Consider the following 57,671-nt stretch of genomic DNA (forward strand, 5'->3'; position numbering starts at 1 on the left):
CAGGTGCACCTTACGGTGCTCCTGGCGATTCACAGCAGACGGCAATGCCGACTGCATAAGGATTTTTAGACGAAGTGATGGTTTTTTTCAGGTGGCTGTAAATTGGACAAGAGACACCTGCTAGGTGGCTGTAACTGCTATGATAGCAACTAAATTCAAGGCTTTTTAAGGTGTCTGTGTAGGTACACCTCATAAAATATCACCAGATACAAATTATAAATTGGAAACTTTATTGCTATTTTCTAAAACGTACTTGTAAGGTACCATATCTGCTAACCATACCTTTTCATTACCATAATAAAACTTTATTCCATCATTCCAAGCCTTTAAGGAATCAATTATTAAAATACATGGCTTATTATCATGCCTTTTCCCTACAGTCTCAGCCGTTTCGATGTCTTGTGATAAATGGACATACTGCCTACTTTGGGGTAGTAAACCATTTCCCTTAATAGAATTTAGAAATCTTCTTGCTGTTCCATGGTATAAAAATTCTGGGGGCATCTTTTCTTCTTTAATAATTTTCATAGGTATAGAATGTCCATAAAACGCTTTGATTTTACCATCATAAATTTCATGTCTCTTCTTTTCTGATATTTGAATCATTTCCATTAAATCTTTCTCAGTAAGATGTTCCCATTTTGAAGTTAGGTGTAAAGAAGATAATAATTGCTCTAGTGGTACACCACCGTTTTCATCCATCTCCAGTTCATACTCCCATGGTGCATGACGTAAAGCATAAGATACTTCCTTACTTAATTCAGAATAATTCATGTTTCACTTCCTTACTCTATTCCAATGAGTTCTTTTATAGCGCTAATAAACCACGACCAGAAGTCATCAAATTCTTGCCTTCTTTCAAATCCTTCAGTCGCATAATCGTGAACAATAAATACTTTTTCGCCAAAATCTATTTCAAAACATGCAATATCATCGCTATCGTATCTTCCGGCAAAAGGAACCAGATTTCTATTGGGGTATCTTTTAATTAGTTCATCCCTTCGATCCACCAATTGCTCAAAGCTCATTAAAAACCAGTTGTCAAAATCAAGTAATTTAAGTTCAACAACCTTTAGATATGCATCAGGGTATTTATAACCAAGTAAATTCTCATATTCTTTTAATTTTTCTAACATTTTTAATACTCCTTTAATTTTTCATTTTAGGCATATCAAATGAGCCCGATGGGTAATTTCCTCTAAATGCTGAATTTTGTTTAAGTATTCTTAAGTTTGTAGCTTCACCCCATGTAGATGGGACTCCCTTTGGAGTTGTAAAACGGTTGACAAAATTACTTGGCAATGGATCGTTATAACTATGTACGTTAGCCTGAACATTAATTCCAGCTTCTCTTGCTGCTGCAACCCTTGTATTATCAATAGTGGTATAGCTTCCATCAGGCATTTTAACTACATCAATTGGATCTCCAACCCAGCCATCTTTCTTCATGCTTGTAATAATATCATCTGCACCATTTACAGAACTCTGGCTAAATCTAATTTCATTTGGGTTAATGCTCTTCCCCGTCCCCTTAGTACAAGCCCCCCCATTGTTCTTCTCCTTAACTACAGGTTCATTACTCTTGCTCTGGTTATTCCCAGTGCTACCCATCGCACTGTAATACATCATCGTTCCATAAGCAAAATTAGTTACTCCTTCTGCTGCCACGCTCAAAAACAGTTTGTTTTCTTCCTGCCATTTATAAAAAGGTTTTGTTTCTATCAGCTCTTTTGTTTCTTTACAATCCTTTCTTAACAGCTTTATCATTTCCGCATTTATTACGTGCGCATCCAAGTCCGCGTTTGCATCCATTTTATTTTTAGTTGCGGAATTTTCTATCCCGTTTAATAAACTTTCCATTGCTCCCGTATCGCAATACGGCATCAGACGCCCCAGAGCACCCTTAATATACTCCCCTTCAAGGTTATTTTTATCATACAGGGTGTAAAGCTCAATCTTCCCCCCATTCTTAATCATCCGGTCCTCTATGAACTGGAGCGCCAATTCATACTTTCCTTCATTCAAATATAAACTTCCATAAGGATTATCCAGTATCTCCCGCAGTCCTGGGTATTTATCATCCATCTCCTGCATTAGTATAATCTGCTTTGCAAAAATTCCATCCTGCCCTGAGTTAATAATTTTAAATTCCATCCCGGATGCTCTACAGGAAAGTAAAGATTTCGTTGTTATAATTTCCTTCCCATTTATCTTTTCACCCTGCGGTTCCGGGTTCTCCCATTTTTCATCCAAAACCATTGATTTCTCACAAGGGCCTCCCGCATAACAGTCTCCAAATGACCCAATATTATGCAATGCCTTACAGTCCTCCACACATGCTTTCGGAAGGTTATTGACATCAATACCGACTGAATCCACATATAAATAACTGTCTTGTGAACCATACGGGCAGCGTAGCTTTGCCCCTAACACCAACGGCTCCGGTGGTCCTTTCTCTTTCCCAAACAACCAGGAAAACCAACCCATACGTTTTCTCCTTTCATTTTACCACAATTTCCTCTATTCTCATACCCGTAACTTCTCTTCGGCAGGCACTTTCTACGAATTTCAAGTCTGCCACAATGTATCGTCCTTTTATGCCGCCAAGTCTGAAAATAGAATGTGTTTGTATTTTCTCTTTTTTCAAAACCCCTTTAATGATTACACTTCCATCTCTGCTTATTTCACTTTTTTCATCCAGACAATCCAGTTGCGGTAAATTAGGAATCTGGTAAAAAGCACTTCTCCTGTTTTCCTTATCATTTAATGTTGCATATTTGAATTGGATTTCCGGACTATATACTCTAATTAACGCTGCAAATTCCTTTGAAACCATGAAACAGGGGTGACAAATCAGGTCCATAAATGATATCTCCCTGTTCAATTCTATTTGAAAATGATTCTGTCTGGAAAGCTCCTCGTATATCTGACTATCCGTTCTGCCCGGTCTCATTTGAGTATACCAGTCCATGAATCGTGGCTGTGGGTTCTTTTTATCAGCATATATCATGAAATATCTCATATTTACTCCTCTCCTAACTGAAAGAGAACGTCCGCTTCTCCCATATACTCCCCAAACAGAATACTCACAAAACTCTCTAATCTGTCTTGCTGCGGAAGAAAATTGCGCTCTGGCAATGCTTCCTCCAGCATTGCCAGTAAGAAAGCTTTGGTAACTCCATGATAATACGGTGCATAAGCATAGCGTATAAAATCTGCTTCATATTCATGGATTCTGGGGAAATTTTTGCCCAATTCTTTCCTGATAGCTTCCACATCTTCCTCAAAAAGCTGATATATGTCTCTGGCATCCCAGTAAGACACAGCCTGAGAAGAATCGCTGTAAAATGCATGATCCATCAAATCGATCCTGATAAGATAGCGCTGGAGAAAAATACTGCTATACAAATGAGAAAAGAGAATATATCTCACCTTTCCCTTTTTCTTCTGGTCTTGAAGAATTGTGGTCTGCTCTACTGCTGTTTTGAAAGCTTCCAGAAATGTATGTACGATTTCCTTACTATGTTTTTCACAGTGTAGTGTAATACTCCTGCTGCTTTTTGAAAATTGTTCAGGCAGGATATATTCCATGGCTGTCATAAATTCTTCTTTTCGATCCATTATTGTATCCTTATCTTTCCGCCGGTGAATGTAATATCCTTATCTATTGATAACCCCGATCCGCCCTGCTTGATATTAACTTGTGTTTTTCCTGCTATGACAAGAGAGGCATCCTCACTGGAAATAGTCATGTTGCCTCCGGAAGATATGGATATATCCTTGCTGCTTTTTATCTGTACCCCCTCCCCATCTTTTATCCTGATTGACATTCCTTTGTTGTTAGTAAGTTCCACACTGTCAGGTGTAAACAATAATTCCTTTCCATATTTAGTCTTAAAAGACTTATGATCCGGATTCTTCCTGTCATTGCCCGTCTCCATATGTACAGAGCTGATGACATAACCATGCTCTTCGATCTGATCTGGTATCTGCAGGCGTACACAATCTCCCGGTTCCGGCATGCAGTACCAGCCTGCGCCATCAGGGGAAGAGTATCCAGTGGAATAAGGGAACCATTTCGCTATATTCTGACTGGCATTTTCGTCCCCTGCCAGTTCTATCTTTACCATATCACGAGTGACTTCTCTGACTGATGCCTGAAAAGAGCAGCCTGACTGATAATTGTTTGACTGTAACATTACACGCATGCCATTGATAGGACGCAAGGTATAAGTATGTGTTAACTCCTCGTGTAAATATTTACTTTCAATTTTACAGACATACCCGCCTTCGTTCCCCAGCATAAGCCTGTCCCATAAATCATAAACATCCCTTGTAGTAATGCGGTATTCCATGTAATCCTGTTCCATAAATGAATTAGAACTGCCTCCTCCACAAGTCATATAACTGTCGACACGTTTGCTGACACTAAAGTTGGCAGATTCAGGCATGGTGTACGTAGAATAATTAGCATCACCTACAAAGTAATAAGCTCCCTCTCTGGTAATCGCAGGTGTTACAGCCATACCAAAACGGCTGGCAATCCTCCTGATAAACTCCCAGTCAGTCTCGTTGTATTGCAATAAAAAGTCTATGGTGGAGGAATCCAGAACTCCCTTCACTTTTACATCAGCTTCACCATAAGTCTGATTTATGGTTCTTAACACATCCAGATAGGTTAAACCGGTATCCTGAAAAGAACGATAATGCTTGTTCCCATCCATTAGATAAGTACCGCTTTTTAGTGTCAGGGTAAGCATGGTAGCATGAGGCTGTGGTTCCAGAGAAAAACCCGCAATCATTCCTGTCATAAGGTTCTGGGTACCCCCTTCTTCATCCTCTCCGGTAATATTCACCCACATGCGTTCCAGTAATTTACCTTTGTAAGCTTCCACATCCTTATCACGTATATATCCGCTTACAAACGCAGTTGCATGTTCCCCCACTTCCCGGTCTATCTCCAGGCTCTCCAGTGTCAGGAACTCAAATTGAGAAATATGTATTTTATCTGCTTTCATTTTTCAATTCTCCTTTTCCTGTGATTTCTATATACTCCAGCGATTTCAACACGGATTCTCTCCAATCATCATAAAAACACATCCTGCAGTTAAATGTTCCCGCCAACAAATATTCCTCCGTACTAACCAGAAACTGCAGATTATATGTTTCATCATCCAGTGTAAAGTTCTTGTATTCAAACCACCTGCCATCGGCTCTCGCTGAATCAATACTCCCCTTGCCGTAAATTACAGTCTCCGGTGTATGAAGCTTAACCGTATCCTGCATTTGGTCTATGAGTTCATCCAGATTGGCATACTCTTGAATATCCCCGCGCCTTAGAAGATGAAAACCGAAATTATCATCATAATATTCATTTGTAAGCAATACCGGCGGACGGTTGCTGCTTATATATCTGACTTTTGCAATCATCTCGGGCATTTCTGTGAAATTTTTAGGTATTAGTGCATTTACTTTTCCGTCAAACATAGGAAAAGGTACAAATCGTATCCCTTTTCCCCGAATTGGAATTTCATCTGTGAGCAACTCATATGAACTGGTTCTTTTCTTAATGAAGTTCTGTAAACTGATAATTTTTTCATCCACATAAGTACCTTTTTTCATATACCCCCTCCATTATTTTTTCCAACTGTCTGCAACAAACTTTGACTACTCCTCGCAAAAGACGGCTTTCTTTCAGGAACTTCCAATGAATCCATAATCTGTAACAATTGCTTTATCCCTTCCTCATCCTCAATAAAACAGCCCATTGTACCAAGCATCATGCACTCATCTACAGAAAAAATATACATAAAGTTTTTAAGTTCTCCTTCTTTTATAATGCTTCGGAAAGAAAACCAGCCGTATGCCCCCTCTTTCCTCCATACGAACCGTGGATCGGTCAGCAGGCATGAAGGATACAGTCCCACGACTGCTGCAGTAATGTTTTTTATTACATATTCCACCTGGTTTGCTGCCAGCTTCTGCTCTTTCAAAAGAGAAAAAGTACAAAACCGGTGTGCCTCCCCATCCTCCAAAATAATCTGAGGTCTCTGTTCATAAGGGTACATTAATTCTGCTCTGTTAGTTTGCATATCTTGAAAAGACTGCGGAATCTGTACCGCCAGTCTTCCGTCAAAAAAAAGAGTTTTATCTTGGACGTACTCCATTTGCCTCCCCCGTTTCTAATTTCAAACTATGCAGCTGCTCCTTTATCTCCTTCCTGCACGAATCAAACGAAAATCGAACCGATTGGCAGATATCCCCACTATGTCCTGTAACCAGCTGCTCCATCTGCTCCTGAACTCCGCTTTTAACCTGCCAGACAGGAATCTGGTTGATCTTATCAATTAACGGACTTTTTCCTACTGCTCCATTTATAACGGAATACGACATACTTAATCTCCTTTCATTCTCCCTGATATAGGCCGAAATCCTGCTGCGATCTGGGACAGCCGGTCCTGCTCTGTACTTTGTGGTATCGCCGAGATGATATTTACGATTGATGGCCCAAACTCATAGCTATCTGAACTGTCCTCTGACAATTCCTTCATCTTAAGCTGTATCTTCTCTTTCTCTTTTTTCATCCTCTCTTCTGTCCGTTTATCCATCTTCTGTTGATTGCCTAAACTGGAACCGGGACCTGCAGTACCCTCACTTGAACCACTAAGATTTTTTAAAATAGTACTTTCTCCCATACAATCAAGATTATGGCAGATGTTAACCACTGCCGGATTTCCCAACCGTCTTTTAACAACTGTAACCTCAGTGGGTGCCATCAGTTCAATCTTTTTTCCGCGCAGCACAACCTTCCCCTTTGCCTGAAATAATAATTCTCCGTTGCTGCGAATGATATTACCAACACCATCCTGCATGGATATCTCCGACTTCCCGTTATCAGCGGATAATTCCATATCCGACGGTCTAAGTGCCATCTTTTTCTTAGCCGCTGTAATAAACCAGCGGTTATTCGGATCCAGTGTCTCCGCGCCTTCCTGCCCATTCTCACGGATGCAGCTCACCCCAAATGCTTCCTGCTCATCTCCCCTTGGAATCTGAAGACGAACTCTGCTTCCTGTTTCCGGCATACAGTATAGTAAATTTCCATACTCCGGAAACCATGGATAAAAAAATGCTTTGCCTGCATCCTGCTCCTTATCAATATCCAGGTGGATTTTGATCTTCTCATCCCTGCGCTCCAGTACTGTTCCGGTCAATGAAACACCTTTTATACAGGGATTATTAATTGTTGGATACATTCCGTGATTCATTCCGGATAACTTGTATGTACAGCACAAAAGACCCTTCCGCAGATTCATCTCTACATAATATGTCCACATAATTCCGTTTCTGTAGCTGACGCATTGTCCCAGATGCAGGACCTGATAAGATTCCACTTCGTAATAACAGGCTTCTCTGGTTCTCCAGTCCAGCGCTTTTGCATCATCCGCCTCCATACACCATCGTTCACTTAAAGCATCTAATTTCAGAGCATCACTTTCTTTTTGCAATCCCAGGTATACCCCTCTTCCATCATAATCATCTGCTGCAATTAATGGAGTATGAAGGTGCGTTGATAATCTTAATATAAATTCCCAATCAGTTTCCTCAAACTGAATAAAAGGTTTAGTAATTGCTTTATCTGATGCAGAGGATATCACAGTAAAAGATTTTTCCTCAGCTATATTTTGAACCAATTGCAAAACAGACTTATTACAATCCTGAAATGATCTGCTCTTTTTTTCCAGATCCATGAGCCACGACAATGAGTAGGAAGTAAGATAAAGAATCTCATGAAATGATTCCTTTTCTACACGGACCTTACTGATTACGCCTGAAAATAGCAGAACCTCTTTTTGATTTTTTATACTATATATCTTTAAAGGCTGGCTATTCATTTCTTCACCGGATACTGAAAAACTCCCCGGCTCTAACTCCGCCGTTACTATAGCCATAGCATGGGTACCAATGCTTTCTTTTATGGAAAGTTCCAATATACGTTTTATTTTAATGTTACATCTAATTTTTAAATCACCATATGTAATATGCTCCGCCATACATTTACTCCTTGTTTTTCCTGTGTTTAAATGAGCAGCATCCCCCTGTTTCCATGATTTCCTGTTCTTCTCTTAAACTCACCTTTTCCATTATCTTTCAGTATCTCCAGCAGCCCCCGGTAGATGGCTCCGTTTCCATTCCCGTTAAAATCCTCCCCATGTCTGGCTGAAAGGTATTCTTCCATACAGGGAACTGATACTACTCCGTTATTCGATAAGGCAGCCATGGAAAAGCCGGCATCCAGGGGGTCAGTTACTCCGCCTCTTATTAACTCTCTGGCAAACTGGCTGACGAGCCTGGGATTTAACGTGCTTCCTCCCGCTGCGGCATAGGGCTGATAAATCAGATTGATGGTATCGTATTCCGTAGAATAATCGGAAAAACTCTCATAGGTGCTGCGGAGTCTGGCACCGTTTTGCAGCCGGAACCTGCATAATTCCAGTTCGGTCGCACCATCCGCTTTTTTCTCTTCCAGTACAATCCTGGTGTTCCCGATAATTCTGCCCATTTCCCTTGCTTCTGTAAGAAACTGCACTTTTAAATACCGCATTCTGTCTTCTGCCTTGCAGTCCATTACAAAGGGTTCCGTCAACATATACAGTTTTTCATTGTGATAAATGATCCCCGGAGAAATGGTCAGCACCCCATTATCCCAGGTGAAGCTGCAGCCATTTACAATACCATTGCCAAATCCCTGAAATGACAGGTCAAATAAGTTCTTCGGGTAATCCCTTAACTGGTCCAGCATCTCTACTCTGAGAAGCCGCTTTTTCTCAAATTGAGGATAAACATATTGAAACATCTCACCGCCTCCTGTCAGCACATAATAATTTCATCTATTTCCATTGTCTCTTCAATTGCCATAATTCCAAAATGGTGTTCGTAGTAAATCTCCACGTGATAAGGCAGCTCCACAAACATATTGACCAGAAAACCCATTTTTCCTTCTAATGTCTTATCCATCCTTCTGCCGATAAACACCAGTATTTCATATGAATTCTGGTTGCTGTGATACACGATGTTGTCAGGAATCAGTTCCTCCATCATATCCTTAAACATATCCAGGGAGCTGCCGGTTTCATACTGCTTTAACATACCGCTTAGGATAAATTCCCGTTCATCCCGGGTGAAAAGTCCTATGGCATTTCTGGATGATTCTCCAAATGCACACTCTTCCAGATCCCGGTAAAGGAGCTTTTTATGATACTCCTCCTTTGTCATACCTGACAAAGCATCATTTTGGGCAAGGAGGTGGAAAATTAAATGAAACAGATTATCACGGAGCATGGGATAATCCTTAAGATCCGGCTGGTAAAAGTCCTTGAAAATGTTGTAGAAGCGGTAGTACGGGTTTACTTCAATTACTTCCCCTTCTTTCATCTCTTCCTGGTTTAAGCATGGGATGGATAATTCCATATAGGAGCTGAATCTTTGAGGCATTTTAAAACGTACGGTAGATTCCGTCACGCCCTGCTTTCTCAGCTGAAGCATTGCTTCCCACAAATAATTCATATAAGCTTTCCTCCGCATTCATATTCCGGATACAATTCCTGAACCTCTGAGGTAATAAAGCTTGCTAAATCCCGCAAAAGCCACTTTTCTCTCCCTCTCGCTTTAAAGTAAATAACCAGCCTCTTTTTCCCGGATCTGTCCCGGATCTCATCCTCCATAAAAAAATTCATGGGATAAGTCTCCAGGTTCTCCTGATTTTGTTCCAGAAGAGCACAGTCCTTATATTCGATAAACTCCTCCAGACCAAATCCACGGATAAACCGCTCCAGTTCCCCTTTTGTCTTTACCATCTGCCTTGTTTTTTCCTGAAAGCGTTCCGCGAAACCGTCTTTTCTTAGATTTTCCATAACAGGATAGGTATAACGGTCAATTTTCTGGTCGGAACCGCTCCGGATCATGAACACATCCCATTTTTTCGCATTGGCAATCTTTCCTGTTACCAGAAGCTTTTCCCCGCTTTGTCTGACGCTGCGGATTCCGGCTTTTTCTTCCACCAGGTAAGCGTGGTCTGTTCCGTAATCACGAATGGAAATCACATGTTCATAATTTTCATGATCACTGCAGGCTACAGGAAATCCCACGCTTTCCAGCTTTAGATGCCTCACATTCCAGATTGGTATCATATCGTACTGAACAAATTGATTATATTCCCCAAAATCCGCACCAAAGCTGGTAATAACCTCATCGTCACTGATTTCCTCCGGGAGGCTGGTAATACAGATATCCGCCATCTTAAACAGATAAGGAGCATTGATTGTTTTCCAGGGTATGCCATTTTTCATGAACAGGTGATAAAGATGCTCCAATTCCTGCCTGTACCGTCTGCTGGGCTCCAGTGAAATGGAAACCGGGTATTCCTCCCCTGCCTTTAATCTTCCCGTAAAGTTATCCTGGTTTTTTAAGACTTCCTCCACCTCCATGGCGTCGCATCGGAGAAATACGGTTGTGAGACAAAAGCGTCCTTCCTCCTCAAGCTTTTTTCTCACCTCTGAAATCTCAAAAACCTGTGTTTCTAAATCCGATTCGCAAATGGGACTCATTAAGTGGTGGGAATTGTCTAAATATCCCCGTTCCATAATGCCTGTCCGGATCAGATAGCGATTGACATCATAAACCAGGTCATTCATCACCCGTTCCTCTAACATCCGGTACATCTGGACATTTGTCTCATACAGCTCTAAAAAAACCCCTTCCATCAGATTTTTAAATACAATCCGTTCCTCCAGATTGGTGATTGACTGGATTTCTTCCCGGATCATTGCTTTCATCTCTTCTATCTGGTCCATTCGTGCCTGTCCTCCTAACGCTTATTGCCACCCCTGTTTTCTTAATCTGATTTACTTCCTCCCATCAAAGAAGTTCTCTTCCCAGGTATCATCCTCAAAATCAAAGAAAGTCTCTTTTCCTTTATAAAGCACCTCATTTTCCCGCAGCACCGGAAGTACAATAAATCCCCATCTTTTTCTGGATACCCATACGAAAAATTTCATCTCACCTTCCAGAATGGTATCTGTTTCCTCCTGAATGACACTTCCTGCATACTGACTGTCAATTTCTTCCTGTGTTGTCTGGTCAAAGGAGGCTGTATCATACTGAAAATAACAGGTCTTTAAATGTTTTCCCTTTTCATCATTTAAATAAAGATCCAGCTGTTTTCCTACCATAAAACGGGAGATGCATCCGATATGTTCTTCCGGATCCAGACTTCGAATCAGAATCTTTTCCTGATTTTCATGGGTATAAGCCATGATTTCATAAGGAAGTGTCCGTACCTCATAATTCTGGTTCACCTTCATATACCCTCTCTTGCAATTCATGAAGTAGGAAAGAGCTCCGTTTAAACAGCACATTTTCAATTCTGTCTCATCGGCTTCTCTCTTGGTATTCTGAATCAGCTTTCCCGGGACATACTGTTTTAAAGCTTCCGTAAAAAGACTTGATTTACAGGACTGTCCCGTAAGCTTTAACATCTCATAGTCCTGAAGTTCCCCCTGTTCAAACTTCTGGTCCAGAAAACGTTCCATAACATGATAAATATCCGGTCTTAAAATCCTCTCAATCTCATTTAAGTACAGAGAAAAGGAGATTTCCCTGTCAACATGAACCAGACGTCCGTCTGCAAATACAGAGAGCTTCCATTTATCCAGAAACATCTGGCTCTTTTCCTCGTTTCGCGTGGTGCTGATCAAAAGCTCATATTGAAATCTGGCCTGAAAAAATGATTTTTTTACCTCTTCCGCAAGCTGAAACAAATAGTAATAATTATTTTTTACACGGAAATAAGATTCTCTGTCCCGTTCTTCATATTCCTTAAAGCAGGTTGGGAGAAATTTTTCCGCCTTCTTATATTGATCGGTTAAGCTCTGAATGCAGTCCCCTTCATTTGTAAGCCCGGGTTCTTCTGCATTTAAATATCCCCATGCCTTTGCAATGCTGATCTTAAGCATCTGCAGGATCCGGTAGGTCAGATTATTCCCTCCAAAATTCGTATCTCCATTTTCATAGCTTGTTTCCAGATCAATGGTATAGGAAACCCGGCTGTTATCAATTAGGAAGCGGCCTGAAGTAAGATCTGTGGTACCGCCTCCGCAATCTATGATCAGCGCATGATATTTACGCCCCTTCTCATAAAGATTCTGGCTGATCATTCCATATATGCTGTGAAAGAGGACTGCCATCCCCTCATCAAGCTCGCAGTTTACGGAATAATCCGGCAAAAGCTCCTTAAACAGCTCCTGGAACTTTTCTTTCTGACGGATTGGAGCAAGAAACTGGATGTTTTGAAAGCTGCATTTAAACTGCTGTTTGGCCAGATCAATTAAATACTCCAAAAATGCCTTCAGCATATCCCGGCGTGGAATTAAATATTTAAAACCACTTTTTAAAATCACGCCCTCCGGCCGGTTTGGATTGCTGATCCACCGTTTCATATCGTAAAAAACAGGAATGTCCTCATCCTGATAATTCTGACTGGCCAGAGTCAGGGCATCAAAGCCGAATACAAACTCCGGTTTTCCATCGCTTTCCCTGACACCAATGACACTCGGTATAATGTTGCCGCCGCCTGCCTTCGCAATCTTAACAGAGCCGTCATTTAAGCAGATCCCCATGGCTGTGTTGGAGCTTCCGAAGTCTATTACCAGCGGAAGTTCTGTCTTTGCCACCTCTTTTATTTCAATGTCTAAAAGCGGGATCCGGATTCCTTCCATATGTCCGGGTATTACAGAATGATTTCCCTGGTAACAGTCATAGAGGAACTCTGAATCCCGCTCATTTGGGAAATACAGAATAAAATACTGATGCTTTTCCAGGGGAAGAATCTCCATGCCCTTCCCCTGGAATAAATAGTAAGTATCTTTTATTTTATTTATATAAAAACAGGTGTAAATGCTGAAGTTTTCATCTATAAGAAGTAAATTTCCCTCATAGAGCAAAACATCAGATTCAACCGTATATCCGTCAAGCTCATTTAACCCCGTTCCCCGGTAGATTGCAATTGTACCGGGTATTCTCACATTCTGACTGGAAGTGATATGTACCAAATTTCTGTCAAAAAATTCCTGGAGACGGGAAAGACCTCCACTGCAGGATGAGGTAATATGCCGATATTCCTTCTGCCCCCGAAACCGCATAATCAACCTTAACAGACCATCCCGGTCCATGGAGTTCCCAGACGGTATAATTAACTTTTCCCTGCGGCATATTTCTCTCAGCTGAAATGTTGTCATATTCTCCAGCCCGCTTTTTTTATAGGTGTTTCTATCCGGTTCCTTTTTCCCCGGGTGCAAGGTATAGGTGTATCGGCTCATGTACATTTCCTCACTTTACTTTTTATCTGTTTTTTTACTGTCAACTCCAGGACCGTAATCTCCTGATGTTTCTTCCTTTGATGCGGCATCACTTTCCAAACTGGCTTTTTCCGCATCTTTTGCTTTGATTCCGGCTTTGGCTGCAGCAATCTTCTGATTTAACCCATCTGCCAGATCTGACAGCTCAAGGCGCACATAAATTGCCTGCGCAGTCTGATAATAAGTGATTGCGCTTTCATACTTTCCTTCGCCCAAAAGCTCATTCCCCTTATTTTCCAGATCAATGGCATTCTTCTGGTCATTTAACTTCTGCTGATTCTCCAGTTCCCGCTGTTCATCCTCTTCCTTTTTTGCCTTTTCTTCGTCCGCCTTCACAGACTCGTCTTCTGCTTCTTTCGCAGCTTTGCTCTCTTCTTTGGCTGCGGCCTGGGCAGATTCCGTTTTCTGGCTGTCCTTATCCATCTTCTCTTCCAAAGCCGCCTGTTTTGCCATCGCCTCTTCTTTTCCTGCTGAAAAATAAAGGGAGGCTGCCTTGTCTCTGGCCTCACGGTAAGCCTTTAATGCGCCTTCCAATTCGCCATAGCCCTCTTTTTGCTGCCCAGACTCGATTAAATCAAATACACTGATATAATCTCTGGTTTGTTTTAACTGGCTCTCTATGTATTGTTTCCCCACATTTCCTGCTTCTGCAGATAAATCTTTTGCCTTTAAATAGAGATCCTGGGCTTTCTGATACGTTTCCCCTTTCATCGCATCATCAGCCAGAAGAATCTGATCCGCCAGCCTTTTATATAAATCTGCTTCTTTTGATTCCTTTTTCTTCTTTAAGCCGTCAGCCAGCTTCTTTGCTTCTTTGTAATCCTCAGATGCTTTTAAATAGTTGTCATACCGTAAATACTCCTCGCCGCTTTCCATGTGGATTTTAAGACTCTCTTCCTTACGCTCTATGCTTCTGTGGCGAAGGAACAGACCCAGGCTGATTCCTCCAACTGCCAGGAGAATAGGAAGTGCAATGAGCAAAACCTTCTTTACTGTAATTTTCTTTGCAGGCGGCTGGTAAACCTTGTCAACAAAAGTCACGGCAAGACTGTAGTTATCCACCTCATCCGTTTCCTGTTTTCCAAGGATTGAATCTTCCGCTTTATCAAGAATTTCACCAGGTTCAGTCGCCTCCTTAACCGCTTCCAAAAACTCTTCCTCGCCGTAATTCTCCCATGCACCTTTGGTAAAAAGAGCAAAGCTGTCTCCGTCTTCCAGACGGATTTTCTTGGAACCGGAAATCTCCGGCTGCCCCCGCTCTCCAAGATAAGAATACAGATTATTCCGTGCTTCATGAGCAGCTGCCTGATCCAGGGTGATCCGCTCCTCACGAAGCAGATTTTCAGTGAGGGACTGATCTGTTGTCTTAACTAAAATACGGGCATTCCTGACCAGATAAAAACGGCTGTTTCCTGCATAAAAAAAGCGAATGTTTCTGTAGTCTGAAACAACCAGAACAACGGAAGCTTTCAGATGCATTCCTCCCCGCTGCTTAAGCAGCTCCTTGTGGGCGAGATTTATGTAGTGCTTTAACTTTCCTTTCTTCATGGAAGGTCCTTCCACAAAGCTGCGGATCACACTTTCAACCACCAGCTTTGCACTGTTGATCTCCAGCTCTCCGTCAAGACTGTCTGCAAGCACGTAGCAGGCAAAGTCATCCATCTCCACATAACCAAAGTAATCTCTGTTTGTCAGCTTATGACCTTCCTCCGAGATATACCGGGTCCGGAATTCCGAGTTAATTCTTCTCATCAGACACCTCCGCTTTTATTAACACTACGCTTCCGTTTTCTTTCTCCACGCCTTTTTTCCGTTCTGCTTCCATAATCAGGCTGTCCGCTTTTTCCTTTAATGTGTAATCTCTTAATAAAATATCTTCCATTTCTGCCCATGACAGAACATCAAAAATCCCCTTGGTCATCATCATGATGATGTCTCCCCGCTTTAAACGTATGGGTTTGTCACAGACTTCAATATCCTTGAATCCATCCATTCCAAGATAATTCCATATCCGGTCCTCCTCCATTGTCCAAATGGTTTCCTGCCTGGATAATGCGCCGTCCTGATAGGCATTTAATGCAAGAACATTAAGAGTCTGTCCTTTGCTTATGGGAATCAGTTCCTGATTTCTGAATAAGGCAATCCTGATATCACCTGCCAGACCGTAATGAAACGTAATTCCATTCACAAAAGCTGCAGCCAGACACGTTCCTCCTCTTCGTTCCCCCAGTGTCTTCTGCACTCTTTGATTTGCTTCGTTAAAGGATGTTTTAAAAAAATACTCAGGATTATGTAAAACCTGATAGGGCTGATAAGCGTCAAGTACGGTATCCATGGCAGTCTGGGCGCATACTTTTCCTGTATTGGCTTTTCCGATTCCATCGGTAAGCACAGCCAGCGTACCTGCACTGCTGGATTCGAATCCAGCCAGATCTGACTGTATTTCCTTATCTCCCATCGTCTGGCTGATCACACACCTGCCAAAAGATTCACACTCATTTTCCTCGTTCCTGTTCATTTCTTCTGCAGACAAAAGAAGTCTGCCTGCGCTGAAAACGAGTAAAGCTGCTCCAAGACCAATCATTATTGTCAGCATCATTTCTGATCATCCCATTCAAAATTTTCTCCGCACAAAGGTACAAATAAGAATCGGCTTTTTCCCAGCTCAATCACATCATATGGTTTTAGTTCTGTGGGAATATAAACCGCTTCTTCATTCAGATAGGCAAGTCCTGCTGCATCTCCAGGCAGGATCACCGTGTTTCTCTTTTTCTGATCGTAAACAATTATGGTGTGATTCTTCCGGTTGATCTCATTGTCTCCCAGAATCTGGATATCCATGTCATCTCCCCTGCCCACAAAATTTTTGCCGCCATGAATTTTATAATCCATTCCGACTCTGGCTCCGGCTATGCATACCAGCCAGCCGCATACCGGGCTGACTTCTTCCTGCAGCAGCTCAACAGCCGGTTCAAAACCAAGGGGTTTCGTATCATCCTTATCTTCCTTTAATTTCATCTGACAGTATGGACAGGTATTTCCATAACGTCTTGCATTAAATACGTGTCCGTTTGGGCATCTTACTAAGCTCATGTTTTACTCTCCAATCTATGTTCTTATGTCAATAAGAGACGGGTATTTGCTATGTAAATAATGTCTCCCGCCGATAGTCTGCACGGCCGGTTTGTTACCTGATAACAGCCGCCGTCTTCCACCTTTTTGATTTTTACACCATTTTGAGAGCCTAAATCCTCCAGATACCAGGAATCCAGGCAAAAATTAAGCACTGCATGCTGAGGATCAATAAATGTGCTGTATTCACAATCTTCCAAATCAACATCAATCTCTTCTTCCTCATTCTTTTTTCCTATAATCAGAGCCTTTTTTCCCGCCAGATCCCAGGATTTTACTGGATTTTCCTTTTCATCCAGAAGCACCAGCTGACTGGCACCAGACATTGTTCCATACTCCGCTGCGCTTTGTCTGATTTTTGTATGGTGGGGAGTCACCAAAACAAGAACATCCGCCAGAGCCAGGATCGAAACTGCTCCAATTGGAATCTGTATCCACATGCCTTTGCGGTTTAAATAAAAGAAACACAGGTTAAACAAAACCGAGCAGATCAATACTGCTAAATCAAGTACAATTTTCTTTTTTTTGATGGATTTCATGCACCTTCGGGCTCCTTCATCATTTTTTTACGCCAAAAAAAGAAGAAAACAAATCATCCGGATTTACCGGTCCAGTGGTTTTTTTTGAGTTTTTACAGGTCTCCTTATAGGTTTCCATTCCCTTACCAGGCTGAAAACCAAAAAAACGTTCAAACTGGCTTAAATCTGGAGCTGGTTTACCCTCTTCATTATTTGAATAACCACGGCTGTTTTTCCCCTGCTCCTGCCTTGTGCTTTCCCGGTTTTCACTGAAGCCAAGATCATACCGCTTCCGCTTTTCTTCATCTCCAAGAACTTCATACGCTTCCTGGATCTCATACATCTTTTTATTTCCCTCCGGATCATCCTTGATTACATCCGGATGGTACTTTTTTGCCAGCTTTCTGTACGCTGCCTTGATCTCTTTTTCTGTTGCCTGTGAGGATACCCCCAGAATCTTATAGTAGTTAAGCATTTTATTTTCCTTACTGAAAAGGGCTGCCAAACGGCAGCCCCCACATGTTTACACGCTGTATCCGCCTTCCACAGCGATTTGCGCCATCTTGTCTTTTTTCTGCTTCACAATCAGCTTAAATGTACCTACACCCTCGGTGTCGCCGTAATCTTCCTTATAGTCAACTACGAATGCGTTGGGGTATGTAAATTTACGAACTACCTGGGAAGCTGCAATTACTTCAATGGTTACTTTCCGGTAGCAGTCAGATTTCTCTGCAGGTACTAAAGACCAGAGTCCCAGCTGTCTTGTTGCATCAAAGGGATCTCCGTCCACTGCTGTTAAAATCTTTCCTGAAATTTCTACAGTGCTTCCAAGATCAGTGGAACGTGCATTGGAGTCGTGGGGAATATCGGTTCTGAATTTCACTCCTGTAATGCTGATTGTTCCTAAATCAATGGTAGATGGTCCTTCTACTTTTAATGTAAATCCCATAATCGGTTCCTTCCTTTCTTTTCCTTTTTTTTAATTATTCTCCGCTGAATCCGCCTTCAAATTTCAAGTTTACCATCTTATCCTTTTTCTGTTTGATAAGAAGCTTGAAAATTCCGGTACCGGTTTCGTCTGTAAAATCCTCTGTGTAGTCCACAACGAAAGCATTGGGTACTGTAATCTGTCTTACCACCTGTGATGCGTTGATCACATCAATCTCAACGTTGCGGTAGCAGTCAGAATTTTCTGCCGGAACAAGAGACCATCTGGCCAGCTTACTGGTATCGTCTGCGGCTTCCCCGCCTACTGCTGCCAGTATCTTTCCTTCAATCAGTACCGTTGAGCCAAGATCAGTTGATCTTGCGTTGGAATCGTGGGGAATATCTGCTCCAAATACCACGTTTGTGATGCTTGTCTCACGCAGTTCCACGGATTCGCTACCTGTGATTTTCATTCTAAGTCCCATAAATTTTCCTCCATTCTTTTTATATATGTTTTTTGTAATCTATAAGCCGGATAAATACGGCTTTGAGATACCGATTTTAAATATCTTTTCTTAAATTCCGAAAAGAAAGGTTTTACGCTGACTGTCCTTTTCTGGTCAATTCAACTTTTAAGTTTCTCGTTGTATTGCTGAACGTCAGCTGTACATTGCAGATACCATTTTTCTCATCTATATTGAAATCCAGTTCATCTCCATCCTGAAGTAAGGAGTTAACGTACTGGCGGTTTGCATCCCATTTGCTCTTCTGGCTGCTTGGATTATTGCTGAAGAATTTAAGGATCTTATCCTGTTTGAAATCTCCGCTGTAAAAACGCAGCATTCTCTCTATGTAGGTAACTACAAGAGTCTTGTAAATGGGTTCGAATTCGGTTCCATTGCTCAGTAAATTTCTTGCTTTGTAAACCATGATATTTCTGATATCTCTGCCCTTATGCTGAGCGTTATCGGAAGTAAACACAAAGCCAAAGCCGGTATTGTTAATGGAATTTTTAATGGCATTGGTAAATCCTGAGATTTCCTTTGTCATGCTGGTGGTAACCAGCAGGGCATTATCATCAGCTTCGATATCGTAACGCACACCCGGATATTCCATGGATGTATTGGGGAATCTTTGTTTTAAATATTCCGGACACTGCCAGGAAGCTGCAATACCTGCTGCACCGTAAGCCGCCCCTATGTAAACGCCCTCGATCCACATCTTCATGATGTCTTCTTTTTCCTGGGAAAGAGCAACATTTCCCTCTTCATCGATCACCATGCGGTTATCCAGAATCAGTCCTGATTTATCCTTTGGTATAATCGTTACGTTAGGAATACAGGGAACCACAAATTCGCTGTACTCTTTCTTCATCAAAGGAGTACATTTATCTTTAAAGATTCCGATACCTTCTGTTGCCACATAGCTGAAGGTGCTTTCTTCACCGGTGGAAAAGCTGAAGAATGTAGTAATCTTATAAGGAGTAATGGCATTCATCAAAGTAGCAAGACTTTCCATGGAATTGGTTCCAGGCTTCTTGACTTTCTGATTACCGGCAAAACGCATTCTCTGAAGTTTTCCGCCGCCGGACTGATTGAGCTCTACATCAGGTACAATTCCAAACCACAGTGTATTTTCAAACTCATTCTTATCGTTGGTAGTATTTAAGTAGGTTAAAAGTCTTGGCAGATTACTTGATTTCACTAACATCTCTAAAGGAATATTCGTTATAAGCAGTTTTGGCTGCATTCCTTTTTCTTTTACCTGATACTGATCGAAAAATGCCTTAACGCCAAGGATTTTCTCAATCAGAGGTTTTACAGCCTTTACAAAATCGTCCTTGCTCTTTTTGTAGAATTCAAGGTACGTATTGTAATTACGAACTTCTAATTCGCGGTCTACGCTGCTTTCCACCGTTGAGGTAAGCGGACAGAAGGTTCTGACAACCAGCTCCCTTACATAATCAGAAGGTGTATCATTTAACGCATCATAGTCATCCCGGAATGTCTGTACCAGACTGGAATTAATATGATCATCTACAACTGCCAGCTGGGTTCCCTCCTCCTGTTTCATCTCCAGGATCTTTAATTCTCCGTCATCCCCCATGCTTAACAGACCGGCTTTAAATTCCTGTCCACCCTGTGCTGATTCCCCGCTTCCAAGAAGGAGACGGGTTTTTATATCTTCAATTGCAAGAGGAAGCATTGCTAAAACATTATTGTAATTATGGCTTGCCTGCTCGAACTGAAAATTTAACTGATCTCCCATATCCAGTCGTTTGGGATCCTCGTCATCCAGCTCCATGTACTTGCCGTATGTATACTGAATCTCTTTTCTCACCTGGCGGATATCTTCCATAATTTTTTTCGGTGAAATCATATCGAGAACATTGCTGAACTTAAAGTCCACATTGGCAACTCCCATAGCCCCTTTTGCGCCCTGAAGAGTGATCAGCATATTTAAAAGGTCGTTCATCTCGTTAAGCGGGATTTCCGTAATACAGTTGTCCGGAATATTTTCCGGTTTCACCAGACTGTACTGGATGCTTCCGGTCTTGGCATCGCACCAGGAGTAGACAACCGGAGCAAATTTCTCCAGAAATTCAGCAAAACTTTCTACCAGAAGCATTTCATTGATTTCCTTGATTTTGTCATCATCAAGGCTTGTCTTTCCTCTGACATCTCCGATCAGGGTGAGTAAATTCAGCTTTTCCGGATTGATTTCTGAAAATAATATTGTCCGGTTTGTTTGTGTAATTGTTTCCATAAGCTTCTCTCTCTCTTTCTTACTTTTATTCATTCGCTTTCTTCCTGAAACAGGAATGGCAAGCGTAAACAACTATAGTTATCCCGATTCAGTACTGTTACTGAATCATTGATATATAATGAACCTCCAGATCATAGATTCTATCTGGTGCTGTTATGGATATGATGTCACCAAAGCTTACACTATACTGGATCTTCTTGCAGACAATGGAACTGCCGATCATAATAGAAGAATTTGAGGAATGATACAAAATCATACGCCGGTCCTCATCAGCTATCAGAAAGATATTATCTAGTCCTAAGTTGGCAGAAGCTTCCGGATATTCTTTCATCAGATCACCAAGACTGACTCTGTTGTCTTTGATCTTATACATGGGAAAGGTAAGGGGCGGGATTTCCTCATCTCCCTCAGGCTGTCCGATAAAGTAAGCATCCATTTTTCCCTGAAAACGGTTCTGCGCTTTTTTCTCGGTAATCACTTCCAGCTCAGGTTTTGGTTTATGGAATATTCTCCATATAATCGCACCAAGTATCAGGACTGTGATTAAAATTACCCACCAATATGCCTGCCATACAGGCATGACTGCAATCAGATACGTATAGGATGTGGCACTTTCTCCGTCAGAAATTTTAAAAATGACATTCTGGAGACCTGATTTAACCGGTTTGACATGTAAAACTCCTTCTTCAATTGTTACCTTAGCAGCACTGTCTGAATTTTGTTCCAGTGTATAGGTGAGGGCATCCCCATCCGAATCGGTAAAATAATCATTCAGTACAAACTTTTTTTCTCCGCTTAACGGATTGTATTTGATTTGATCCGGAAGAGCGCCTGCCGGAGGAGTATTTACAACTAAAACCCTGGCTGTGTCAAATATACAGGATTCCATGGCATCGTCCAAACGGCCTTCTATATAATAGGTTCCTGATTTTGAAAGAGTAACTTCTCCTGTAATTACTCCATCTTTTACATCTGTGTTAATACTGCTTCGTCCGCCTTCCGATTGTCCATCGGCATATAATTCAATTTTGGGTGTGAAGCCTTTGTAAAAATTCTCATCTGATATCACTTTCCCGGCTTCGTCCTTAAAATAGATCTTAAACGGCAGCGTCTGGTTCCTGCCTGTGGACGATTCCAATTCCATAATTGGTATCAAATCTCTGTAACTGACCAGATAGATTTTCAACCCCTGATTTTCTACGGTTCCTGTCTGAACAGTTAATTCTCTGATGTCTTTATTGACATCTGATATTTTAGCAACAGAATAATGGAATAAATTGACCGGTTTTATCTGCTGGTCTCCATAAAGAACGGTGGTGTCACCAATCTGCTGCGGTGAGATCATCAGAACGTCCATTTCATCTAAGTAAGAATCATCCAGCTTTATCCGGATACTCTGGCTTCCTGCCGCATAAATACCATTGGTTATCTCCTGGATTTTGTAAGCCATATTGGAATTAAATATTCCATACAGTACTTCAATCAGTGTCTCTGGTTTTTCTACCGAATAATTCTGTCCGCCTGTCTGACCTGCAATATCTTTTAAAATCTCTTTGTTTCCGTCATATTTTCCAAAAGCAACTGTATAGACCGGAACGCCCTGGGATTTACATGCCTCAATGGAATTTTTCAAGTCCGCATTGGAGGTTTCTAATGTTCTTCCAGTTGTGGAACCTTTTAAATCCGATTCCCCGTCTGAAATTAAAACAACCATGCGTTTTCGGCCGCTCTCCGGCCCAGACAGACCAAAAGCATAACTTAATCCCAATCCAATGTCCGTATTGCCGGAGTAGCCGGAAGCATCCATCAGATTTTTTAAAGCGTCCCTGTCTTCCTGAGACTTTACCGAAGCCGGAGCTGCTGATGTAACAATCTGATCATTGTAAGCCACAAAACCAATCCGTATGTCAGCACTGTGAACAGTATCCACAAATGCCTTTACCATCCCCACTGCCGTATGATCCGGATCATTGGTTTTCATGGAACCGCTGTAGTCCATGACAAACATTACGTCAAGCCCGTTTTTTTTACTGGCTATTTCCTCTGCGGATACAGGGAACGTAACAGATAGAAAAGCAAAACATAATAGAACCGCCATTACTGCATTTAATCTCTTCATATACGCCCACACCTTTGTATTAATTTGTTAGTTACATTATAATACAAAAATCATCAAAAAAACCGTTCATGTAATATTTAGCACGCTACATGTAATTTTTGGTAACAAATAGTCCTTTTTTTACATAATTTTATACTTTTTATTACCATAAATTTTCTTTTCATTCGTTAAAGGGCAAAATCAGATTATCTATATCCAGGTTATCCAGACCCTCAGCAGGAATCATTCCCTCAAACTTTATGTCGATATGAAATAATGAAGACAGGAGACCACCAGGCTGTCTGACAAACCATTTGTTCCCATATTGGATTGTCTCTGCGCAAAAGCAATATCGTGTACCTTCAAGTTCAAACACAATCAGCGTGTTCCCAATGTCTTCAGCACCGTATCGTTCTGACTGTTTTGATTTCATGTTCTGATAACCACTTAATTCGTTGTATTCCGGCAATTGCTCCGGAATAATATACCCCAGAATTTTCATGGAACTTAAATCCACATTGTTTGACAATCTGGTTAGTTTTACAGATAAATCCTCATGTCCCTCAACAAGTTGTTGACTGTTTTCCATTCCCTTGTAAAGGGCCAAATCCATGTATTGAGTTATAAGATTCTGTTCAATCTCTGATTTCCTTTTTTCAATATTGATATCTCTTATAAAATTATTTACTGCAGGAAGTGCAAATAACTGTTCGGTTTCATACCCTCCACTACTCTCTAAAGCATATTGAAAATTATAATGGTCCACATAACTTTCTAATGCAAACGTTTTTAACGCCTTGTCCGGATCGCCTCCTGCAAGATTATCCAAATATGCTTTTACAGCCAATTGAGGGGAATCAAAACCTTCTGCTTCAATTCTGACTGGTGCCAGTATTCCTGTATTATCTTCTTGTTTAAGTAGATTTTTTGTAAAATCTGGTATAAACTGTCTGATTTTCTCATCATCCGCTGCTTCCAGCGGTACAGTCCCCACGGTATACCATTCTAAACCATCCATTTGAGTTAGATATCCACCTAAATGAAGATTAAACCATCTTCCATCTTTTTTTATTACTTCAAAAAAAAGACAATATTTGTTCCCCTCTAATTCAATAACAGCTACAGAGTATACAATTTTTTCACCAAAATTATCTTGTGCAGCCTTTACCATATACTCCTCATAACTTTGTCTGGCATTTGGATCAATCAGATCATCCTCCTTAATAAATCCCATCAGCTTCATTGAAGCAAAATCCACAGCCTTAATATGGTTCTCTATCTTTTCTACAAATTGCTTTGCATCTTCGTGATTCTTGATACTGACAGGATCTTCTCCATCCAAATTTAACCCACAGAGGATTGAATACTGCCGCCTGATATCATCTGTATTAATATTTTCTGCAAAAGTATCTCTCATACGATTAAAATCCCCATCCCTAAGTCCTTCTAAATAAGCTGTCACTGCGTTCTCCGGCGAATCGAATCCAGCCCGGACTGTTGTCTGGGACGTATTTATAGTCTCTTTTCGCTTAGACAATTCCGGCTGCATTTCTGAAATAACTTTCTTTCCTTCCTCCACTTCAGACTTCTCCGGCCCGGAACAGGCAGAAACTGCCGTGGTCACCAGCAATGCCGCCGCAATTACCAAAGCGAATTTTCTTTTTTTAATCATCCTCACTATCCTCCTGTTAGTTTTAAACTGATAAGAATTCCAAAGTCATCCACTTAATTAAATCAGTTACATTATAATACAAATTTTGACATTTTTTCGCATCATGTAATAATTAGCAGCCTACATGTAATTTTTGGTAAAAAAAGAAAAGCAGCTTTTAACTGCTCTTCCAAGATAATCACTATTATGAAATATTAAAGTTTCCACTGCACAAGGACCCTTCCTGCTTTCCCTCCCCCATAAACAACATCACGGCGCATATCCTCACCATATACGGAATCATCCACTGATTAAAAACAGTATATACAGGTGTCGGTGCAGTCATCTGCCCGAAAAATCCATAGGCATCCAAATCCGACATTAAAATCTGATAATCCTGCCACTCTTTAAAAGAGCATAAAACAGCGAAACCAATCGTTATGACTGCTCCTGCAATAAAATGCTTTAAACTGGTTTTATCAATGCATAAAACCTGGCTTTTGTTTTTCAGAGACATTCTCATCACAATAATTACCATACAAAATACGGTAACTATTTTAATTGCCATAAATATCGTGACAGCTATGGGATATGATTCAATAAAGAATGAAATCAGGTTATGAAAGATGTATATTATTATTTTTTCCAGAATGACTCCAATAATAAGGTACAAATGCAGGATCTTTTTGTATCCCTGCCACTGACCGTCTCTTTTTGATCTCCAGTCTGATAAAATGAATAACAGGAGAATCACTTCTCCATATATAACAGCTATCTCCAAAAGAGACCGGATCAGATAGTGAACAGCAACAGGAAGCGGCGGCAGCAATATAATAACATCTGTAAATATGCGGCTTATAAACCTGCAGCTTCCTTCCAGCCAGACAAGCCCCCCCATCAGCATGATAATAAAGTAATAGTTTAATCTTTTTGTCATCTTATTCCCCATTTACCTTGCAATTTTAAATCTGACACCACCCCATCGTTTCAAACATGATCTCCTCCACTTCCTTGCGCCTGCTGCGGCTGACCGGGAGGCAGGTTCCATCCATTAATTCCACCACGTCATTGGAGAACCTGGCAATCTGGCTGAAGCTGACCAGATAGGATTGGTGTATTCTGATAAAACGAAATTTACGGTCTTTTAATTCGTTTTCAATCTCTTCCAGACTTTTGTATAATCTGTGTCGGCCTTCTTCACATGCAATCTCAGTCAGACGGAGCTTGCTTTCAAAATACAGCACTTTCTTTAAATATACCTGGCATTCGGTTCTGCCATATTTAAAGTGGTAATATAAGTCTTTTGTTTCGATCAGATTCATAATGTGACTGAAATTATTATTAAATTCAGGATCCCTGACTGGTTTTACAAGGTATCCTATGGGCGCCGAACGGAAAGCCTGATTGATATATCTCTGGTGAGATGTCATAAATACAATTTGTACCATGCGGTCAAATTCGCGGATCCGCTCTGCAGCCATCAGTCCATTCATGCGTTTCATCTCGATATCCATATAAATGATGTCATAACGCTTTCCTAAATAAACAGCTCTGACAATTTCATCACCATCACAGAAAGTCTCCACATCCAGATCCATTTCTTTTTCATTCCCAATCCTGCGCAAACGCGTTTCTGCTTCCAACAGCAGCAGATGGTCATCATCACATACTCCAATTTTCAACATGGCCTCTCCTCCTATTATCCAGCAATCTCCGAAATCAGTTTTCTACAGATTTGCTTCCTTATCAAATATTAACAGTTTGCCAATTTTGTTTGTTAACGGTCTCAGCATATAACTATTTTCGACAACTTTCAACCCAAGTGCCAAAATTATACACGTTGAGTTCCAAAATTGACACATTTATTTTTTTCTAAGTTACATTTATTATATTGAAATGATATTTTTTTGTCAATTTATAATCAAAATTTTACAGAATTCTAATAAAAAACGAAAACAGAGATGACCGGCATGACCTCCAAAAGAGGCATACCGGTCATCTCTGTTTTCATCTTAACAATTCAGGCACCCGTCCCGGAATTATTAATTACCTTATCGATAAATATCGATACATACTCCTTGCAAAACTGGGTTCCTGCTCCCTTGCGCAGCTCACTGACCGCAATCTCTTTTGACAGCGCATGGCGGTAACTTCGTTCACTGATCATTGCATCATAGGCGTCTGCTATGGCGATAATTCTGGACTGTATGGGAATCTCCTTCCCCTTCAGCCCTTTGGGATATCCGCTTCCATCCCAGCGTTCATGGTGGGCAAGCACGTAATCCGCCATTTCTGACAGCTCATTCACTGTGCTTAAGATCCGGTATCCGATTTCGGGATGCTTTTTAATTTCTCCCCATTCATCCACGTCAAGCTTTCCGTTCTTATTAAGGATGCCTTCCTCAATCGCCACCTTGCCGATATCGTGAAGAAGTCCGACTGTCTTTAATTCCTTAATGTCATCCTCCTGAAGTTCAAGGGCTACTCCCATCTTTTCACACAGTTCTGATACACGCAGGGAATGCTGTTCCTCCCTGAAATTCTTTTCATGAAGTGCTGCCATAATGGTATAAATGGTTTTCCCTCTCATACTTGGACTTTCCATCAGTTTTTTCCTGTACATAAAATCTTCGGCTTTCTTTAAAACCTCTGTAATGGAATCGTCGCTGCTGCTCTTTATGCTGTATCCGAATGAGATTGAAAGCATGATTTTATTCACAGACTGAACCTTTGCCATGTCACTCATGGATGAAATCATCTTTTTAATCTCTTTTTCATCTGTATTCGGTGAAAAAATAACAAATTCATCTCCACCCAGCCGGCATATGATATCCTGGCTGCGGGTATTGTTCATAAGAACCACTGCTGCTTTACGTATGTACTCATCACCTGCTGTGTGGCCAAAGGAATCATTGATCAGCTTCAGACCATTAATATCCGCCATGGTGATCACCAGCGGATAGTGATAATCCTGGTTTAAAAGCCTTAGCTGCTCTTCAAAATATCTCCGGTTATACAGACCGGTGAGAGGATCATGGTAGCTTAAATAATTCAGCCTCTCTTGGGCCTGCCTGCGCTCTGTTATGTTATTGATAATCAAAGCCAGCTGGCATTTCCCGGGACAAAATACAATCACCTCATAGTAAATGCCTGTCCTGTGCTGGAACCGCTCGTAGCGGGCAGGCTCACCGGTTTTCGCAGTCTTTAAAAGAAGCTCCCATATATCAGGTTCCAGAGTATCATGGATATCACAGAAATATCTCCCCAGAACAGATTCTTCCCGGTCACAGGCCAGTTCCTCATAACATGGATTTACATCTATCAGTTTATAGTGCCTGATATCGGTTTCACTCTCTCCCTCAAACAGTGCCATTCCAAGCTGCATATGGGCGATGATTGTCCGATATTTTTCTTCACTCTCCATGAGCTTCTGATCATAAAGACCGATCTTCTCATACTGCATCTTCAGTTCTTCATAACTTCTGCACAGCTCTTCTTCAGCGAAGCCGGCTTTGTTTAACAGTCTTAATATCACATAGTATAAAAATACGGAAGTACAGAATACAAACAGGATTCCCTTCATCATGCTTAAAAGCATGGATTCCCGGGAATTGCTGACAATGGCTGGAACCAATCTGTCAGAACAAAATATCCAGAACAAACCCAGCAGGAAATAACTCACGCAGATCTTAATTCCTTCCTGCTTCAATTCCTTTCTGCTCTTATTTAACATAAGGAAATGTTCCCTCAGCCTTTTCCACATACCGCCCCTCCTTTGATGATTTTATTATACACGATTTTCATTCTTCTGAAAACCGATAAGTGATATTTTTCTATAGCTGGAAAAAACTGACAATAAAAAACACGGTCTTAAAAAGCCGTGTCTTCCAAATGAAAAATTTAAATTTTACCGGGGCATGACATCAATGTCCTTTAACTCCCGCGGATGTTCTGCCTCTAAAAGAAACACATCAGACATGTGGGCCGCAATAATTTTTTTCCCGCCTCTGTCTCCAGTGAGCTCCATCAGTTTTTTTCTGTATCCGCTGGAGAATATGGCTGGATTGCCTAATTCCCCTCTGAAACATAAACAGGCAAGCCCTTTCCGGCTTTCCCAAAAGCCTCTCACCAGTGCCTCTATGGTGGAAGACTGTAAATAGGGCTGGTCACAGACTGCAAATAAGAAATCCGTGTCATCCGTTTCCAGTTCCTTTAGTGCAAGATGGATGGAATGAGAGATTCCAAGTCTGCTGTCCCTGTTTGCAATGATCTCATATCCGGAATCTTTCATACGTTCCATAATATCATCATACTGGGTGACAATCAGTTTTCTGGAAAATAATCCATCCGGAAGATGTTCTATTGCTTCTATAATATGCCTGTACATGGGCTTTCCGTTTATTTCATAAAGCAGCTTATTGCCGTTAAATCTTAAGCTGTCCCCCGCTGCCAGAAGAATCAGTGTCATATTCATTCTGAAACCCTTTCTTTTTCAGTAAGAAGCTTCTTTCTAAGGCTTAATACAGCCTCCAATACTCCACCTCCAATGGCAGAGGCTTTATCTGAAATGGTATAACAGTGCCCGATTACTCCTCTGGGATCAATATCTCCTGATTTCATCCCGGTGAAGACAGTCACGCCATCCTGAAGCAGCCCTCTTACCACGCCGCCTACTTCAGCAAATACAGGAACGTCATCCACATATCCAACCACATCTCCCAGATTTACCACAGCTCCAATGGTGACAGCAGGGTGAAACACGCCTTTACCCACAGAACGGATAATCCGTTCTTTATCATAACCGCCGATGATTCCAGGGACTCCTGTGTTGGGTACTGCACTTCCCTTCCAGATGCACCGGCCCAGGTCGTGACCGCGTTTGGTCTCCACCACTCCATGGCAGTCCACGCCTGCCGTAAAACCAGGCCCCACTCCTATAACGATATCTGCATCTGTAATCTTTGTTCCCAGATTCCGCTTCGCTATAATGGCATCTACAACCGCATCCGGCTTCAACTCCTTCCGGATGCGGCATTCCTCATCAACCACCACTGCCACATGGTCCCTTGACAGGGTCTCCTCTATCTCTTCCATACTGCGGCATAATACTCCGGTAACATCCTCCACTTTGGCCCTGCCTTCATAAACAGCTCTGGAAAATGCCACAGTGCGCCTCACTGTAGTTGGTACCGGAACTTCCGTCATAACAATGGAAAACCCGCAGCGCTGCAGGCGGCAGGCGATTCCGGAAGCCAGGTCACCTGCGCCTTTGATCAATATCTTCATCCTACCAGCCCTTTCCAAATCCGCAGTTTGGATAATGACATTCATCGCAGGAGAGGCAGAGTCCTCCTTTTCCAAGCTTATCCAGTTCTTCTTTTGTCACCGGATCGTCTGCCATCAGTCTTGGCAGGACTAAATCAAACACCGTTCTTTTTGCATACATCACACAACCAGGAAGTCCTGCTACCGGTATATTCTTCCCATCTTTCCTGTAATAGGAAAGAAGGAACATGGCTCCTGGCAGAACCGGCGCGCCATAAGATACCACTTTGGCACCTGTACTGCGGATTGCAAGAGGCGTTTTATCATCAGGATCCACGCTCATGCCTCCGCTTACCAGAACCATATCTGCTCCCTGACTGATAAAATTAAGAATCGCCTCAGTCGTATGCTCCGGATTATCATCAGTTACGGTCTGCCCCAGAATTTCTCCTCCAAACTCTTCTGCCTTGGCTCTTAAAACGGGGCCAAACGCGTCCTTGACCTTTCCGCAGTACACTTCACTTCCGGTTGTTACAATACCGACTTTCTTATTTTTATATGGCAGAATGGAAAATATCTTTTTTCCGCCGCACATGTTTTTCACCGCTTCCATTTTATCTTTCCTGATCACCAGTGGAATAACCCGGGTTCCGCACAGCTTGTCCCCTGGCTCCACAGGTGTATTGGGATGTCTGGAAGCAATCATCATATCTCCTGCACTGTTTACGGAATCAAGCAGACCGGTATCTATTTTCAGAAGTCCGCGTATGGTGGATTTTAATTCTATTTTTCCCTCTTTTGCATCGCCTCTGTCCATATGGTCGTTGATGCATAATTCACACAGTATTTCAGCCGCCTCATTTTCATGATACATCGTCTCGTCCTTTTCCCATACATACAGATGCGCTTTCCCCATGGACAGCAGAACAGGAATGTCTTCCTCTGTCACCACATGTCCTTTACGGAATCTCGCCTCCTTTGACACTCCAGGTATGATCTGGGTCATATCATGGCAAAGAACCTGCCCCACTCCGTCTTCCGTTCTGATTTCTTTCATCTTGTTAACCCCTTTCCTGTTTCTGTAAATGTGTGATTATCCTTAGAATTTTGTATCCTGCCCGGATTCCTTAAAACAGGCTGCTGCACAATACTCCGCCCATTGTTCTCCCATGTCCTCTGCCACTTCCCGGGCACTGGACAGCTGCAGTTCATCATCTGCTTTGTTCATAAGAATCCGATACTCCATGGACTCCGCTCCCTTTCTGGTTCCATTGGTGCTGGTCAGGATTCTGACTGCATCACCAGGAGTAATCCGGTCTTTCATCGTCTGACTGCCAAATATCTGGGGCGCCAGTTCATGGCGGAAACATTTCTTTTCCCATGGCTCTCCAATGCAGTCAAGCCCCATACACCCGATCACTGCATAAGTACCTTTTGGTATAACCGGTTCCCTCATCGCCGGTATCTTAATGGGAAGACGTTTTGCCCCATCCGCCTCAACAAGAAGCACATCACAGAGGCTTAACAGTTTTTCCAGTTCAGACAGTTCCATTCCTTTCAGTTTTTCCTCTCCGGCAGGCAGGCCGGTCACCAGTACCCAGCCTGCCAAAGAAGAATATTCCTTATGACCGGAAATAAAATCACTGACTGTTTTCCAGTCAGCCGCTTCTGCAACAATCCTGTCAACAGGGTAGAAGATATGTGTGCTGGTCGTTACAATTACCCGCTTTCCCTGACCCGCCAGTTCATCGGCAAGGCAAAACATGGCGGTTGTCTTACCGCCTCCGCCGGTAAAAGCAACAATCATCGGTTCTACCAGGGGAAGGCGGAGCGCCTCCCACAAAGAATCCTTTTTCTCCGGCTGTATTTTTCCTTCTGATACTTCAAAAGCATACGCGTTTTTTAATTTCATCAGGGTAACTCCATCGGTCTTTTTCTTGGCACATAAGAACCTGTTTTTTCCAATAGTACTTCGCCGTTTTTAGCAGCCAGTCTGCCTTTTAAAAATACAAGCTCGGCTTTTCCCTCAACAGGAATTCCTTCAAAAGGACAATAATCCACATGGGCAGCCTGATTTTCAACAGACATCGTCCATCTGGCATCAGGATTTAATACCACAATATCTGCGTCACTTCCAGGAGCTATAACCCCTTTCTTTGGATAAACACCGTAAAGCTTTGCTGGATTTTCGGAAAGCAGACGGCACATCTGTTCCACAGTAAGGCCATTCTTTTTTACTCCAAAGCTGTACATTAAGGCAGGACGCGCCTCCACTCCGGGCATACCGTTTGGTATCTTTGTAAAGTCATCCCTGCCTGCTGCCTTCTGGGCAGTAGTGAAGCTGCAGTGGTCGGTGGAAACCGTCTGAATCTGATCCGCCTTTAAAAGCTCCCACAGCCGCTGTCTGTCTGATTCCTTCTTAATCGTTGGTGAAATCACATACTTACTTCCCTCAAAGCCGGGGAGGTCATAAACTTCTTCATTAAAAATCAGATACTGGGGGCAGGTTTCCACATAAACCTTCTGTCCTCTTTCTCTTGCATATAATATCTCTTTATAACCGGCTTCTGAGCTTAAATGTACGATGATAACCGGACAGTCCGCCACCTGGGCGATCTTTAGAAGACGGCCTGCTGCTTCCGCCTCTACCGCCGCAGGTCTTGTCTTTTTATGGGCATTAACGGAAAAATTACCTTTTGCTTTTTCTTCCTCGACCAGTGCCTCTATGATTCCCTTGTTTTCACAGTGTACACCGGCAATTCCTCCGGCCTCTTTTAAACGCTTTAAAATCTGGTATATCTTTTTATCCGCCATATACATCTCATCATAAGTCATATACAGCTTAAAGGAAGTCACCCCCTCAGAAATGATGGTGTCAAGTTCTTCGCTTACTGAATGGTTCCAGTCCGATATTGCCAGATGAAACCCATAATCACAGGATGCCTTGCCATCCGCCTTTTTATGCCATTGATCCAGTGCCTGATGGAGACTTTCCCCCTGGTACTGGGTGGCAAAATCGATGATCATGGTAGTTCCTCCGGCTAAAGCCGCTCTGGTTCCGGACTCAAAATCATCTGCAGTTACGGTGCCTGCCACATGAAGATCAAAATGTGTATGGGCATCAATAAATCCAGGAAACAGAAGTCTGCCGGATACATCGATTACATCTGCCGCCCCATCTTTAATTTCCTGTTCTACAGCCAGAATCGTTCCATCCTCCATGAGGACATCTGCCGCAACAGTCCTGCTTCCCGAAATTACTGTTCCGCCTTTCAACAACGTCTTCACAGCAAATCCACTTCCTTTCTTATGATCCGGTTTGCTGTCTGCATACCGGTCTATATCATCTATTTTCCCTTTTTCCCGGTTTCTTGTCAATCCCAAAAAGGCGCAGAGAAAACGATTTTCTCCTGCGCCCTTTCCCCGGTTATTTTTTCTTTTTCCGATATGCCGTCTCTTCCAAAGGCAGGGAGGTACGAAATACTCCGTCATACTTATAATAAGCACCCTGCACAGCCGGTGCCGTAGGAATGGAGGTGATTTCTCCGATTCCGATTGCCCCGTAGGCCAGAGGATCGTGATTGCGTTCTACGATAATGCTCTTAACATCCGGCGTCCTGTCCGCACGAAACAGCCCCAGTGTCCCGAATTTTGCAAGGGGGACACCATGATCCAAAGGAAATTCCTCCGTCAGGGCATATCCCAGCGACATGATCACACCGCCTTCAATCTGTCCTTCTACAGACAGGGGATTGATAGCTTTTCCCACATCATGGGCAGCTATCACCTTTTCCACGGTGCCGTCTTCCTTTAAACAGACCACCTGGGTTGCAAAGCCGTAGGCCACATGGGAGACCGGATTCTTCTTTTCGCTTCCCATGGGATCTGTAGCAGCCAGATACTCTCCAAAGTATTCTTTTCCATTTAAAGAAGACAGGTCTTTCCCGTCCTTTAAGTCATTAAGGATCAGACCGCATGCCCGTATCGCAGCCTCTCCGGTTACCAGAGTCTGCCGGGAGCCGGAGGTGGTTCCGGAATCAGGAGCCAGATTGGTCTCTGCAGCCACATAGATTACCTGATCTCCTGTTATGCCAAGTGTCTCACAGACGATCTGCTCCAGAACGGTTCCAAGTCCCTGACCGATGCAGGATGCACCTGATCTGATATGGACCTTCCCATCTTCGATGGTAAGCCTGCACCTGCCCCAGTCAGGAAGTCCCACACCTACACCGGCATTTTTCATGGCACAGGCAATTCCTGCATAAGGGCTGCTTTCATAAATATCCTTTACTGCAAGAAGGGTTTCCACAAGCGCTGTTCCTTCTGCAGCGATCTGGCCGTTTGGAAGTTCCTGTCCCGGCCTTATGGCATTGCGGTAGCGGATTTCCCAGGGACTGATCCCTGCCTTCTCTGCAAGCAGGTTTAAGTTGCATTCTATGGCAAAACAGCTTTGTGTAACTCCGAATCCGCGAAATGCTCCTGCAGGCGGATTATTGGTATAAACAGCTGTTCCCTCGATGTCGATGTTCTGATAATTATAGGGACCTGCTGCATGGGTGCAAAGCCGCTGGAGCACAGGTCCTCCCAGGGAGGCGTAGGCTCCGGTATCCGTTATGACAGTTGCGGTCATGCCGGTGAGGTAACCGTTCTCATCACAGGCCGTGGTAAATTCCATGGATGCAGGATGACGCTTTGGATGAACCATCATGCTTTCTTTCCTGGTCAGCTTTACCTTAACCGGTCTGCCTGTGTAGTAGGACAAAAGAGCCGCGTGATGCTGAACGGACATATCCTCTTTTCCGCCGAATCCGCCCCCTACCAGCTTATTGATCACATGAACCTTTGAAAGCTCCCAGCCAAGCATTCCGGCACATTCCTTTTGCGTATCGTAAGTTCCCTGATCAGAAGAATAGATAACAGCTTCTTCCTTTTCCCGGTCCACTATGGCTATGGCACACTCCGGCTCCAGAAAGGCATGTTCGGTAAATGGGGTGTCATAATGCATGGTTACAGAATAAGCGGAACTCTCTATTGCTTTTTTTGCATCTCCTCTTACCAGATGTTCATGGGCTAAAATATTACCGGTATCATGAACCAGAGGTGCATCCGGCTTTAAAGCTTCCTGCGGCGAGAAAACTCCTGGAAGCTCTTCGTAGTCAATCTTGATTAACCCCTTGGCTTCTTCCAGTATCTCCGGAGTATCGGCCGCTACAAGACAGACTGCATCTCCCACATATCTGGTGATTTCTCCTTCCGGAATCATGGTATCCCAATCTTTTTTTAAATGTCCCACTTTATTCCTTCCCGGAATATCCTTAGCTGTTAAAACTGCACGGACTCCGGGCAGCGCTTTTGCCCTGGAACTGTCTATGGAGAGAATTCTGGCCCTGGGATACCGGCTCCGTACTGCGCCGCCGTAGATCAGGCCTTCCACTTCCATATCATCCACGTATTCACCGTAACCCAGGACTTTTTCCGGCACATCCAGGCGGTGAACCCGCTGTCCCACAGACTTTACTTCAGGAGCCTTTAAATCCCTGGCATCTTCACGCAGCAGCCTGGCTGCAAGAAGAATGGCATCAATAATCTTCTTATATCCGGTACAGCGGCAGATATTCCCCCTCACTGCAAAAGCAGCCTCTTCCCTGGTCGGATCAGGATTTTCATCAATTAAAGCCTTCGCACAGATTACCATACCGGGAATGCAGAAACCGCACTGAACAGCTCCTGCCTGCCCAAAGGCATAGACAAACACTTCTTTTTCTCTGTCAGACAGTCCCTCCACCGTCATGACAGATTTTCCCTCCATCCTGGCGGCCTTCTGAACACAGGCTTTTACAGCCTTTCCGTCTATTAAGACCGTACAGGTCCCGCAGGCACCCTCACTGCATCCGTCTTTCACAGACTTAAGCCCCAGATCGGTTCTTAAAACATCTATCAGCTTTCTTTCTTCCGGTACCGTTACGGTCTTACCGTTAACCAGGAAACGAACCATTGCTTCACCCACTTTCTTATCCTAAAAGATAATCGTAGTCTTTTATGACGGTTTCCACAATCTTTAAAAGTCCCTCCGGAACTGCACCAACCTGCTCCCCTGCTTTCCCCGTATAGAGCTTTCCCAGATACCGGATCAGGAATGTACCGGTTTTTCTGTCGGTTACAGTGAAGCCCTGATTTTTACTGTTATTTAAATCAGCTTCATTTGCAAACAGAGTGAATTTATCTAAATACGGAGCGCTGTCATATGGACAAAAGCTTCGGCAGTTTCCGCATTCATTACATAAATAATCCACATGGAGTATCTGATGCTTTGTTAATCCCGGAATCAGGAGTGCCAGATTGGCGCGGTTTGGACAAACCTCTGCGCAGTTTTCACAGATACTTTTACATCCAAGGCATCTGGTGCTTTCTTCCTGACCATTCAGAGTCTCTTTTAATATTCCCCTTCTGCCGTAAAGCTTGGTATCATCAGATGATGTGCCGTCAAAATCCCTTGCAGCCTTTTTCCCCAGAATGGATTCAGCTGCCATCCTTGCATCTCTTATGGCTTCCACCACTGTTCCTGGACCAAAAAGACCATCTCCCACTGCATAAATTCCTGGTACACTCGTTTCCAGAGTCTCCTCATTCACAAGCACTCTTCCCCTGTCTGTTAATTCAATTCCGTTCTTTAAATAAAACTCTTTTGGTACTCCCTCACCAACTGCTGCTATGACCGTATCTGCAGGTATGGAAACGGTCTCTTTCGTCTCTGTAACAGCCCTTCTTCCGCTTTCATCTGCTGCAGAAAGCTTCATCACACTGCAGATGAGCTGGCCGTTACTCCACTCTGTGGGAGCTAAAAGTTCCATAAATTTTACCCCATCCTGCATGGCCAGCAGCAGTTCTTCCTCATCTGCAGGCATGTAACGTTTCGTTCTCCGGTAAATGAGAGAAACATCTTTCACACCATGGGTTCTGACAGCTGCTCTTGCCGTATCCATGGCTGTATTTCCTCCGCCGATTACAGCAACTGCCTTTCCAATCTCCACGTTTTTATCCGTTTCCCTGTACTGATTCAGAAAATGCAGGGCATTCATGGCTTCGCCTGTTTTCAGATTCAAAACTCCGGGCTCGCTTGCACCTGCAGCCAGAATGATAAAATCAAAGCCCTCTTCTTTTAATGCAGCCAAATCTGTTATTTCCGCATTCAGCTTTACTTCTGCCCCATAAGAGAGACATAAATCGATATCATGATCAATCACGTCCCCTGAAATTCTAAAATCAGGAATGACGTTTCGTACTACGCCTCCAAGCCTTCCGCTCTTTTCAAAGATTGTAGCAGGCATGCCGTTCTTTGTCAGAAAATAGGCAGCAGAAAGGCCGGCCGGACCGCCTCCGATAATTGCAGTTTTTTTGCCTGTCAGTTTCCCTTTTTTTATGGTTTTCCGGTAATTGTCATATCCATTTACTGCACAAAGCAGCTTGGCTCCCCGTATATTAACCGGGGATTCGTAATGATTCCTGGTACACATATTCATACAGTTATGAGCACAAATGGAGCCGGTTATGAAAGGAAGTGGATTTTTCTCCGCAATCACCTCCATGGCCTCTTCATAGTTTCCCTGACCTGACAGTTTTAAATAGGTGGTTATATCCTGATGAATCGGACAGGCCTCCTGACAGGGTGCCGTATAGCAGTCAAGCAATGGCACTGTTTTTTTCATCTTCCTGTCTGGCAAAAGCTTTAAGGCTTTTTTATAATGAGAATCTGAAACGGAATCTTTGGCCAGTTTTGAAGTTTTTTTACGATCCACACCCTGAAATGAGACTCCCTTTTCTTTAGTCTTTTCCGCCATCTGAAGGAGTCTCTGGTAACCGCCCGGTTTTAAAAGGGTAGTGGCAACTGTAACCGGCCAGATTCCTGCATCTATAATGTCCCTGATGTTATGATAATCAGCTCCGCCGGAGAATGAAATCCGAAGCGCGCCTTCAAATTCTTTGGAAAGTCTGGCTGCCAGAGCCATGGACAGAGGGAAAAGTGACCTTCCCGACATATACATCTCCTGGCTTGGAAGCTCGTTATTCTTTACATCAACCGGGAAGGTATTGGTAAGCTTTACGCCAAACTCAAGCCTGCGCTCCTTCGCCAGTGCCATAAGCCTCTTTAGCATGGGGACTGCATCCTCATACTGAAGATCGTCAAGAAAATGGAACTCACCGAAGGAAATATAGTCATAACCCATCTGGTCCAGGGTATTTCTGGCAAATTCATATCCCAGCAGTGTGGGGTTACATTTAATAAAGGTATTCAGTCCCTTCTCTTCTATTAAATAGACTGCAATCCGCTCAATCTCCTGAGGCGGACAGCCATGTAAAGTAGAAAGAGTCACGCTGTTGCAGATCCGGGAAGAAATGGACTCAATATCCTCTTTTGTCATATTTTGAAACTGCTCTGAATGATCCAGAAGATACTGCCTGCAGGAATGGAACGTTTCCGTATCTTTCGCTTCCATCATGGAGTCAATAAAGGAATTGACTTTGGGGGATTTAATTCCCTCCAGGTCATACCCCACGCTCATATTAAACTGAAAGCCATCCATCCGGCCCAGTCCGTATTCTTTTGCCATAAAGGACAGTAAAAACCACGCTTTGATATATTCCTCCTGAGCCTGGGGAACATAAAGCTCCGTGGACCACTCACAATTGTAGCACTCATCCTCTGCCCTGATGCAGGGCTTTTCTACGGGAAGATCATCTCCGTCTAAAATCTGGACGGTCTTCAGTTCAAAGAAACGGCTTCCTGCATAGTAAGCAGCTGCAATGTTCTGGGCCAGCTGGGTATGGGGACCAGCCGCCGGTCCGATTGGCGTTTCAAGAGTTCTGCCAAAGAGTTCCCTGTTATATGACCCATCCGCCCGGTAAGGACGGTATACTCCGAAAACGGAGTCCTGTTTTTTCTGTTCTCCTGTTACCCAGTCCATTAATTGTGAAAACGGCATAGGTGTCATTTTGTCTCCCATTGATATCCTCCTGCATCCGGGCTTAATCTCAGTGATCTTTAAGCCCTGTATGAATATTCTCAGACTGTTTTTAACGTCCGTTGATCCGTGCAGCAAGCGCTCCCGCCGCTTCCCTGCAGTCTGCCATAAGCTTCTCTTCGTCAATTCCCGTAAGGATTCTGTCTTTCATAAGTACCTTGCCGTTACAGACGGTTGTAACCACACTGCGCCCGGTCATACCAAACAGAATATGACTGTTTGCGTTCTCTGCATTCATGGGTGTTAACGGGATATAATCCGTTACAATGACATCGGCAGCGGCACCCTCTTTTAATACTCCAAGCGGTTTCTTAAAATATCTTCCTGCAATCTTTGCATTTCCTTCAAAGAGCATCTTCGGAACCTCGCCCCATGCCGCATTGGGATCGCATAAATGGTGTTTATGGAGAACGTTGGCTGTCTTATAAGACTCCAGCATATCATGGGTATAGCCGTCTGTTCCAAGACCGGTTAAAATCCCACGCTTCACCAGCTCCATAGTGGGAGGGCATCCGCAGGCATTCCCCATATTGGATTCCGGATTGTGGACCACCATGGTGTCTGTATCAAGTATTAAGTCCATCTCATGGGGATTAATGTAAATGCAGTGTCCCAAAAGCGTCTTTTCCCCAAGAATCTGAAAGTCCATAAGGCGGTCAACAATCCGCTTGCCGTACTTATGAAGGCAGTCGTGGAGATCTTCAATGCCTTCTGCCACATGAATATGACAGCCTGTCCCGTCAGGCTTATGGGCTGCCGCAAATTCCATGGTCTGATCGGATATGGTAAACTGGGCATGCATTCCCATCATACCTGCAATCATGTCACGTTCATCAGAAAGAGCATGGCGGATAAACGCCTCATTCTCAAGAACTCCTTCCTTTGCTTTTTCCTCTCCTGCCCGGTCGGATACCTCGTAGCATAAGCAGGTTCTTACTCCGGTTTTAACCGCTGCATCCTCAATTTTAAATAAGGAGTCCCTGATTTGCCCAAAGCTGGCATGATGGTCAAAAACGGTTGTCACCCCGTTTTTAATGGAATCCACATATGTGGCCATCGCGCTTAAATAAACATCATCTAAAGTTAAATTCCTGTCTATGGTCCACCAAAGTCCGTCAAGAATCTCCAAAAAGCCGTGGGGATCGTATCCGTCAATGGCTAACCCTCTGGCAAAGGAGCTGTAAATATGCTCATGGGTATTGATAAAGGCAGGCATGATTACTCCTCCCCTGGCATCGATGTATTCCGCCTGGGGATATGCCTTTCTCATCTCACCAGTGGTGAGAACACGTTTTATAACCCCATCCTCCACAGCCACTGCACCGTCTTCCAGAAACGGATTCTTAAGATCTCTTGTGATCATTCTTCCATTACCGATTATCAGCATGATTCCATCTCCTTTTCAATTTTCTAATATACGAAAGCAAATTGCTTATTTTCTTATGTATACAAACCTGACAGAAGTATTTTCATGGTCCAGCACTTCATTTTCACAATTTGCTTACTTTTTATCTGATTTACCTTATATTTTTTATGCACATTATACCATGGTTCTCTGATAAAAACAGTGTATCATTTCATTTTCAGAATTGCAAGCATGAATTACAAAAATAATTAGCAAACCTAAAAATTTTTTAGAAAACCACTTGTATTTAAATTTTTTTATGCTATGATGAGTTTATCAATGATCCTGTAAGGAGGAGAAAAGAATGGATTCAAAGCTTCAGTTACTGACACAGATCGCACAGGGAGTCGCGGCTCACTTCGGCAGTCAATGCGAAGTGGTGATTCACGATCTGCGCAGGGAAAACATGGAAAGCTCCATCGTTTTTATAGAAAACGGCCAGGTCAGCAACCGTAAGATCGGAGACGGACCCTCTGAAATTGTTCTGGAGACTTTAAAAAAGGATCCTGATCTCTTAAAAGACCGTCTCTCCTATCTGACACGAACCGAGGATGGCAGAATTTTAAAATCCAGCACCATGTACATCAGGGGAAATGATCATACGGTAGACTACATCCTCGCCTTAAATTATGACATTACCGGACTGCTTACAATTGAAAATGCGGTGAAATCATTAATCTCCACCGGTGAAGCTGCCGGTGATCACAACAAAGAGCCTAAAAAAATCACTCATAACGTCAATGACCTGTTAGATACCTTAATCGAGCAGTCCGTGGCTTTGGTTGGAAAGCCCGTCGCCTTAATGAGCAAGGATGACAAGATCCTGGCAATCCAGTATCTAAATGACGCGGGTGCATTTCTCATTACCAAATCAGGCGACAAGGTCTCCAGTTATTTTGGTATCTCAAAGTTTACTTTATACAGCTACATGGATGCAAACAAAGAAAAGGCTTAAGTATCCGTCCAATGATACCCGTTAATTTTAATTTATTATAAAGGAGAATGTGCAGACATGAAACCAATCGAATGGGCTGTAAACACCATGCCAAAGACCGATGACAGTCATCTGCCTGTTATGTCACAGGAGGAGGTACAAAAGGCGAGAAGCTTTCACGAAAGCTTTCCCCAGTACAAAGAAACTCCTCTGACAAAGCTTCCCCATATGGCAGACCATCTGGGATTAGGTGAGATTTACATAAAAGATGAATCTTACCGGTTCGGCTTAAATGCCTTTAAGGTTTTAGGCGGATCTTACGCCATGGCCAGATATGTGGCAAAGCAGACAAAAAAGGAAGTTTCTGATCTCCCCTATCAGGTGCTGACCTCAGAAGCTTTAAAGAAAGAATTCGGTCAGGCCACCTTTTTCACCGCAACTGACGGCAACCACGGAAGAGGCGTTGCCTGGGCTGCCCGCCAGCTTGGTCAGAAGGCAGTTGTCTTTATGCCAAAAGGGACTACAATGAACCGCTTTAACAACATCAAAGCGGAAGGAGCAGAGGTAACCATCGAGGAATTCAACTACGACGAATGCGTCCGCATGGCTGCAGATGCTGCTTCAAAGGTGAAAAACGGCGTGGTGGTCCAGGATACTGCCTGGGACGGCTACGAGGAAATCCCTGCCTGGATCATGCAGGGCTACGGCACCATGGTCATGGAAACAGATGAACAGCTTAAGGAATACGGCTGTGAAAGACCTACCCATGTCTTTGTTCAGGCAGGTGTGGGATCTCTTGCCGGAGCAGTGGTGGGATACTTTAATAACCGTTATCCGGGGAATCCTCCTGTCTGTGTTGTGGTTGAAGCGGATGTGGCAGCCTGTCTTTATGAAGGAGCGAAAGCCGGAGACGGTAATATCCGGATCGTGGACGGCGACATGCAGACCATTATGGCCGGTCTTGCCTGTGGAGAACCCAATACCATTTCCTGGGATATTTTAAAGAATCATACGGATACCTTTATCTCTGCACCTGACTGGGCTGCCGCCGCAGGCATGAGAATGCTGGCTGCGCCAATAAAGGGAGATACTCCTGTTACATCGGGAGAATCAGGAGCTGCACCGTTTGGAGTTCTGGCTTCTATAATGAAAGATGACTCCTGTCAGGCTTTAAGAGATCACCTGGGACTTAATAAAGATTCTAAAGTTCTGCTTTTTTCAACAGAGGGAGATACTGACCCGGACCGTTACAAAGCCATTGTCTGGGAAGGAAAAGAACGTTAACCATTTCATAAAAACCGGAGGTTAAAAACATGGATTACGAAAAAATCAAAGAAGCAGCAAAAAGCTACGAAGCAGATATGACAAAATTTCTGCGTGACATCGTTCAGTTTCCAGGAGAAAGCTGCGATGAAAAAGCTCATATCGACCGGATTGCACAGGAGATGCAAAAGCTTGAGTTTGACAAGGTGGAGATCGATCCCATGGGCAATGTGCTTGGATTTATGGGAACCGGAAAAACACTGATCGGCTTCGATGCCCACATTGATACGGTAGGAATTGGCAACAAATCCAACTGGAACTTCGACCCCTACGAAGGCTACGAAACTGATACGGAGATTGGCGGAAGAGGCGTTTCCGACCAGTGCGGCGGACTGGTATCTGCTGTTTACGGAGCCAGAATCATGAAGGATTTAGGTCTTTTAAATGATAAATATACCGTTCTGGTTACCGGTACCGTTCAGGAAGAAGACTGCGACGGACTTTGCTGGCAGTACATTATCAATGAAGATAAGATCCGCCCGGAATTTGTAGTTTCCACAGAGCCCACTGACGGAGGTATCTACCGCGGCCAGAGAGGCCGTATGGAAATCCGTGTGGATGTAAAGGGTATCTCCTGCCACGGCTCCGCACCGGAGCGTGGAGACAATGCAATCTATAAGATGGCTGATATTCTTCAGGATGTCCGTTCTCTTAACGAGAATGATGCCGCTGATGACAAGGAGATCAAGGGACTTGTTAAGATGCTTGATGAATCACAGAATCCACAGTGGAAGGAAGCAAACTTTTTAGGAAAAGGCACCATTACTGTTTCAGAGATTTTCTTCACTTCACCAAGCCGCTGTGCAGTAGCAGACTCCTGTTCTGTTTCCTTAGACCGCCGTATGACAGCAGGGGAAACCTGGGAAAGCTGTCTGGATGAGATCCGCAGCCTGCCAAATGTTAAGAAATACGGAAACGATGTTACCGTTTCCATGTATGAGTATTCCCGTCCTTCCTATAAAGGCCTTACCTATCCCATCGAATGTTACTTCCCAACCTGGGTCATTCCTGAGGATCATAAAGTAACCAGATCATTGGAAGAAGCTTATAAGTCCTTATACGGGGATACCAGAATCGGTGCAAAAGAGACTGTCTCCATGCGGACTGCCCGTCCTCTCACCGACAAATGGACCTTTTCCACCAACGGCGTCTCCATTATGGGACGCAACCAGATTCCATGCATCGGTTTTGGACCGGGAGCAGAAGCCCAGGCCCATGCGCCCAATGAAAAGACCTGGAAGCAGGATCTTGTCACCTGTGCAGCCGTATATGCCGCACTTCCCACTGTTTACTGCAAAGAATAAAACTAAAATCAGGAGGCTTACCACATTATGAAAACCTTACAGGATTATATCGACAAACTGAATTCCTTAAATTTCAAGGAGATGTACGAAAATGACTTTTTTCTAACCTGGGAGAAAACGGACGACGAGCTGGAAGCGGTCTGGACCGTTGCAGACGCTCTCCGCTTTATGAGAGAAAACAACATCTCCACAAAGGTTTTTGAGAGCGGACTTGGAATCTCCTTATTCCGCGACAACTCCACCCGCACCCGCTTCTCCTTTGCCTCTGCCTGCAACCTTCTCGGACTGGAAGTACAGGATTTAGACGAAGGAAAATCCCAGATCGCCCATGGAGAAACTGTTCGTGAAACTGCCAACATGATCTCCTTCATGGCAGATGTCATCGGTATCCGTGACGATATGTATATCGGAAAAGGAAACGCCTATATGCATCAGGTTTCTGATGCCGTGACAGAAGGATATAAAGATGGAATTCTGGAACAGAAGCCGGCACTTGTAAACTTACAGTGCGACATCGACCACCCAACACAGACCATGGCTGACATGCTTCATATCATTCATGAGTTCGGCGGTATCGAAAACTTAAAGGGCAAGAAGCTGGCCATGACCTGGGCTTACTCTCCTTCCTACGGAAAACCCTTATCAGTCCCTCAGGGTGTGATCGGATTAATGACACGTATGGGAATGGAAGTGGTACTTGCTCATCCGGAAGGCTATGAGGTAATGCCGGAAGTATTAGATGTTGCAAAGGGCAATGCAGAAAAATCCGGAGGCTCTTTCCGCGTATCCAATGATATGGCAGATGCCTTCAAGGATGCTGACATCGTTTATCCTAAGAGCTGGGCACCATTTGCAGCCATGGAAAAGAGAACCGATCTTTACGGCAATGGCGACATGGACGGAATCAAAGCGCTTGAGAAGGAACTTCTGGCTCAAAATGCCAATCACAAGGACTGGTGCTGTACGGAAGAACTGATGAAGACCACAAAAGATGGCAAAGCTCTCTATCTTCACTGCCTCCCTGCAGATATCAATGATATCAGCTGCAAGGACGGAGAAGTGGAAGCTTCCGTATTTGACCGTTACAGAAATCCTCTTTATAAGGAAGCCAGCTATAAGCCATACGTAATCGCTGCCATGATCTTTTTAAGCAAATTCGAAAATCCCCAGGAAGTATTTAAAAAGCTGGAGGAAAAGAAATCACCGCGTAAGTTCTCAATCTGACCAAGGGGATCACTCATATGGAGAAAAAAAAGAGAATTGTAATTGCCCTGGGCGGAAACGCCCTTGGCAATACCCTGCCGGAGCAGATGGCTGCAGTGAAAATCACCTCAAAAGCCATCGTGGATCTGATTGAAGAAGGCTGTGAGGTTGTGGTTGCCCATGGAAACGGCCCTCAGGTGGGAATGATCAACAATGCCATGAGTGCGTTATGCAGAGAGGATCAGGAGCAGCCTAACACTCCCCTCTCCGTCTGCGTTGCCATGAGCCAGGCATATATCGGCTATGATCTTCAGAATGCCTTAAGAGAAGAACTGGTGAACCGGAATATCAGACATATTCCGGTGACCACCATGATCACACAGATCCGTGTGGACGAAAAGGACCCTGCATTTTTAAATCCATCCAAACCAATCGGGCATTTTATGTCAGCTGAACAGGCTGAGGAAGCGGCTTCAAAATACGGATACTTAATGAAAGAAGATGCCGGAAGAGGCTACCGCCGAATGGTTGCTTCTCCAAAGCCTCAGGAAATTATTGAAATTGAAGCCATCCGCTCTCTCGTGGACAGCGGACAGCTGGTGATCGCCTGCGGCGGGGGCGGAATCCCTGTCACCTTAAACGGAAACCACTTAAAGGGTGCCAGCGCAGTCATTGATAAAGACTTTGCCAGCGAACTCCTGGCGGAAGAACTGGATGCAGATCTTCTCATCATTCTGACAGCCGTGGAAAAGATCGCTTTAAATTATGGAAAGCCTGATGAAAAATGGCTGAGTAACATTACCGTAAAAGAGGCCAGACAGTACATCAAAGAGGGGCACTTTGCACCTGGCTCCATGCTTCCTAAGGTAGAGGCTGCAGTAAAATTTGCAGAATCCAGGAAAGGACGGACGGCCCTCATTACTCTGTTAGAAAAAGCAAAAGAGGGAATACTTGGAAGTACGGGAACTCATATTCAACAGTAAAACTTGTTAAAGGAGAACATTTTACTATGAGACAATCTGACAGGCAGTATGCATCTATTTTTGAACTCGACGGCATCCCCAGGTTTTCTCACGCACTCCCCCTTGCAATTCAGCATCTGGTTGCAATGATCGTCGGCTGCGTCACACCACCCATCATTGTATCCAATGTCGCAGGACTGGAAGCTTCCGACCGGGTCATCCTGATTCAGGCTGCCCTGGTGGTTTCGGCCCTGTCCACTCTCCTCCAGCTTTTTCCCGTTGGGAAAAAGAAAGGATTCCACCTTGGCTCCTCCCTCCCTGTTATTCTGGGGATCAGCTTTGCCTACGTCCCAAGTATGCAGTCCATTGCTGCAGATTATGGGCTTTCTGCCATTTTAGGAGCACAGATTGTGGGCGGCATCGTGGCATGTCTGGTAGGAATCTCTGTTATGCGGATCCGGAAATTCTTCCCCCCACTCATTACCGGAACCGTAGTATTTACCATTGGACTTTCTCTTTATCCCACTGCCATTAACTATATGGCAGGCGGAGTATCAAACCCTTCCTACGGATCGTGGCAGAACTGGACCGTTGCTTTTATTACTCTGACTGTGGTCACAGTACTGAATCATTTCGGAAAGGGAGTTTATAAGCTGGCTTCCATTCTCATCGGCATCATGGTGGGATATGTGACCGCACTGTTTTTTGGAATGGTGAGTTTTTCCAACATCGCTGCAGCTTCTTTATTTTCCATTCCAAAGCCGCTTCACTTCGGAATCACCTTTGAACCCTCCTCCTGTATTGCCATCGGACTTTTATTTGCCATCAACTCGGTTCAGGCAATCGGTGACTTTACAGCCACCACCAGCGGATCCATCGACAGAGAGCCGACCGACAAGGAATTGCAGGGCGGAATCATGGGATATGGTATAACAAACATCTTCGGTGCTCTTTTAGGAGGTTTGCCGACAGCCACCTACAGCCAGAACGTGGGCATCGTAACTACGACGAAAGTTGTTAACCGCTGCGTTATGGGATTGACTGCCGCCTTCTTACTGGCCGCCGGTCTGATCCCCAAGTTTTCTGCTTTGCTTACTACCATTCCCCAGTGTGTATTAGGAGGCGCTACGGTATCTGTATTTGCTTCCATTGCCATGACGGGAATGAAACTGGTAACATCTGAAGAGATGAACTACCGGAATTCTTCTATTGTAGGACTTGCAGCAGCTCTTGGCATGGGAATTTCCCAGGCTACAGCCGCGCTTTCCACATTTCCCGCCTGGGTAGTGACGATCTTTGGCCGTTCTCCAGTCGTTGTTGCAACCCTGGTAGCCATCTTTTTAAATATTATTTTGCCTAAAAACGGGAAATAATTTGTGAAAAGACAGAATAGATTGTATTAATTACAGGAACAGGAGATTCCTATGAATAATAACAGAAAAAAATTTATTTTTTTCCTGGTACTACCTCTGGCAGTTGGCTCGTTGGCTGGGTTTCTTACAAAGAACAGCATGATGATATATAAAGATTTAAACCGGCCGGCACTTTCCCCGCCTGGATGGATCTTTCCGATTGTATGGACCATCTTATATCTTTTAATGGGATTAGGATCTTATTTAGTTGCCCAGTCACCTTCTCCGAAACGAAAGGAAGCGCTCCGGCTTTATGCAATCCAGCTGTCTCTTAATTTTATCTGGAGCCTTGTGTTCTTTAACCTGCAGAACTATCTTCTGGCTTTCCTGATTCTGCTGCTTTTATGGTACTTTATCATTCGTATGATCTCTGCTTTCTGGTCTGTGAACCAGACAGCTGCTCTTATGCAGATCCCCTATCTTTTATGGGTTACATTTGCAGGGTACTTAAATCTGGCTATTGTTTTATTGAATTGATTTCTGATATAGGAAATAAAACCGCAATAAAAAGGCGGTGACAATCCTTCATTCAGGCAATAACTGCCTGGTGAATGCTTGTCACCGCTTTTTTTACAGATCTATCAGATCAGAACATATTTGAGTACAAACAAGACTGCTAAAATATACATCAGAAGACTGATTTTCTTTTTCTTTGCATTGCCTGTAACAAGGTTAATAAACACATAAGAGATTACGCCCATGGCGATACCTTCAGAAATGCTGTACATAAACGGCATGGCAATAATGGCGATATAGCATGGAAGCGCCTCTGTAAAATCGGAAAAATCAATCTTGGTAACTGATGTCAACATAAGGAATCCTACAACAACCAATGCCGGCGCCGTTGCAAAGGATGGAATGGCAAGAAAGATTGGAGATAAAAACAGGGATAATCCAAACAGTACGGCTGCTACCACTGCTGTTAAACCTGTTCTTCCGCCTTCTGAAACTCCGGCAGCACTTTCCACGAAGGTTGTCGTCGTAGATGTACCAAACAATGCACCTATAGAAGTACCTACAGCATCTGATAACAGTGCACCTCTAATCCGGGGAAGCTTTCCCTCCTTATCAAGCATATCTGCTTTAGAAGCCACTCCGATTAAGGTTCCCAGTGTATCAAACATGTCAACGAACAGAAATGCAAACATTACCACCAGAAAATCCACTGACAGAATTTTAGAAAAATCCAGCTTCATAAAGGTTGGTGCCATGCTTGGAACTCCAAATCCTCTGGAAAAATCAGGGAATACGCTGTACATGCCAAGTTCCGGGTTCGGCTGATATAAACCAACAGCCTGACAGATCATTCCAAGAGCCCAGGTAGCTAAAATACCCCATAAGATATTTCCTTTTACGTTCTTCACTACCAGCACTGCGGTGATGAGGATGCCGATGATAGCAAGTAATACCGTAATGCCTACAGAATGGAAGGTTCCGCCTTCAATGGATCCCTTGAAGGAATACATGCTTACAAGAGTGGCTCCGTCAACCACTACCTTTGCATTCTGAAGTCCGATAAATGCGATGAACAAACCGATACCAACGGATACCGCATGTTTTAAATTCATTGGAATTGCATTAAAAATTGCCTCCCGGACATTGGTCAGGGAAAGCAGAATAAAGATAATACCTTCAATGAATACAGCTGCTAAAGCCATCTCCCAGGTATAACCCATATTCAGTACAACGGTATAGGCGAAGTAAGCATTAAGTCCCATTCCTGGTGCCAATACAAATGGGTAATTTGCCAAGCCTGCCATTAAAAGAGTGGCAACTAAAGATGCCAGCGCTGTTGCCGTAAAGACTGCACCGCTGTCCATTCCTGCTGCGCCAAGAATGCTTGGGTTCACTGCCAGAATATAAGCCATCGTCATAAATGTAGTGATTCCGGCTACAACCTCAGTTTTCACATCTGTGTGATTTTCAGATAAATGAAATATCTTCTGTAAAAATCCTTCATTGGTTTTTCGTTCCATACTTCCTACCTCCTTAGGTGCTCTAAAAAATTCGTTTCCCTTCCACATACTTCCCCGTGATGTGTCTGTCATCAGACAGATAGATAAAACGTTCCAGCCGTTCCCTCGTACTTAGCGGCTGGGGATGACTTAAACTGCTGTCATCAAGAATCAGAGCATCAAACTCATAACCTTCCAGAAAGCTGCCTGTCTTTCCAAAGAAAGAACCTCCTCCCAGAGTTCCCAGATAGAATGCTTCCTCAATCGTAACAGGTTTTAATGAAGAATCCACAAGGCGCCACCGAAGCTTTGATACTGATATGGCATCTGCCATGGCACGGAATATGGATTCCCCGCTTCCCCCTGCTACATCGGTACCTAAGCCTGTCTTTAATTCCAGATCTAAAAAGGTACGGACTGGTGCAATTCCAGAAGCAAGATTGGTGTTGGACTGGGGACAGTGTGCAATATAAACTCCCCGCTTTTTCATCAGTTCAATCTCCTGTTCAGACGAATAGACGCAATGTGCCATTACAGTCTTTTCCTCCCCACCGAACATGCCGAACTGATCATAGGCTTCGCCGTAACACCCGGTACTGGGACATAAGCTTTTCACCCATTCGATCTCACTTAAATTCTCCGACAAATGGGACTGAACCGGAAGTTTGTATTTCCTCTTCAGCCTTCCCAGCCGTTCCATGAGATCATCGGTGCAGGACGGAATAAATCTGGGTGTCAGAATCGGAGTTACATTCTTATACTTTGTTCTTGTATGGGATAACCATAAAAGAGTTTCCGCCTCTGACTCCTGTGCACCCGGCTCACATAGATAATCCGGTGCATTCCGGTCCATATTGACCTTTCCCACCATCGTCTTTAAACCGGTCTCTTCCATGAGATCCATTAACAGTTCTGTCGCCGGTCCGTGGATGGTTGCAAATATACAGGCCCTGGTGGTCCCGCTTTTTTTCATCGCTTCTGCAAATATCTGGTAGGCCTTTTTTGCATATTCCAGATCGCCATATCTGGCTTCCTCCGGAAACGTATTGGTATTCAGCCAGTCTAACAGCTCTAAATCCATGGACAGTCCGCGGAATGAATATTGGGGTGCATGAATATGAAGATCGACTAGTCCCGGTATAATCAGCTTATCGTTGCAGTCAATTACCAAAAAATCCTTAAACTGCTCCGGTATGCTGTGAAATACTCCGGCTGACTTCCCATTCTGGCATATTAAAAAACCCTGTTCCACCGTTCTTAACGTATGGACATCCTCACTATAGCAAATGTTTCCTTTTAGTATAAAATTTCTATCACCGGTCATAGAACCTCCTGTTCCGCACAAACAAAAATACGGCAGCCAAATTGCAACGTTCCTAAAAACCAAGCAATAAAAAACTACCGTTCCCTTTTGTCGCTCCAAACGTGAACAAAAACAGCACAGCTAAAAAAGCCGCCTTCCCATCACGAGGAAACTTATAGACAACTATTACGGTAGTTGGTAGAAACACTCATCCCATTATGAGCATATATAAGTTTCTTTGAATACTGATACTTAACAAACTTTGTGACCTCTGACAGGTTGACTATAACATATTGTAAAACTATTTGTCAATGCCAATTTTGTTTTAAATCATTTGTCATTATATGCTGTCTTTTTAGTACCTATATCATATTTTTCCGACTATTTTCTTGTGTTAATGAAAATTGAAAATATCAAATCAAATACTCCCCTACTGATTCCCATCTAAGACCTTTCTCTTCCATCCATTGGCTTAAATCTCCCTCCCAGGAAACAGGCATGGACCAGGAAAGTCCGCAGCCAGCCTTAATTTCCCTGGGTACCGGAATGATCCTTCCCGGAATATTTTCTTTCATACACGCGGTCTCCATGGCAATCGCCTCCGTAACAGTATGAAATGTCACTACAGTTTTTAACTCTTTCTGCCTCATCATATCTCCTGTCCCCATCTGCTCAGCTCTCTGACCGCCTTTACCGCCTGATCAATTTCCTCTTCTGTATTGAAATGGGACATGGAAAAACGCACTGCTCCCTGCTTTACGGTTCCAAGTGCCTGGTGCATCAGGGGAGCACAATGAGCCCCTGCCCTGGCATAGATATCATAAGAAACCGCCAGTTCGTCTGCAACCTGGCCTGAATCTAAATCTCCAATATTTAAAGCTACGACCGGTGCCCGTTCATCAAGGCTCTTCTTGGAAAAATCACCGTAGATGGATACTCCGGGAATATCCTTCACCCCTTCATAAAACCGTCTCATCAGAAGCTGTTCCCGTTTACGGATGAACTCCATACCCGTCCGGTCAATATAAAGAAGCGCCGCATGAAGCCCCGCAATGCCATGGCAGTTTAATGTTCCGGCTTCCAGACGCTCCGGCATCTGCTCCGGCTGTGTCTTTAAGAAACTCTGGGTTCCGCTTCCGCCTACGATCAAAGGCTGAATGTCCACCCCTTCCCTTACGCAGATTCCTCCGGTTCCCTGTGGACCTAAAAGCCCCTTGTGTCCGGTGAAACAGACAACATCAATCCCCATTCCCTCCATATCAATCTCAAACACTCCGGCTGTCTGTGAAGCATCCAAAATGAACAGAATTCCGTATTTTTTACAGATTCTGCCTATCGTCCCCAGGTCATTCCTGTTTCCAGTTAAATTAGAAGCATGGGTACAAATCACCGCTCTCGTATTGCTCTTAACTGCGGTCTCAAGATCTTCCAAACGTATGCAGCCATTTTTATCTGCAGGCAAAATGGTAAGTTCTGTCCCCTTTTCTTCCATTCGGTAAAGAGGACGGAGTACGGAATTGTGCTCCATCATGGTTGTAATTACATGATCCCCCGGGCGGATAATCCCTTTAATTGCCAGATTTAAGCTCTCAGTTGAATTGGCTGTAAATGCCACCTGGCCTGGACTTTTCCCATGAAACAGCCGGGAAATCAGACTCCGGGTATCATAAATCATCCTGGCTGCATCAAGGGATGCGCCGTAAATCCCTCTGCCGGGATTTCCCATGGTAAGCATGGCGTCAGCCACCGCCAGCCTCACTTCCTCAGGCTTTTGCAGGGAAGTGGCTGCATTATCCAGATAAATCATAAACGATTCCTCAGCTTTACCGGCTTTTCCTGCTTCTTCGTAACTCTGCCGATCATCCGGCATGCAGTTTCCATACCCACTCGTGCAAAATCTTCCATAATCCTCTCTCCGTCTTCCCTGGATACACTGATGAGCAGCCCCCCTGAGGTCTGGGGATCACAGAATATATCAATCATACATTCCTCTGTATCCGCGTAATCCACACGTTCGCTGGTATAGGAACGGTTCTTATATGCCCCTTCCGGCACCAGTCCCATTCTCGCAAGCTCAAAGGCTTCCTTCTGAACCGGAAGATCACTCACGGAAAATTCCAGAGTGACCCCGCTGCCTTCCGCCATCTCGACGGAATGGCCAGCCAGACCAAAACCGGTCACGTCGGTGCAGCTGTGTACCTCATATCGTTCAATGACCTGCTTGGCTTTACGGTTTAATGAAGTCATGACCTTTATCACTTCTTCTTTTGCTTCCTGTGATGCTAAATCAGCCTTTACGGCAGTATTAACGATTCCAGTTCCCAGGGGTTTTGTGAGAATTAAAACATCCCCAGGCCTGGCTTCACAGTTTTTAAAAACCTTATCCGGATGGACAAATCCAGTCACGCTTAGTCCGTACTTGGGTTCCTCATCCTGAATGGAATGACCTCCAGCCAGTACGGCGCCTGCTTCCAGAACCTTTGACGCGCCGCCTTCTAATATCCTGCCCAGAATCCCCGGATTTAAGCAGTTTGGCCACGCTACAATATTTAAAGCAACCTTCGGTTCTCCCCCCATGGCATAAATATCACTGAGCGCGTTGGCAGCAGCTATCTGGCCGAATGTAAAAGGATCATCGACCACAGGTGTAAAAAAATCCAGAGTCTGAATCAGTGCAAGATCATCATTTACCTTGTAGATCGCACCATCATCAGATGTTTCAATCCCCACCAGAAGACTGGGATCCTGAAACTTCGGCAAATGCTCCAGAATTCCAGCCAGTGTACCGGGACCGATCTTCGCGGCACACCCGGCGGTTTTCGTCATTTGGGTCAATCTTACTTCACTGTCAGGTATCATATTGTTCCATCTCCATTCTATACAATATTATGTTCCGTTTATTACAACTTCTTTTTTCAGTGCGAAGGAATAGATAATCATCTCCTTCACCTTTTTCCCTGTAATCTGTTCCAGAGCCCGTCTGTAATACTCCATCTGGATTCCATAACGGTCAAAAAGAATGGATTCTTCCCCTTCCCTTAAAAAATCCGTCTTATAATCCACTAAAACCAGCTGCCCTTCTTCTTCCATATAGGCATCAATAATCCCCTGTATGAGAATGCGTTCATCGGAATCAGCCACATCCATCTCCCTGGCCGGTATGCCGATCACAAACTGCTGTTCCCGTTTTAACAGCCCTTTCTCCTGGGCTGCTGCCAGACGCTTTCCTAAAGATGAATTTATAAATGCGAAAAGCTGGGATTTTGACAGCAGGGCAAAACTTTCCTCATTCAGCCGTCCATCCCCTTTTAATTCTTCCAGTGCAGCCGTCAAATCCTCTGCTGTCTTCACCCTGGAAAAATCCAGGAGCTCCAAAGCGCGGTGATAAGCGGTGCCCCGGCGGACACCCCCTGACTTTTCTTCTTCTATTTCTTCTCTTAAAAAAACAGGAATTGTGGGAAGAAAATCACTCTCCTCTTCATCCAGAAACTGCCCCTGCTTTTTCAGTTCGGAAACCGTCAGCTTGGTGTGGAGTCTAATGTCCTCTTCATAAGGATAAAGAAAGGAAAGTGCCTCCTTTAAGCCTCTTTCAAACTCCTGGTCATAGCTCTTTTTTGTATCCAGTCTCAGGAAACTTTCTTTCGTCAGTTTCTTACTCACCTGACGGTTCATTTCTCCCATAACCAGACCGGAAACCGTCAGTTCCTTCATAATCAGATTCCCCGTATCCTGCCCTTCCTCAGACAGAATACCGGAAGGGGAATATTTACCGGACAGACTCATAAGCAGCCAGTCTAAATAAGAATCTGCTCCGGAAAGAAAGGAAAACGGGATCTGACCGTGAGCTCTCATGACAGATGCGTAGCGCTCAAATTTTTTATCCAGATAGCGGTCCAGCCCGGTCATAATCAGCTTTTCTTTTGCTCTTGTCATGGCAACATAGAGTACCCGAAGTTCCTCTCCAAGGGCGCTTAATTCTGTCTTTCTCTTTAATACGTGTTTTTTTAAGGTCGGTGCCTTGATCCGCTTTTCTAAATCTATGTAATCTGTTCCGATTCCCAGATCAGGGTCAATAAGAAGCTTTCCATAGGCATCCTGTTTATTGAATTTTTTCCCCATTCCAGCCAGAAATACAACCGGAAACTCCAGTCCTTTGCTCTTATGGATGCTCATGACACGGACTGTATTCTCTTCCCCCAGAAGAGACGCTTCTCCAAAATCCGTATCATATTTTTTCAGATTTTCGATATACCGGATAAAATGAAACAGCCCTCTGTAGCTGGTCTGCTCATAGGCTGCCGCCTTTTCCACAAGCATGGAAAGATTGGCTCTGCGGACTTCTCCTCCAGGCATGGCGGAAACATAGTCGTAATAACCGGTTCCCTCATAGATATCATAGAGAAGCTCATGAATGGAAAGATAAGCTGCTTTTTCCCTGTACTTGGAAAGCTGTTCAGAAAAGGCTGCAAGCTTTTTAAAAAGTTCAGGGGCGGTTTCATCTTCCTTTTCTTCATACTCCTTTAAATAGTGCTGCCACGCACCATAAATCCCGCGGTCCTGGCCCTTTTTATCAGCATTTTTCCATACAGCCATTAGGTGAGCCATCTCCTGGTCATCAATCCCAGCAACAGGGGATTTAAAAACTGCAGCCAGCGGGATGTCCTGCATGGGATTATCAATAATGTTCAGCATGGAAAGAACCGTCTCCACTTCTGCTGCAGAAAAATATCCGGTTTTTCGTTCTGCGTGGGCAGGAATCCCCTCATTCATCAAAATATTGACAAATTCCTCCGCCCATCCGCTTAAGCTTCTTAATAAGATAACGATATCAGAGTATTGGCAGATCCGGTATCCCCCTGTCCCGCCCAGATTTTTATCCCAGATGAGAAGTCCCTCGTCAGGATCCGTAAGTTCCCTGATTTTAGAGACAATTACCTTCGCCTCCGCTTCCCTGCTGGTATAATCTGCGGTGTCTTCATCTAGCTGCTTCAGCTGTTCCGATGAGCCATGAATAAGAAGGAGCTCTGTCTTTTCTCCCACACGGCCTTCCGATTCGCAAAAGACAGCTCCCGGGTGAAGTGCCGTCTCCTTTGTATAACGGATATTCCCCAGATTTTTTGTCATAATCTGATAAAAAACCTCATTGATACTGGTTAAAACCGATTCTCTGCTTCGGAAATTCTGGTGAAGCTCTATCTTCTGATAGCTTCCTTCTTCGTTTGAATACCTCTGATACTTATCTAAGAACAGCTGGGGTCTTGCCAGACGGAACTGGTAAATACTCTGTTTTACATCTCCAACCATGAAAACATTGGGGCTGCCAAACCGCTCTCTTGAAATGCTGTTGATTAACGCTTCCTGTACCTCGTTGCTATCCTGATATTCATCCACCAGGATCTCCTCAAACTGGCGGCTGAATTCGTCAGCTGCTTCCGACGGAACCCTTAATCCGTCTTCTTCCTTTAATAGAATCTGAAGAGCATAATGCTCCAGGTCGTTAAAATCCACCAGATTGCGTTCCTTTTTTTTCTCCTGGTATCTGCGGGAATATTCCTCTGCAAGATGAAGAAGCATGAAAACAGCTTCTTTCGTCCCTTCCATATCCGCTCCCACCTCTTCGGGAGATTCAAAACAGTATAAATCGCAGAGCTTTCCAACGCCCTTTTTCACTCTGTCCCTGACCGCGGTTACAGCGGCTTTTTTCTCCGGATCTATGTCTTTGCTTCGTATGGAAGCAAGCCTGGCAAAAGATACCTCTTTTAATCTGCCGTTTAAAATCTCATAATCCTCTGCTTCCCCAAGGGATTTTAACATGGCTGCATCACTGGCCAGCATGGGAAGATATGCCTCCGGCCCGTTTTCCTCCTGGCAGATCTCCATGGCTGCCTCTATCTGGACCAGCAGTTCCTCAAGCAAAAGAGCGGCATCCTCCATCAAAAATCTCATCCATGCAGTGTCCTTCATATGGTTTAAATCACAGGATTCAAGCTCTTTCCTGCAGTTGTTTAACCATTCCTCCGGCCATGGATTGCTTTGGGAGAAACGGTATACCTGCATGATAAACTCTTCAATTCCACGGTCTGTCTTTCCGGTGGCATACGTCTCCACAAAACATTCGAAGGAAGGATCCTTTGATTCGTAGAACTCCTCCAGCATCTCCTTCATCACATCTCCCCGAAGGAGAATCAATTCTCCTTCATCTCCCACACGGAAAGCAGGATCAATATCTAACCGGCTGTAATGCTCTCTGATAATCCCCAGACAGAAGCTGTCTATGGTCGTAATCTGGGCGTAGGGAATCATGGCTGCCTGCATCTGAAGATGATCGTTATCCGGCTGTTCCATCAGCTTCTCATCCACCGCCTTTAAAACGCGCTCCCGCATCTCATCGGCCGCAGCCTTTGTAAACGTCATGACCAGAAGCTGATCTATTTTAAGGGGATGCTCTCCCTCCGTAATCATTCGTATAATGCGTTCCACCAGAACAGCCGTTTTACCGCTTCCTGCTGCTGCCGATACCAGGAGATTTCTGTTCCTGCTTTCAATGACTGCTTTCTGTTCCTCTGTCCAGGTGATTGCCATGTTCCTCTCCTTCCTCCGTTTCTCCTTCAATAACCGGCCATATTTCCTCAGATTTCAGAGCCTTGAATTTTCTGAAACCATACCCCTGCGTCTTTAAATCAAACCCGCACACAGAATGGTAGGGGCAGTAATCGCAGGCCGTTTTATTCCCTTGTTTATAAGGGTTTACATCAATGACTCCATCTAAGATTTCCCGGCCTTCTGTCTTCAGTCTTTCCTGGACGTACTGCCGTAATGCAGAAAAACGATTTCCTCCTGCTACTGATGACCGTGCCTCCTGAATGATTCCATTCTTCATGGCAACGGGTATCACATCGGATTCTGTCTCAATCTCATGATCCAGATGGGCGATTGCATTATAATCAGTGTTAACAAGTCCATTCATGCGAAGCTGTTTTAAAATCCGGCCTGATATCTCCTCCTCAGTCATCTCACCGTCTTTGTCCACAACCGGATCGTTGATGTTGTAATAGAAAATACCTGCCGGAACAACCTG

The 57,671-nt window shown here is 43.8% G+C and carries 49 protein-coding genes and 1 riboswitch (1 of these 50 running past the window's edge); of the genes, 7 read left to right on the plus strand and 42 right to left on the minus strand.

The window, feature by feature from the left end; all coding sequences use genetic code 11:
* Positions 1-213: 213 nt before the first annotated feature.
* From V7D18_RS22010 to ssnA, 35 genes are all read right to left on the minus strand, one after another.
* On the minus strand, positions 214-774 hold the full coding sequence (locus tag V7D18_RS22010; protein ID WP_426157545.1) for an RNA 2'-phosphotransferase: 561 nt from the start codon (positions 772-774) through the stop codon (positions 214-216).
* A gap of 11 nt (positions 775-785) precedes the next feature.
* Entirely contained in the window at positions 786-1,136 is a 351-nt protein-coding gene (locus V7D18_RS22015) for a hypothetical protein (RefSeq protein WP_426157547.1), read from the minus strand.
* A 13-nt stretch (positions 1,137-1,149) separates the two neighbouring features.
* Positions 1,150-2,433: a PAAR-like protein gene (locus V7D18_RS22020; protein ID WP_426157548.1), complete on the minus strand. Its 1,284-nt coding sequence runs from the start codon at positions 2,431-2,433 to the stop codon at positions 1,150-1,152.
* Positions 2,434-2,500: 67 nt separating this feature from the next.
* Entirely contained in the window at positions 2,501-3,022 is a 522-nt protein-coding gene (locus V7D18_RS22025; RefSeq protein ID WP_426157550.1) for a hypothetical protein, read from the minus strand.
* 2 nt (positions 3,023-3,024) lie between these two features.
* Positions 3,025-3,621, minus strand: coding sequence for a hypothetical protein (locus tag V7D18_RS22030; protein ID WP_426157551.1), 597 nt, complete (start codon positions 3,619-3,621; stop codon positions 3,025-3,027).
* Positions 3,621-5,018, minus strand: a complete 1,398-nt coding sequence (locus tag V7D18_RS22035) for a contractile injection system protein, VgrG/Pvc8 family (protein WP_426157553.1) — start codon at positions 5,016-5,018, stop codon at positions 3,621-3,623. Before V7D18_RS22035 ends, V7D18_RS22030 begins: the two co-directional genes overlap by 1 nt.
* Positions 5,005-5,622: a hypothetical protein gene (locus V7D18_RS22040; protein ID WP_426157555.1), complete on the minus strand. Its 618-nt coding sequence runs from the start codon at positions 5,620-5,622 to the stop codon at positions 5,005-5,007. Before V7D18_RS22040 ends, V7D18_RS22035 begins: the two co-directional genes overlap by 14 nt.
* On the minus strand, positions 5,619-6,167 hold the full coding sequence (locus V7D18_RS22045; protein WP_426157557.1) for a hypothetical protein: 549 nt from the start codon (positions 6,165-6,167) through the stop codon (positions 5,619-5,621). The genes V7D18_RS22040 and V7D18_RS22045 overlap by 4 nt, the downstream gene beginning before the upstream one ends.
* Positions 6,148-6,393, minus strand: a complete 246-nt coding sequence (locus tag V7D18_RS22050) for a hypothetical protein (protein WP_426157558.1) — start codon at positions 6,391-6,393, stop codon at positions 6,148-6,150. Before V7D18_RS22050 ends, V7D18_RS22045 begins: the two co-directional genes overlap by 20 nt.
* Positions 6,394-6,395: 2 nt before the next feature.
* Positions 6,396-8,054, minus strand: coding sequence for a contractile injection system protein, VgrG/Pvc8 family (locus V7D18_RS22055; RefSeq protein ID WP_426157560.1), 1,659 nt, complete (start codon positions 8,052-8,054; stop codon positions 6,396-6,398).
* A 26-nt stretch (positions 8,055-8,080) separates the two neighbouring features.
* The gene (locus tag V7D18_RS22060; RefSeq protein WP_426157562.1) at positions 8,081-8,857 is read right to left on the minus strand and encodes a hypothetical protein; all 777 of its coding nucleotides are present in this window, start codon (positions 8,855-8,857) and stop codon (positions 8,081-8,083) included.
* 14 nt (positions 8,858-8,871) lie between these two features.
* Positions 8,872-9,567: a hypothetical protein gene (locus tag V7D18_RS22065; RefSeq protein WP_426157564.1), complete on the minus strand. Its 696-nt coding sequence runs from the start codon at positions 9,565-9,567 to the stop codon at positions 8,872-8,874.
* Positions 9,564-10,853 carry a hypothetical protein gene (locus tag V7D18_RS22070; RefSeq protein ID WP_426157566.1) on the minus strand — a complete coding sequence of 430 codons (1,290 nt, stop codon included), beginning with the start codon at positions 10,851-10,853 and terminating at the stop codon, positions 9,564-9,566. The genes V7D18_RS22065 and V7D18_RS22070 overlap by 4 nt, the downstream gene beginning before the upstream one ends.
* A 51-nt stretch (positions 10,854-10,904) precedes the next feature.
* Entirely contained in the window at positions 10,905-13,376 is a 2,472-nt protein-coding gene (locus V7D18_RS22075) for a hypothetical protein (RefSeq protein ID WP_426157568.1), read from the minus strand.
* Positions 13,377-13,391: 15 nt separating this feature from the next.
* A complete protein-coding gene (locus tag V7D18_RS22080; RefSeq protein WP_426157569.1) occupies positions 13,392-15,167 on the minus strand; it encodes a PP2C family protein-serine/threonine phosphatase in 1,776 nt (591 codons plus the stop codon).
* Positions 15,154-16,014, minus strand: a complete 861-nt coding sequence (locus V7D18_RS22085; RefSeq protein ID WP_426157571.1) for a PP2C family protein-serine/threonine phosphatase — start codon at positions 16,012-16,014, stop codon at positions 15,154-15,156. The genes V7D18_RS22080 and V7D18_RS22085 overlap by 14 nt, the downstream gene beginning before the upstream one ends.
* Entirely contained in the window at positions 16,011-16,508 is a 498-nt protein-coding gene (locus tag V7D18_RS22090) for an FHA domain-containing protein (protein WP_426157572.1), read from the minus strand. Before V7D18_RS22090 ends, V7D18_RS22085 begins: the two co-directional genes overlap by 4 nt.
* A 23-nt stretch (positions 16,509-16,531) precedes the next feature.
* Positions 16,532-17,086, minus strand: coding sequence for an FHA domain-containing protein (locus tag V7D18_RS22095; protein ID WP_426157574.1), 555 nt, complete (start codon positions 17,084-17,086; stop codon positions 16,532-16,534).
* A 19-nt stretch (positions 17,087-17,105) separates the two neighbouring features.
* Entirely contained in the window at positions 17,106-17,540 is a 435-nt protein-coding gene (locus V7D18_RS22100; protein ID WP_426157575.1) for a J domain-containing protein, read from the minus strand.
* A 48-nt stretch (positions 17,541-17,588) separates the two neighbouring features.
* Positions 17,589-18,014: a membrane-associated protease 1 gene (locus V7D18_RS22105; protein ID WP_426157577.1), complete on the minus strand. Its 426-nt coding sequence runs from the start codon at positions 18,012-18,014 to the stop codon at positions 17,589-17,591.
* Between the two features lie 34 nt (positions 18,015-18,048).
* Complete coding sequence (locus V7D18_RS22110; protein ID WP_314458922.1) at positions 18,049-18,477, minus strand: membrane-associated protease 1; 429 nt, start codon at positions 18,475-18,477, stop codon at positions 18,049-18,051.
* Positions 18,478-18,589: 112 nt separating this feature from the next.
* Positions 18,590-20,758, minus strand: a complete 2,169-nt coding sequence (locus V7D18_RS22115) for a transcriptional regulator (RefSeq protein ID WP_314459143.1) — start codon at positions 20,756-20,758, stop codon at positions 18,590-18,592.
* 97 nt (positions 20,759-20,855) lie between these two features.
* The gene (locus V7D18_RS22120) at positions 20,856-22,877 is read right to left on the minus strand and encodes a vWA domain-containing protein (RefSeq protein ID WP_426157579.1); all 2,022 of its coding nucleotides are present in this window, start codon (positions 22,875-22,877) and stop codon (positions 20,856-20,858) included.
* A gap of 160 nt (positions 22,878-23,037) precedes the next feature.
* A complete protein-coding gene (locus V7D18_RS22125; protein WP_426157582.1) occupies positions 23,038-24,528 on the minus strand; it encodes a hypothetical protein in 1,491 nt (496 codons plus the stop codon).
* Between the two features lie 184 nt (positions 24,529-24,712).
* The gene (locus V7D18_RS22130) at positions 24,713-25,444 is read right to left on the minus strand and encodes a hypothetical protein (RefSeq protein WP_426157583.1); all 732 of its coding nucleotides are present in this window, start codon (positions 25,442-25,444) and stop codon (positions 24,713-24,715) included.
* Positions 25,445-25,469: 25 nt separating this feature from the next.
* Positions 25,470-26,192 (minus strand): LytR/AlgR family response regulator transcription factor, encoded by a 723-nt coding sequence (locus V7D18_RS22135; protein ID WP_117420039.1) that lies wholly within the window; start codon positions 26,190-26,192, stop codon positions 25,470-25,472.
* A 335-nt stretch (positions 26,193-26,527) separates the two neighbouring features.
* Positions 26,528-28,270 (minus strand): HD domain-containing phosphohydrolase, encoded by a 1,743-nt coding sequence (locus V7D18_RS22140; RefSeq protein ID WP_426157585.1) that lies wholly within the window; start codon positions 28,268-28,270, stop codon positions 26,528-26,530.
* Positions 28,271-28,414: 144 nt separating this feature from the next.
* Complete coding sequence (locus V7D18_RS22145) at positions 28,415-28,981, minus strand: nucleotidyltransferase family protein (protein WP_426157587.1); 567 nt, start codon at positions 28,979-28,981, stop codon at positions 28,415-28,417.
* Complete coding sequence (yqeB, locus tag V7D18_RS22150) at positions 28,978-29,793, minus strand: selenium-dependent molybdenum cofactor biosynthesis protein YqeB (protein WP_426157589.1); 816 nt, start codon at positions 29,791-29,793, stop codon at positions 28,978-28,980. Before yqeB ends, V7D18_RS22145 begins: the two co-directional genes overlap by 4 nt.
* Before the next feature lies 1 nt (position 29,794).
* Positions 29,795-30,829, minus strand: coding sequence for a molybdopterin-binding protein (locus V7D18_RS22155; protein ID WP_426157590.1), 1,035 nt, complete (start codon positions 30,827-30,829; stop codon positions 29,795-29,797).
* Between the two features lie 42 nt (positions 30,830-30,871).
* Positions 30,872-31,684 carry a selenium cofactor biosynthesis protein YqeC gene (gene yqeC / locus V7D18_RS22160; RefSeq protein WP_426157592.1) on the minus strand — a complete coding sequence of 271 codons (813 nt, stop codon included), beginning with the start codon at positions 31,682-31,684 and terminating at the stop codon, positions 30,872-30,874.
* On the minus strand, positions 31,684-33,060 hold the full coding sequence (gene hydA, locus V7D18_RS22165) for a dihydropyrimidinase (protein ID WP_426157847.1): 1,377 nt from the start codon (positions 33,058-33,060) through the stop codon (positions 31,684-31,686). Before hydA ends, yqeC begins: the two co-directional genes overlap by 1 nt.
* 139 nt (positions 33,061-33,199) lie before the next feature.
* Complete coding sequence (xdh, locus tag V7D18_RS22170) at positions 33,200-35,767, minus strand: selenium-dependent xanthine dehydrogenase (protein ID WP_426157849.1); 2,568 nt, start codon at positions 35,765-35,767, stop codon at positions 33,200-33,202.
* A 16-nt stretch (positions 35,768-35,783) separates the two neighbouring features.
* Positions 35,784-38,774 carry a putative selenate reductase subunit YgfK gene (gene ygfK, locus V7D18_RS22175; RefSeq protein WP_426157594.1) on the minus strand — a complete coding sequence of 997 codons (2,991 nt, stop codon included), beginning with the start codon at positions 38,772-38,774 and terminating at the stop codon, positions 35,784-35,786.
* Between the two features lie 70 nt (positions 38,775-38,844).
* The gene (gene ssnA, locus V7D18_RS22180) at positions 38,845-40,179 is read right to left on the minus strand and encodes a putative aminohydrolase SsnA (protein WP_426157596.1); all 1,335 of its coding nucleotides are present in this window, start codon (positions 40,177-40,179) and stop codon (positions 38,845-38,847) included.
* 322 nt (positions 40,180-40,501) lie between these two features.
* On the opposite strand from ssnA, the gene V7D18_RS22185 reads away from it, so the two are divergent.
* Genes V7D18_RS22185 through V7D18_RS22215 form a run of 7 tightly spaced genes read left to right on the plus strand, consistent with a single transcriptional unit; the run spans position 40,502 to position 47,812 of the window.
* Positions 40,502-41,152, plus strand: a complete 651-nt coding sequence (locus V7D18_RS22185) for a helix-turn-helix transcriptional regulator (RefSeq protein WP_426157597.1) — start codon at positions 40,502-40,504, stop codon at positions 41,150-41,152.
* Between the two features lie 57 nt (positions 41,153-41,209).
* Complete coding sequence (gene dpaL, locus V7D18_RS22190; protein WP_426157599.1) at positions 41,210-42,415, plus strand: diaminopropionate ammonia-lyase; 1,206 nt, start codon at positions 41,210-41,212, stop codon at positions 42,413-42,415.
* 29 nt (positions 42,416-42,444) lie between these two features.
* On the plus strand, positions 42,445-43,758 hold the full coding sequence (locus tag V7D18_RS22195) for a YgeY family selenium metabolism-linked hydrolase (RefSeq protein WP_426157601.1): 1,314 nt from the start codon (positions 42,445-42,447) through the stop codon (positions 43,756-43,758).
* Positions 43,759-43,785: 27 nt separating this feature from the next.
* Positions 43,786-44,982, plus strand: coding sequence for a knotted carbamoyltransferase YgeW (gene ygeW, locus V7D18_RS22200; protein WP_426157603.1), 1,197 nt, complete (start codon positions 43,786-43,788; stop codon positions 44,980-44,982).
* Positions 44,983-44,999: 17 nt separating this feature from the next.
* Positions 45,000-45,944, plus strand: coding sequence for a carbamate kinase (gene arcC, locus V7D18_RS22205; RefSeq protein WP_426157605.1), 945 nt, complete (start codon positions 45,000-45,002; stop codon positions 45,942-45,944).
* Positions 45,945-45,970: 26 nt separating this feature from the next.
* On the plus strand, positions 45,971-47,296 hold the full coding sequence (locus V7D18_RS22210) for a uracil-xanthine permease family protein (protein ID WP_426157607.1): 1,326 nt from the start codon (positions 45,971-45,973) through the stop codon (positions 47,294-47,296).
* Between the two features lie 51 nt (positions 47,297-47,347).
* On the plus strand, positions 47,348-47,812 hold the full coding sequence (locus tag V7D18_RS22215; RefSeq protein ID WP_426157609.1) for a TspO/MBR family protein: 465 nt from the start codon (positions 47,348-47,350) through the stop codon (positions 47,810-47,812).
* 104 nt (positions 47,813-47,916) lie between these two features.
* On the opposite strand, the gene V7D18_RS22220 is transcribed toward V7D18_RS22215, so the two are convergent.
* From V7D18_RS22220 to addB, 7 genes are all read right to left on the minus strand, one after another.
* Positions 47,917-49,311: an NCS2 family permease gene (locus V7D18_RS22220; protein WP_426157611.1), complete on the minus strand. Its 1,395-nt coding sequence runs from the start codon at positions 49,309-49,311 to the stop codon at positions 47,917-47,919.
* Positions 49,312-49,333: 22 nt separating this feature from the next.
* Positions 49,334-50,614: an amidohydrolase family protein gene (locus tag V7D18_RS22225; RefSeq protein WP_426157612.1), complete on the minus strand. Its 1,281-nt coding sequence runs from the start codon at positions 50,612-50,614 to the stop codon at positions 49,334-49,336.
* 135 nt (positions 50,615-50,749) lie between these two features.
* Positions 50,750-50,845: riboswitch (purine riboswitch) on the minus strand.
* A 161-nt stretch (positions 50,846-51,006) separates the two neighbouring features.
* Positions 51,007-51,243, minus strand: coding sequence for a DUF3343 domain-containing protein (locus V7D18_RS22230; protein ID WP_426157851.1), 237 nt, complete (start codon positions 51,241-51,243; stop codon positions 51,007-51,009).
* Positions 51,243-52,400, minus strand: a complete 1,158-nt coding sequence (locus V7D18_RS22235) for an aminotransferase class V-fold PLP-dependent enzyme (protein WP_426157853.1) — start codon at positions 52,398-52,400, stop codon at positions 51,243-51,245. The genes V7D18_RS22230 and V7D18_RS22235 overlap by 1 nt, the downstream gene beginning before the upstream one ends.
* Positions 52,397-53,452 (minus strand): selenide, water dikinase SelD, encoded by a 1,056-nt coding sequence (selD, locus tag V7D18_RS22240; RefSeq protein ID WP_426157613.1) that lies wholly within the window; start codon positions 53,450-53,452, stop codon positions 52,397-52,399. The genes V7D18_RS22235 and selD overlap by 4 nt, the downstream gene beginning before the upstream one ends.
* A gap of 27 nt (positions 53,453-53,479) precedes the next feature.
* On the minus strand, positions 53,480-57,175 hold the full coding sequence (addA, locus tag V7D18_RS22245) for a helicase-exonuclease AddAB subunit AddA (RefSeq protein ID WP_426157615.1): 3,696 nt from the start codon (positions 57,173-57,175) through the stop codon (positions 53,480-53,482).
* Positions 57,135-57,671, minus strand: partial view of a helicase-exonuclease AddAB subunit AddB gene (addB, locus tag V7D18_RS22250; protein ID WP_426157617.1) — the 3' portion only. It continues 2,931 nt past the right edge of the window; only the last 537 of its 3,468 coding nucleotides appear in the window; the start codon falls outside the window, past its right edge; its stop codon occupies positions 57,135-57,137. The genes addA and addB overlap by 41 nt, the downstream gene beginning before the upstream one ends.

This window comes from Lacrimispora sp. 38-1 (assembly GCF_049890855.1).
Lineage (GTDB): Bacteria > Bacillota > Clostridia > Lachnospirales > Lachnospiraceae > Lacrimispora.

Bases quoted from the DNA above. Each gene is read 5' to 3' on its own strand.
- V7D18_RS22070 (WP_426157566.1), bottom strand. From the start codon at position 10,853: ATGGACCAGATAGAAGAGATGAAAGCAATGATCCGGGAAGAAATCCAG.
- V7D18_RS22105 (WP_426157577.1), bottom strand. From the start codon at position 18,014: ATGGGATTTACATTAAAAGTAGAAGGACCATCTACCATTGATTTAGGA.
- V7D18_RS22235 (WP_426157853.1), bottom strand. From the start codon at position 52,400: ATGATTTATCTGGATAATGCAGCCACTTCCCTGCAAAAGCCTGAGGAA.
- V7D18_RS22230 (WP_426157851.1), bottom strand. From the start codon at position 51,243: ATGAGGCAGAAAGAGTTAAAAACTGTAGTGACATTTCATACTGTTACG.
- V7D18_RS22040 (WP_426157555.1), bottom strand. From the start codon at position 5,622: ATGAAAAAAGGTACTTATGTGGATGAAAAAATTATCAGTTTACAGAAC.
- V7D18_RS22015 (WP_426157547.1), bottom strand. From the start codon at position 1,136: ATGTTAGAAAAATTAAAAGAATATGAGAATTTACTTGGTTATAAATAC.
- V7D18_RS22135 (WP_117420039.1), bottom strand. From the start codon at position 26,192: ATGTTGAAAATTGGAGTATGTGATGATGACCATCTGCTGCTGTTGGAA.
- xdh (WP_426157849.1), bottom strand. From the start codon at position 35,767: ATGGTTCGTTTCCTGGTTAACGGTAAGACCGTAACGGTACCGGAAGAA.
- V7D18_RS22045 (WP_426157557.1), bottom strand. From the start codon at position 6,167: ATGGAGTACGTCCAAGATAAAACTCTTTTTTTTGACGGAAGACTGGCG.
- V7D18_RS22035 (WP_426157553.1), bottom strand. From the start codon at position 5,018: ATGAAAGCAGATAAAATACATATTTCTCAATTTGAGTTCCTGACACTG.
- dpaL (WP_426157599.1), top strand. From the start codon at position 41,210: ATGAAACCAATCGAATGGGCTGTAAACACCATGCCAAAGACCGATGAC.
- V7D18_RS22185 (WP_426157597.1), top strand. From the start codon at position 40,502: ATGGATTCAAAGCTTCAGTTACTGACACAGATCGCACAGGGAGTCGCG.
- V7D18_RS22225 (WP_426157612.1), bottom strand. From the start codon at position 50,614: ATGACCGGTGATAGAAATTTTATACTAAAAGGAAACATTTGCTATAGT.
- V7D18_RS22155 (WP_426157590.1), bottom strand. From the start codon at position 30,829: ATGAAAGAAATCAGAACGGAAGACGGAGTGGGGCAGGTTCTTTGCCAT.
- yqeB (WP_426157589.1), bottom strand. From the start codon at position 29,793: ATGAAGATATTGATCAAAGGCGCAGGTGACCTGGCTTCCGGAATCGCC.
- V7D18_RS22140 (WP_426157585.1), bottom strand. From the start codon at position 28,270: ATGTGGAAAAGGCTGAGGGAACATTTCCTTATGTTAAATAAGAGCAGA.
- V7D18_RS22130 (WP_426157583.1), bottom strand. From the start codon at position 25,444: ATGACAAAAAGATTAAACTATTACTTTATTATCATGCTGATGGGGGGG.
- V7D18_RS22050 (WP_426157558.1), bottom strand. From the start codon at position 6,393: ATGTCGTATTCCGTTATAAATGGAGCAGTAGGAAAAAGTCCGTTAATT.
- V7D18_RS22115 (WP_314459143.1), bottom strand. From the start codon at position 20,758: ATGGAAACAATTACACAAACAAACCGGACAATATTATTTTCAGAAATC.
- V7D18_RS22095 (WP_426157574.1), bottom strand. From the start codon at position 17,086: ATGAAATCCATCAAAAAAAAGAAAATTGTACTTGATTTAGCAGTATTG.
- arcC (WP_426157605.1), top strand. From the start codon at position 45,000: ATGGAGAAAAAAAAGAGAATTGTAATTGCCCTGGGCGGAAACGCCCTT.
- V7D18_RS22110 (WP_314458922.1), bottom strand. From the start codon at position 18,477: ATGGGACTTAGAATGAAAATCACAGGTAGCGAATCCGTGGAACTGCGT.
- yqeC (WP_426157592.1), bottom strand. From the start codon at position 31,684: ATGAAATTAAAAAACGCGTATGCTTTTGAAGTATCAGAAGGAAAAATA.
- selD (WP_426157613.1), bottom strand. From the start codon at position 53,452: ATGATACCTGACAGTGAAGTAAGATTGACCCAAATGACGAAAACCGCC.
- V7D18_RS22195 (WP_426157601.1), top strand. From the start codon at position 42,445: ATGGATTACGAAAAAATCAAAGAAGCAGCAAAAAGCTACGAAGCAGAT.
- V7D18_RS22210 (WP_426157607.1), top strand. From the start codon at position 45,971: ATGAGACAATCTGACAGGCAGTATGCATCTATTTTTGAACTCGACGGC.
- V7D18_RS22080 (WP_426157569.1), bottom strand. From the start codon at position 15,167: ATGAGAAGAATTAACTCGGAATTCCGGACCCGGTATATCTCGGAGGAA.
- addA (WP_426157615.1), bottom strand. From the start codon at position 57,175: ATGGCAATCACCTGGACAGAGGAACAGAAAGCAGTCATTGAAAGCAGG.
- V7D18_RS22060 (WP_426157562.1), bottom strand. From the start codon at position 8,857: ATGTTTCAATATGTTTATCCTCAATTTGAGAAAAAGCGGCTTCTCAGA.
- V7D18_RS22085 (WP_426157571.1), bottom strand. From the start codon at position 16,014: ATGATGCTGACAATAATGATTGGTCTTGGAGCAGCTTTACTCGTTTTC.
- V7D18_RS22215 (WP_426157609.1), top strand. From the start codon at position 47,348: ATGAATAATAACAGAAAAAAATTTATTTTTTTCCTGGTACTACCTCTG.
- ygfK (WP_426157594.1), bottom strand. From the start codon at position 38,774: ATGGGAGACAAAATGACACCTATGCCGTTTTCACAATTAATGGACTGG.
- V7D18_RS22220 (WP_426157611.1), bottom strand. From the start codon at position 49,311: ATGGAACGAAAAACCAATGAAGGATTTTTACAGAAGATATTTCATTTA.
- ygeW (WP_426157603.1), top strand. From the start codon at position 43,786: ATGAAAACCTTACAGGATTATATCGACAAACTGAATTCCTTAAATTTC.
- V7D18_RS22120 (WP_426157579.1), bottom strand. From the start codon at position 22,877: ATGAAGAGATTAAATGCAGTAATGGCGGTTCTATTATGTTTTGCTTTT.
- V7D18_RS22030 (WP_426157551.1), bottom strand. From the start codon at position 3,621: ATGGATCGAAAAGAAGAATTTATGACAGCCATGGAATATATCCTGCCT.
- V7D18_RS22100 (WP_426157575.1), bottom strand. From the start codon at position 17,540: ATGCTTAACTACTATAAGATTCTGGGGGTATCCTCACAGGCAACAGAA.
- V7D18_RS22125 (WP_426157582.1), bottom strand. From the start codon at position 24,528: ATGATTAAAAAAAGAAAATTCGCTTTGGTAATTGCGGCGGCATTGCTG.
- V7D18_RS22075 (WP_426157568.1), bottom strand. From the start codon at position 13,376: ATGAGCCGATACACCTATACCTTGCACCCGGGGAAAAAGGAACCGGAT.
- ssnA (WP_426157596.1), bottom strand. From the start codon at position 40,179: ATGCTGATAATCGGTAATGGAAGAATGATCACAAGAGATCTTAAGAAT.
- V7D18_RS22055 (WP_426157560.1), bottom strand. From the start codon at position 8,054: ATGGCGGAGCATATTACATATGGTGATTTAAAAATTAGATGTAACATT.
- V7D18_RS22065 (WP_426157564.1), bottom strand. From the start codon at position 9,567: ATGAATTATTTGTGGGAAGCAATGCTTCAGCTGAGAAAGCAGGGCGTG.
- V7D18_RS22090 (WP_426157572.1), bottom strand. From the start codon at position 16,508: ATGAGCTTAGTAAGATGCCCAAACGGACACGTATTTAATGCAAGACGT.
- V7D18_RS22145 (WP_426157587.1), bottom strand. From the start codon at position 28,981: ATGAATATGACACTGATTCTTCTGGCAGCGGGGGACAGCTTAAGATTT.
- V7D18_RS22010 (WP_426157545.1), bottom strand. From the start codon at position 774: ATGAATTATTCTGAATTAAGTAAGGAAGTATCTTATGCTTTACGTCAT.
- V7D18_RS22025 (WP_426157550.1), bottom strand. From the start codon at position 3,022: ATGAGATATTTCATGATATATGCTGATAAAAAGAACCCACAGCCACGA.